At 66.7% G+C, this 40,898-nt stretch carries 32 protein-coding genes, 1 rRNA gene and 1 riboswitch (1 of these 34 only partly in view); of the genes, 19 read left to right on the top strand and 14 right to left on the bottom strand.

Annotated features, from left to right (window positions below; all coding sequences use genetic code 11):
• Positions 1-146 precede the first annotated feature (146 nt).
• A 5S ribosomal RNA gene (gene rrf / locus WS49_RS25465) occupies positions 147-259 on the top strand.
• Positions 260-553: 294 nt separating this feature from the next.
• On the opposite strand, the gene WS49_RS25460 is transcribed toward rrf, so the two are convergent.
• The 3 genes from WS49_RS25460 to WS49_RS25450 all read right to left on the bottom strand — a co-directional run bounded on the left by WS49_RS25460 (position 554) and on the right by WS49_RS25450 (position 2,972).
• Positions 554-925 carry a nuclear transport factor 2 family protein gene (locus WS49_RS25460; RefSeq protein ID WP_059534492.1) on the bottom strand — a complete coding sequence of 124 codons (372 nt, stop codon included), beginning with the start codon at positions 923-925 and terminating at the stop codon, positions 554-556.
• Between the two features lie 102 nt (positions 926-1,027).
• The gene (locus WS49_RS25455; RefSeq protein WP_059534512.1) at positions 1,028-1,627 is read right to left on the bottom strand and encodes a hypothetical protein; all 600 of its coding nucleotides are present in this window, start codon (positions 1,625-1,627) and stop codon (positions 1,028-1,030) included.
• A 340-nt stretch (positions 1,628-1,967) separates the two neighbouring features.
• Positions 1,968-2,972, bottom strand: a complete 1,005-nt coding sequence (locus WS49_RS25450; protein WP_059534491.1) for an AraC family transcriptional regulator — start codon at positions 2,970-2,972, stop codon at positions 1,968-1,970.
• A gap of 135 nt (positions 2,973-3,107) precedes the next feature.
• On the opposite strand from WS49_RS25450, the gene WS49_RS25445 reads away from it, so the two are divergent.
• The 3 genes from WS49_RS25445 to WS49_RS25435 are packed head-to-tail and all read left to right on the top strand — an operon-like array spanning position 3,108 to position 6,778.
• Complete coding sequence (locus tag WS49_RS25445; protein ID WP_059534489.1) at positions 3,108-4,781, top strand: acyl-CoA synthetase; 1,674 nt, start codon at positions 3,108-3,110, stop codon at positions 4,779-4,781.
• 20 nt (positions 4,782-4,801) lie between these two features.
• Positions 4,802-5,569 (top strand): 3-hydroxyacyl-CoA dehydrogenase, encoded by a 768-nt coding sequence (locus WS49_RS25440; protein ID WP_059534487.1) that lies wholly within the window; start codon positions 4,802-4,804, stop codon positions 5,567-5,569.
• A gap of 18 nt (positions 5,570-5,587) precedes the next feature.
• Positions 5,588-6,778: an acetyl-CoA C-acetyltransferase gene (locus tag WS49_RS25435; protein ID WP_059534484.1), complete on the top strand. Its 1,191-nt coding sequence runs from the start codon at positions 5,588-5,590 to the stop codon at positions 6,776-6,778.
• 88 nt (positions 6,779-6,866) lie between these two features.
• Here the strand turns inward: WS49_RS25435 and lipA are convergent, their stop codons facing one another.
• From lipA to WS49_RS25405, 6 genes are all read right to left on the bottom strand, one after another.
• Entirely contained in the window at positions 6,867-7,841 is a 975-nt protein-coding gene (gene lipA, locus WS49_RS25430) for a lipoyl synthase (protein WP_059534483.1), read from the bottom strand.
• A 3-nt stretch (positions 7,842-7,844) separates the two neighbouring features.
• Positions 7,845-8,963, bottom strand: a complete 1,119-nt coding sequence (gene gcvT, locus WS49_RS25425) for a glycine cleavage system aminomethyltransferase GcvT (RefSeq protein ID WP_059534481.1) — start codon at positions 8,961-8,963, stop codon at positions 7,845-7,847.
• Between the two features lie 162 nt (positions 8,964-9,125).
• Positions 9,126-10,382, bottom strand: a complete 1,257-nt coding sequence (glyA, locus tag WS49_RS25420) for a serine hydroxymethyltransferase (protein ID WP_059534479.1) — start codon at positions 10,380-10,382, stop codon at positions 9,126-9,128.
• A 93-nt stretch (positions 10,383-10,475) separates the two neighbouring features.
• Positions 10,476-13,355, bottom strand: coding sequence for an aminomethyl-transferring glycine dehydrogenase (gcvP, locus tag WS49_RS25415; RefSeq protein ID WP_218921268.1), 2,880 nt, complete (start codon positions 13,353-13,355; stop codon positions 10,476-10,478).
• Positions 13,352-13,834 (bottom strand): glycine cleavage system protein GcvH, encoded by a 483-nt coding sequence (gene gcvH / locus WS49_RS25410; RefSeq protein ID WP_306453914.1) that lies wholly within the window; start codon positions 13,832-13,834, stop codon positions 13,352-13,354. The genes gcvP and gcvH overlap by 4 nt, the downstream gene beginning before the upstream one ends.
• Positions 13,835-13,955: 121 nt before the next feature.
• A riboswitch (glycine riboswitch) is annotated at positions 13,956-14,042 on the bottom strand.
• A gap of 192 nt (positions 14,043-14,234) precedes the next feature.
• Positions 14,235-15,158 (bottom strand): LysR family transcriptional regulator, encoded by a 924-nt coding sequence (locus tag WS49_RS25405; RefSeq protein ID WP_059534474.1) that lies wholly within the window; start codon positions 15,156-15,158, stop codon positions 14,235-14,237.
• Positions 15,159-15,318: 160 nt separating this feature from the next.
• Between WS49_RS25405 and speB the strand changes: the two genes are divergently transcribed.
• From speB to betA, 4 genes are all read left to right on the top strand, one after another.
• Positions 15,319-16,296 (top strand): agmatinase, encoded by a 978-nt coding sequence (gene speB / locus WS49_RS25400; protein ID WP_059534472.1) that lies wholly within the window; start codon positions 15,319-15,321, stop codon positions 16,294-16,296.
• 113 nt (positions 16,297-16,409) lie between these two features.
• Complete coding sequence (locus tag WS49_RS25395) at positions 16,410-17,918, top strand: aldehyde dehydrogenase family protein (RefSeq protein ID WP_059534471.1); 1,509 nt, start codon at positions 16,410-16,412, stop codon at positions 17,916-17,918.
• A 158-nt stretch (positions 17,919-18,076) separates the two neighbouring features.
• Positions 18,077-19,582: a purine-cytosine permease family protein gene (locus tag WS49_RS25390; protein WP_059534508.1), complete on the top strand. Its 1,506-nt coding sequence runs from the start codon at positions 18,077-18,079 to the stop codon at positions 19,580-19,582.
• Positions 19,583-19,622: 40 nt separating this feature from the next.
• The gene (gene betA, locus WS49_RS25385; protein ID WP_059534469.1) at positions 19,623-21,308 is read left to right on the top strand and encodes a choline dehydrogenase; all 1,686 of its coding nucleotides are present in this window, start codon (positions 19,623-19,625) and stop codon (positions 21,306-21,308) included.
• A gap of 35 nt (positions 21,309-21,343) precedes the next feature.
• Here betA and WS49_RS25380 read toward each other — a convergent pair whose 3' ends face one another.
• Entirely contained in the window at positions 21,344-22,042 is a 699-nt protein-coding gene (locus tag WS49_RS25380) for a TetR/AcrR family transcriptional regulator (protein ID WP_059534467.1), read from the bottom strand.
• Positions 22,043-22,404: 362 nt separating this feature from the next.
• Between WS49_RS25380 and WS49_RS25375 the strand changes: the two genes are divergently transcribed.
• The 8 genes from WS49_RS25375 (at position 22,405) to WS49_RS25340 (ending at position 33,131) form a co-directional block, all read left to right on the top strand.
• Positions 22,405-23,685 carry a Zn-dependent hydrolase gene (locus tag WS49_RS25375; protein ID WP_059534465.1) on the top strand — a complete coding sequence of 427 codons (1,281 nt, stop codon included), beginning with the start codon at positions 22,405-22,407 and terminating at the stop codon, positions 23,683-23,685.
• 127 nt (positions 23,686-23,812) lie between these two features.
• Positions 23,813-25,150: an NAD(P)-dependent oxidoreductase gene (locus WS49_RS25370; RefSeq protein WP_059534463.1), complete on the top strand. Its 1,338-nt coding sequence runs from the start codon at positions 23,813-23,815 to the stop codon at positions 25,148-25,150.
• Positions 25,151-25,240: 90 nt separating this feature from the next.
• A complete protein-coding gene (gene preA / locus WS49_RS25365; RefSeq protein WP_059534461.1) occupies positions 25,241-26,548 on the top strand; it encodes an NAD-dependent dihydropyrimidine dehydrogenase subunit PreA in 1,308 nt (435 codons plus the stop codon).
• A 99-nt stretch (positions 26,549-26,647) separates the two neighbouring features.
• Positions 26,648-28,156, top strand: a complete 1,509-nt coding sequence (locus WS49_RS25360) for an NCS1 family nucleobase:cation symporter-1 (RefSeq protein WP_059534459.1) — start codon at positions 26,648-26,650, stop codon at positions 28,154-28,156.
• Between the two features lie 46 nt (positions 28,157-28,202).
• Positions 28,203-29,660 (top strand): dihydropyrimidinase, encoded by a 1,458-nt coding sequence (gene hydA / locus WS49_RS25355; protein WP_059534457.1) that lies wholly within the window; start codon positions 28,203-28,205, stop codon positions 29,658-29,660.
• A 342-nt stretch (positions 29,661-30,002) separates the two neighbouring features.
• Positions 30,003-31,277 carry a NupC/NupG family nucleoside CNT transporter gene (locus tag WS49_RS25350; RefSeq protein WP_059534455.1) on the top strand — a complete coding sequence of 425 codons (1,275 nt, stop codon included), beginning with the start codon at positions 30,003-30,005 and terminating at the stop codon, positions 31,275-31,277.
• 20 nt (positions 31,278-31,297) lie between these two features.
• Positions 31,298-32,614, top strand: a complete 1,317-nt coding sequence (deoA, locus tag WS49_RS25345) for a thymidine phosphorylase (RefSeq protein WP_059534453.1) — start codon at positions 31,298-31,300, stop codon at positions 32,612-32,614.
• 127 nt (positions 32,615-32,741) lie between these two features.
• Positions 32,742-33,131 carry a cytidine deaminase gene (locus WS49_RS25340; RefSeq protein ID WP_059534451.1) on the top strand — a complete coding sequence of 130 codons (390 nt, stop codon included), beginning with the start codon at positions 32,742-32,744 and terminating at the stop codon, positions 33,129-33,131.
• A 21-nt stretch (positions 33,132-33,152) separates the two neighbouring features.
• On the opposite strand, the gene WS49_RS25335 is transcribed toward WS49_RS25340, so the two are convergent.
• From WS49_RS25335 to msrB, 4 genes are all read right to left on the bottom strand, one after another.
• The gene (locus WS49_RS25335; protein WP_059534449.1) at positions 33,153-34,268 is read right to left on the bottom strand and encodes an aromatic ring-hydroxylating oxygenase subunit alpha; all 1,116 of its coding nucleotides are present in this window, start codon (positions 34,266-34,268) and stop codon (positions 33,153-33,155) included.
• Positions 34,269-34,513: 245 nt separating this feature from the next.
• On the bottom strand, positions 34,514-35,257 hold the full coding sequence (msrA, locus tag WS49_RS25325) for a peptide-methionine (S)-S-oxide reductase MsrA (protein WP_059534445.1): 744 nt from the start codon (positions 35,255-35,257) through the stop codon (positions 34,514-34,516).
• Positions 35,258-35,317: 60 nt separating this feature from the next.
• Complete coding sequence (locus tag WS49_RS25320; protein WP_059534443.1) at positions 35,318-37,198, bottom strand: cytochrome c biogenesis protein DipZ; 1,881 nt, start codon at positions 37,196-37,198, stop codon at positions 35,318-35,320.
• Positions 37,199-37,233: 35 nt separating this feature from the next.
• Positions 37,234-37,767 (bottom strand): peptide-methionine (R)-S-oxide reductase MsrB, encoded by a 534-nt coding sequence (msrB, locus tag WS49_RS25315; protein WP_059534441.1) that lies wholly within the window; start codon positions 37,765-37,767, stop codon positions 37,234-37,236.
• Positions 37,768-38,777: 1,010 nt separating this feature from the next.
• Between msrB and cblB the strand changes: the two genes are divergently transcribed.
• The 3 genes from cblB to cblC form a co-directional block, all read left to right on the top strand.
• The gene (cblB, locus tag WS49_RS25310) at positions 38,778-39,599 is read left to right on the top strand and encodes a cable pilus chaperone CblB (protein WP_059534439.1); all 822 of its coding nucleotides are present in this window, start codon (positions 38,778-38,780) and stop codon (positions 39,597-39,599) included.
• Between the two features lie 3 nt (positions 39,600-39,602).
• Complete coding sequence (cblA, locus tag WS49_RS25305) at positions 39,603-40,103, top strand: cable pilus major pilin CblA (protein WP_059447391.1); 501 nt, start codon at positions 39,603-39,605, stop codon at positions 40,101-40,103.
• 84 nt (positions 40,104-40,187) lie between these two features.
• Positions 40,188-40,898: the beginning of a cable pilus usher protein CblC gene (gene cblC / locus WS49_RS25300; protein WP_059534438.1), read on the top strand. It continues 1,992 nt past the right edge of the window; the window shows 711 of its 2,703 coding nt (coding positions 1-711); its start codon is at positions 40,188-40,190; its stop codon lies off the right edge, out of view.

Below are 40,898 nucleotides of genomic sequence, written 5' to 3'. Positions count from 1 at the left end.
CGCTTACGAATGTCGAACGTCGAGTGCAAAGCACTCGACGTACTGCGGTTGAAGTACCGCGTACGTGTGAGATACAGCTCACAACCTAATTACTGCTTCTTCCCAGATTGGTTCTGTTGGCCATGCCAGCAGGACAACCCTCTTTGCCTGATGACCATAGCGAGTCGGTCCCACCCCTTCCCATCCCGAACAGGACCGTGAAACGACTCTACGCCGATGATAGTGCGGATTCCCGTGTGAAAGTAGGTAATCGTCAGGCTCCCTTAGCCAGAAACCCCCGCCCGACCAGGCGGGGGTTTTTGCATTGGCGAGACGGAAATGCGCGAGATGACAGAGAACCCGTCCCCATCTTGCAAACTGCATGCCCTCCCGAGGCTCCTTTTCACCGATCTCGAGAGTGCCTTCCTATCGGCCGCACGCGCTGCACGAACGCTAACGCTGTGGCGCATCTCTTCCTCCCCGTCATCGGCAACAGTCGCCGCGTGCGCGACAGCGGCAGCATCGGCTTACCTTTCGATCCAGCAGTTTCCTGATTTGCGGGCATGTCGTAAGTTCAACCGATCTGCGATGCATGTCCGGCGACGACACGCCACTCGCTACCCGATCGGCGCCACAGGCGCGTGTAGGCGAACATGCCATCGAATGCGTTGCCGTCGAAACGACCGGCAAGCTTCGCCTTCGTCGTGGTGAGGATCATCTCGCCGATCGTCTTTGCCTGAGTCTCCTGGATATCGAGTGTGTCGAGGCGCAGCAGTTTCGCGCGATGCGCGGACAGATCGTCATCTTTCGAAATGACCAGCCCGCTCGGGATGGTGAAGACGAGGTCGTCATCCAGCAACGTGTCGAGTGTGTCGACGTCGTTGGCGAGCATCGCCGCTCGCAGTGCGGCTTCATACGGTTCGATGACTGCACGAACGGCATCCATATCGGGGCCTCGCAACGGTTCGAAAGGTCCGCATTTCATACGCGACCGGCAATCGGGCTGCGGCGGCCCTCGCATTCCGGCACCAAGGCTATTCGACAGAGATTACTCAGGTTTCGACAGCGCCTGACGTCGCACCAACATCACCAAGCAGATGCCGATCGACGCGACGATGTTGACCGAAGGATAGAACGCGACCGCGACATTCCACCTGCTTAGCGCCAGCAGCGCCAATGCGTACTTGAGCACGCACAGCGCGAAATACGTGAGGCTCTCGCTCCACGGATCGCGAAGCGTCTTGCGTATGGTCGGTCCCAGGCCGGCAAGCTCGATCAGCGTGACCAGACAGATCGACATCGTAGGGTCCTCGGTCAGCATCCAGAGCGGAATGGCCGATAGTGCCGCGCACAGGAAGAGCCAATCGATGCGGGTCCAGCCGCGCTCACCTCGAAACAGACTCGCGACGAAAGTCAGAAAGCAGGTCAGTGCGATCGCGGCAGTGCACCATGCAGACGGTCCGGCACCCGCAACGAACTGGCCGGCGCCCGCGATCACCGTGACGACCGACCAGATGAGCCACGTGAACAGGTGCGGCCGAACGGTGCGCCGGTAGATCGCGAGCGCGTACGGAATGGCTGCCAACAGGGACACGGCAGATCCCACGACACCCAGCACTGAAGCGGCACCCTGATCGACAGTCACCATCAACGCGGTCTTGTTCGCATGGGCGGTCAGTATGTGGTCAGGCAGCGCAACGCGCAACTTCGCGCCGGCATGCGGCGCCGTCGATTCTTCGCCGTGTTGTTGCCGAAGCGGGAAGCGATTGAACGCCAACAGACTGCAGCGTGATTGCGTGCTCACAGCCGAATCGACTGCGTGGCCGTCGAATGCGGGGGGATTGCCTCTTGAAGCAAAAGAGAGCGGTTCTTCCAGAAGGCCAACAGCTTGAGCAACCGCACGACTGCTGAAATTCACTGCGATCATGCACGTCAGCCTTGCCCTTTAGCGCGCTCGCACCGAGCGTGACGCACACCCGCGCCGCGATTCAATGCTCCGCCTGCGCCGCATTGACATCCCGCCGAAATGCGCCCGGGCTCGTCCCGGTCCATTTCCGGAACGCGCGATGAAACGCGCTGGGCTCGGTAAAACCGAGTTCCGCCGCGATTTCCGCGACGCTGAGCGTGTGCCCGCGCAGCAGCGACTGGGCCAGCGCACCGCGCAGTTCGTCCTTGATCGACGCGAAGCTCTGCCCCTCGCTGCGCAACCGTCGCCGCAGGGTCGCGGGCGTCGTGCCGAGGCGCACGGCCAGCGTGTCGAAGTCCGGCCACTCGGCGGCCGGTTGGGCCTTCAGATGCGCACGTATCTTTGCCACCCAGCCGGTGTCGTGCCGATAGCGCACGAGCAGGTTGCCGGGCGCGCCGCGCAGGAAGGTTTTCAGCGCCTGCGCGGAGCGGATCGTCGGCAGCGCGAGGTACGCGGCGTTGAACGCGAGTCGGCTGTCCGGGCGGTCGAAATGCACGGGCACGCCAAAGAACTGGTGGTAGTCGCTGCGCTGGTCGGGGCTCGGGCACGCGAAATCGATGCGCTGCAGCGGAATGCGTCGGCCGATCAGCCAGCAGGCGACGCCGAGCAGGATCAGCCAGAACGTCCGGTACGCGAACGCCGAATACGGTGCGCCCGCCTGCGTGAGGACGATCTGCGCCTGGCCGTCGGCGACCACGAGCTCGCCGCGCGGTTCGTCGAGCACCACGCGCAGGAACTGCAGCGCACGCCGCAGCGCTTTCTCGAGCGTACCCGCGTGCAGCACGGCGTGACACAGCAGCGTGAAGCTGCCGCGCCGCATCGGTCGGGCCGCGAGCCCGAAGAATTCGTCGTCGATCGCGTTGGCGATCGCCAGCCACAGGCGACCGTACTGCTGTGGCGTGACGGGCTCGCGCACGGTGGCCGGCAAGCCGGCCACGCGCAGTACGGGCTCGGTCGGAATCCGCAGCCGGCGCAGGCTCTCGAGCGCATCCTCGACGAAATCCGACGAGATCATCTGCGGCCCCATTTTTCATGCCCTCCAGACATGGCAAAAGCGATCACGATTCTAGATTCTGTTTGTCATTGATTGCAATGTGACGGCTGTCTACCATCATCGATATACCCCCGGTTCGCCGGCGGGCATAACGAACAGGAGACACGCATGCGTGATGGAGCAACCGCCCGGGTGGTGCCGGCCTACGCCGACGCCGTGGCCGGCTTCCGTATCGAGACCGCCGCCGCACATCTGCACGGCGACCTGGAGCAGGGCCTGAACGCCTGCGTCGAATGCTGCGACCGGCATGCGGCGGCGGACGCGAATGCGATCGCACTCGACTGGATCGACGCCGGCGGCCGGCATCGCAGCTTCACGTTCGCGCAGATGCAGGCGCTGTCGGCGCGGGTCGCGAACCTGCTGGTCGAGCAGGGCGTGAAGCCGGGCGACGTGGTGGCCGGCCTGTTGCCGCGTACGCCCGAACTCGTCGCGACGATCCTCGGCACGTGGCGCGCGGGCGCCGTCTATCAGCCGCTCTTCACCGCGTTCGGGCCGAAGGCGATCGAGCACCGGCTGCGCATGAGCGATGCACGGCTGGTCGTCACCAACATCGCGAATCGCGCGAAGCTCGACGAGATCGTCGATTGCCCGCGGGTCGCGACGGTGCGCGAGTCGGGCGACGCGCTGCCGGCGCGCGACATCGATTTCCGCGCGGCGCTCGACGCGCAGTCCGACGTATTCGAACCGGTGCCGCGAAAGGGCACCGACCTGTTCATGATGATGTCGACGTCGGGCACGACGGGTTTGCCGAAGGGCGTGCCGGTGCCGTTGCGCGCGCTGCTCGCGTTCGGCGCGTACATGCGCGACGCGGTGGACCTTCGCGCCGGCGACCGCTTCTGGAACATCGCCGATCCGGGCTGGGCATACGGCCTCTATTACGCGATCACGGGCCCGCTGCTGCTCGGCCATGCAACGACGCTGTACGAGGGTGGTTTCACGGTCGACAGTACCTACGACGTGATCGAACGGCTCGGCATCACGAGCCTGGCCGGTTCGCCGACGGCGTTCCGGATGCTGATGGCGGCCGGCACCGAAGCGGCCGCGCGCCTGAAAGGGCAACTGCGCGTCGTCAGCAGCGCGGGCGAACCGCTGAATCCGGAAGTCGTGCGCTGGTTCCACGCGGCGCTCGGCGCGCCGATCTACGACCACTACGGCCAGACCGAGCTCGGGATGGTCGTGAACAATCATCACGGGCTCGCGCACGTCGTCCATGCCGGTTCGGCGGGTTTTGCGATGCCCGGCTATCGCGTCGCGGTGCTCGACGAAGCCGGCCGCGAACTTGGCCCCGGCGAGCCCGGCATTCTCGCAATCGACGTCGCGCGCTCGCCGCTGCTGTGGTTCTACGGTTACTGGCAGCAGGACACGCCGGCGATCGCGGGCGGCTATTACCGGACCGGCGACAACGTGGAGCTCGAGCCGGACGGTACCGTGAGCTTCATCGGCCGCGCGGACGACGTGATCACATCGTCCGGTTACCGGATTGGTCCGTTCGACGTGGAAAGCGCGCTGATCGAGCATCCGGCTGTCAGCGAGGCCGCGGTGATCGGCGTGCCGGACCCGGAGCGCACCGAGATCGTCAAGGCGTTCGTCGTGCTGTCGAAAGGCTTCGACGGCACACCGGCGCTGGCCGAAGAACTGAGCCAGCACGTGAAGCGGCGACTGTCGGCACACGCCTATCCTCGCGCGATCGACTTCGTCGACGCACTGCCGAAAACCCCGAGCGGCAAGATCCAGCGCTTCGTGCTGCGCAAGCAGGAAGCCGAGAAGACCGCTCACTCCTGAATACTGAATACGGACTGCGAATGAATATCAAGGATCGCGTTTTTCTGATTACGGGCGCCGGTTCGGGCCTCGGCGCGGCGGTGGCGCGCATGGTGGTCGCCGAAGGCGGCAAAGCCGTGCTGCTGGACGTCAATGAAGACGCCGGCACGAGCCTCGCGCACGAACTCGGCGCGGCCGCACGCTTCGTGAAGACCGACGTGACGAGCGAAGCCGACGGGCAGGCCGCCGTTGCCGCCGCGCGCGACGCCTTCGGCCGCATCGATGCGCTCGTGAACTGCGCGGGCGTCGCGCCGGGCGAGAAGGTCGTCGGCCGCGAAGGCCCGCATTCGCTCGACCGTTTCGCGCGTGCGGTGTCAATCAATCTGGTCGGCACGTTCAACATGATTCGGCTGGCCGCCGACGCAATGTCGAAGCAGGACGCCGACGCGGAAGGCGAGCGCGGCGTGATCGTCAACACCGCGTCGGTCGCGGCGTTCGACGGACAGATCGGGCAGGCCGCGTATGCGGCATCGAAGAGCGGCGTGGTGGGCATGACGTTGCCGATCGCGCGCGAACTCGCGCGGTTCGGCATTCGCGTGGTGACGATCGCGCCGGGCATCTTCGCGACGCCGATGATGGCCGGCATGCCGCAGGACGTGCAGGACGCGCTCGGCAAGAGCGTACCGTTCCCGCCGCGGCTCGGCCGCCCCGATGAATTCGCGGCGCTGGTGCGCCACATCGCCGAGAATACGATGCTGAACGGCGAAGTCATCCGTCTCGATGGCGCGCTGCGCATGGCACCGCGCTGACACTGGAGGAATGCAATCATGACGACACAGGATCCGATCGTAATCGTTGGTGCGGCGCGCACGCCGATGGGTGGTTTTCAGGGCGACCTGGCCGCGGCCAGCGCGAGCGAGCTCGGCGCGGTGGCGATTCGCGCGGCGCTCGAACGCGCGAACGTGCCTGCCGAGCGCATCGATGAAATCGTGTTCGGCTGCGTGCTGCCGGCCGGCCAGGGGCAGGCACCGGCGCGGCAGGCCGCGCTGAAGGCGGGCTTGCCGCTGGCAGTGGGCGCGACCACGGTCAACAAGATGTGCGGCTCAGGGATGAAGGCCGCGATGTTCGTGCACGACCTGCTGCTGGCGGGTTCGGCGGACGTGGCGGTCGCGGGCGGGATGGAGAGCATGACGAATGCGCCGTACCTGCTGCCGAAGGCGCGCGCGGGGATGCGCATGGGGCATGGCCAGGTGCTCGATCACATGTTCCTCGACGGGCTCGAGGACGCGTACGACAAGGGCCGGCTGATGGGCACGTTCGCGGAGGATTGCGCGCAGGCCTACCAGTTCACGCGCGAGGAGCAGGATGCGTTCGCGATCGCATCGCTGACGCGCGCGCAGCGAGCGATTGCGGAAGGACGCTTCGTATCGGAGATCGCGCCGGTGACGGTGAAGGCCGGCAAGACGGAAGCTGTCGTGTCGATCGACGAGCAACCGGGTAACGCGAAGCTCGACAAGATTCCGACGCTCAAGCCGGCATTCCGCGAGGGCGGTACGGTGACGGCCGCCAATTCGTCGTCGATTTCCGATGGCGCGGCCGCGCTCGTGATGATGCGTCGCTCGGAAGCGGACCGACTCGGCCTCGCGCCGAAGGCGGTGATCGTCGGGCATTCGACCTATGCGAACAAGCCGGGCCTGTTCGCGACGGCACCGATCGGCGCGATCCGCAAGCTGTCGGAGAAAACCGGCTGGAACCTGCGCGACGTCGACCTGTTCGAGATCAACGAAGCCTTCGCGGTGGTGGCGATGGCCGCGATGCGCGATCTCGACCTGCCGCACGACAAGGTCAACGTGCACGGCGGCGCGTGTGCGCTCGGCCATCCGATCGGCGCATCGGGCGCACGCGTGATGGTGACGCTGCTGGCCGCGCTCGAAGCGTATGGGCTGAAGCGCGGCGTCGCGTCGCTGTGCATCGGCGGCGGCGAGGCGACGGCGATCGCGATCGAGCGGGTCGCGTAACGCGCGCCGGGAGGACGCGGGCGGTATGGACCGGAGCCATACCGCCTCATCGGCGAGGCGCGTCGCGCGCGCTTCATCGAACCCGCCGTCATTCGACCATTTCGCCTTTCGCCTGCAGATCGGCGTGATAGGACGAGCGCACCATCGGCCCCGATGCGACCTGGCTGAACCCGAGCGCAAGCGCGCGTTGCCGCAACTGCGCGAATTCCGCGGGAGGAACGAAGCGCTTCACGGGCAAGTGGTGACGGGTTGGCTGCAGATATTGGCCGAGGGTCAGCATGTCGACGCCATGCGCGCGCAAGTCGCGCATCACCTGCTCGACCTCGTCGATCTCTTCGCCGAGGCCCAGCATCAGGCCCGATTTGGTCGGCACGTTCGGCGCCGCGGACCTGAATGCCTGCAGCAGGCCCAGCGAGTGCCGGTAATCGGCGCCCGGCCGCGCTTCGCGATACAAGCGCGGCACGGTTTCCAGATTATGGTTGAACACGTCCGGCGGGGATGCCGCGAGCAGGTTCAGCGCGACCTCGTGCCTGCCGCGAAAATCCGGCGTCAGCGCCTCGATCCGGAGTGCCGGATCGATCCCGCGTGCGGCGCGGATGCAGGCCGCGAAGTGAGCGGCGCCGCCGTCGCGCAGGTCGTCGCGATCGACCGACGTGATCACCACGTACTTGAGCCCCATCGCGGCAATCGTTTCGGCGAGCCGTGCCGGTTCGTCAGGATCGAGCGGAAGCGGGCGGCCGTGTCCGACATCGCAGAACGGACAACGCCGTGTACAGATGTCGCCCATGATCATGAAGGTCGCCGTGCCGTGAGCGAAGCACTCGCCGAGGTTCGGGCAACCGGCTTCCTCGCATACCGTATGCAGCTTCTGCTCGCGCAGGATCTTCTTCAGCGCCATCACCTCGCGCGAACCCGGAAAGGCCGCACGAATCCATTCCGGCTTGCGTGGCATGTCGGCCGGTTCGGTCGCGACGATCTTCACGGGGATGCGCGCCATTTTTTCGGCGGCGGAGAGCCGAGTTCCGGCGGCCATCGGCGTGTTGCGGGTGCTCGTGTTCGCCATGGCTTACCCCCGGTAGTAGCGTTGCGGGACGAACGGCGTTTTCGCGACTTCCATCGGGACCGGTTTGCCGCGGACGATCGCATGCAGTGCAGTGCCTGGTGCCGCGAATTCGACGTCGACATAGCCGATGGCGACCGGGCCGCCGCAAGTCGGACCGAAGCCGCCGCTCGTCACCGTGCCGATCGGGCGTCCGTCGGCGTCGACGATGTCGGCGCCCTCGCGCACCGGCACCCTGTCTTTCACGACGAAGCCGACGCGTTTTCTTGTCACGCCCTCGGCGATCTGCCGCGCGACGACATCCGCGCCGGGATAACCGCCGGCGCGTGCACCGCCAGGGCGTCGTACTTTCGAGAGGGCCCACAACAGCCCGCCTTCGATCGGCGTGGTGCCGGTGTCGATGTCGTGGCCGTACAGGCACAGGCCGGCTTCGAGGCGCAGCGAATCGCGCGCGCCGAGACCGATCGGCTCGACGGCAGGGTCGGCCAGCAGCAGGCGTGCGAGCGCTTCCGCCCGATCGGCCGGCACGGAGATCTCGTAGCCGTCCTCGCCGGTGTAGCCGGAGCGGCTGACCATGCACGCCGCGCCGGCCAGCTCGACACGCGTGCTTTGCATGAAGACCAGTTCGGCCAGGCGGGGTGCCAGGCGCGCCAGAACCGACGCGGCGGCCGGCCCTTGCAGGGCGAGCAGCGCGCGGTCGGTCAGCTCGACGACGTCACAGCGGTGGCCGATCCGTTCCCTCAGATGGCGGACGTCGCGGTCCTTGCACGCGGCGTTGACGACCGCGATCAGCTCGGCGTCGCCGAGGCGGGTGATCATCAGGTCGTCGAGAATGCCGCCGTGCTCGTTCGTGAACAACGCGTAGCGCTGCATGCCCAACGGGAGGTCGATCACGTCGACCGGCACCAGCGTTTCGAGCGCGGCGGCGGCATCCGGACCCGACAGCAGCACCTGTCCCATGTGCGAGACATCGAACAGCCCGGCCTGCTCGCGCGTATGAAGATGCTCTTTGAGGATGCCGAGCGGGTACTGGACGGGCATTTCGTACCCGGCGAACGGAACCATCTTCGCGCCGAGCTCGACGTGAAGGTCGTGGAGTGGGGTACGGGAAAGTGGGATCGTCATCGTTATTCCGGATCAACAGGATTTTAGGAGATCGCGCGCGGTACAGCTTCGGAGTACGGAATGAACGACTTGGGCAATCCCGTATCCGGAGGCGTGCTCCGTTCTCCGGAGGGACGTCGAAGTCGCTTCCGAAGAACGGTCGGGCAATGGCCCGAACGGCCGTTACTTGCCGTATACCGGGAATGCGCCGCACAGTTCGGCGACGTGTCGCCGAACGCGGTCGATGACCGACGGGTTCTCGATATCGGCCAGGATGTCGCAGATCCAGCCGGCCACCGCGCGCGCTTCCGCTTCCTTGAAACCGCGGCTCGTCACGGCAGGCGTGCCGATGCGAATGCCGCTGGTGACGAACGGGCTCTGCGGGTCGTCGGGCACCGCGTTCTTGTTCACGGTGATGTGCGCGCGGCCCAGCGCCGCATCGGCCGCCTTGCCGGTCAGTCCCTGGCGGATCAGGCTGACGAGGAACAGGTGATTGTCCGTTCCGCCGGAGACGATGTCGAAGCCGCGTTTGACGAACGTATCGGCCATGGCCCGGGCGTTGGCGACCACCTGCTGCTGATGGATCCGGAACTCGGGCGACAGCGCTTCCTTGAACGCAACGGCCTTGGCGGCGATGACATGCATCAGCGGGCCGCCCTGGATGCCGGGGAACACGACGGAATTGAGCTTCTTCTCGATCTCCGGGTTCGTCCGGGCGAGAATCAGGCCCCCGCGCGGGCCGCGTAGCGTCTTGTGGGTCGTCGTGGTGACCACGTCCGCGTGCGGTAGCGGATTCGGGTACGCGCCGGCCGCCACCAGGCCCGCCACGTGAGCCATGTCGACGAACAGATATGCGCCGATGGCGTCGGCGATCTGCCGGAAGCGTGCCCAGTCCACCACGCGGGAATAGGCGGAGAAGCCGGCCGTGATCAGTTTCGGCCGGTGCGCGGTCGCCAGCGCCTCGACCTGGTCGTAATCGATTTCGCCGGTTTTCGCGTTCAGGCCGTACTGGACGGCACGGTAGAGCTTGCCCGAGAAATTCACGTGCGCGCCATGCGTCAGGTGACCGCCGTGCGCGAGGCTCATGCCGAGTATCGTGTCGTGCGGCTCGAGCAGTGCCATGTAGACGGCGGCGTTGGCCTGGCTGCCGGAATGAGGCTGCACGTTCGCGTAGTCGGCGCCGAACAGCGCCTTTGCGCGATCGATCGCCAGTTGTTCGACAACGTCCACGAATTCGCAGCCGCCGTAGTAGCGCTTGCCCGGATAGCCCTCGGCATACTTGTTGGTCAGCACCGAGCCTTGCGCCTGCAGCACGCGCGGGCTCGTGTAGTTTTCCGAAGCGATGAGCTCGATATGGTCCTCCTGGCGAATGCGCTCGCGTTCCATCGCTGTCCACAGTTCGTCATCGAAGCCTTCGATCCGCATGTCTTTGCTGAACATTTGTCCTTCTCCTGATATCGGTGCGGCGCGCACGTCGGGTGCGCGGCCGCGCAAGCAGGGTTGAGTGTCGTTACGAGTGGAGCGGCCGGCGCGTCACGATCGATACGCTTCCATCGGCGGACACGAACACACGAGGTTGCGGTCGCCGTAGACGTTGTCGACCCGCGAAACCGGCGGCCAGTACTTGCCGCCGGCCGTCGCCGCGACGCCGAGCGGATAGACGGCCTGTTCGCGCGAATACGCGTGACGCCAGTCGCCCACGAGTTCGGCCGCCGTGTGCGGCGCGTGCTTGAGCGGATTGTCTTCGGCATCCAGCGTGCCCGCTTCCACGGCTGCGATTTCGGCGCGGATCGCGATCATCGCGTCGATGAACCTGTCGAGTTCGGCCTTCGATTCCGATTCGGTCGGCTCGATCATCAGCGTGCCGGCGACGGGGAAGCTCATCGTCGGCGCGTGGAAGCCGAAATCGATCAGTCGCTTGGCGACGTCGTCGACGCTGATGCCGCTGCTGTCCTTCAACGGCCGCAGGTCGATGATGCATTCGTGCGCGACGCGGCCGTTCGGCCCCGTATAGAGAATCGGGTAGTGTGGCGAGAGGCGCGCGGCGATGTAGTTGGCGTTGAGGATCGCCACCTCGGTGGCACGCTGCAAGCCGCGCGACCCCATCAACGTGACGTAGGTCCACGTGATCGGCAGGATGCTCGCGCTGCCGAGCGGCGCCGCGGACACTGCACCGATCCCCGGCACGCTGCCCTCACGATGCCCGGGCAGGAACGGCGCGAGATGCGCCTTGACGCCGATCGGTCCGACGCCGGGGCCGCCGCCGCCGTGCGGGATGCAGAAGGTCTTGTGCAGGTTCAGATGGGACACGTCGCCGCCGAACGCGCCCGGCCGGGCGAGGCCGACCAGCGCGTTCATGTTGGCGCCGTCGATGTAGACCTGGCCGCCGTGCGCATGGACGATGTCGCAGGCGTCGCGTACGCGGGCCTCGAACACGCCGTGGGTCGACGGATAGGTGATCATGATCGCGGCCAGGCGGCTGTCGTACCGCGCTGCCTTGTCGGCGAGGTCGTCGATGTCGACGTTGCCGTCGTCGTCGCAGTCGACGACGACGACCTGCATGCCGGCCATCTGTGCGGATGCCGGGTTCGTGCCGTGCGCCGACGACGGAATCAGGCAGATGTCGCGACGTGCCTCGCCGCGGCTCGCGTGATACGCGCGGATCGCGAGCAGGCCCGCGTATTCGCCTTGCGAGCCCGCATTCGGCTGCAGCGACACCGCGTCGTATCCGGTGATCGTGCACAGCATCGCCTCGAGTTCCCGGGCCAGCACGCGATAGCCGTCGGCCTGTTCGGCCGGTGCGAACGGATGCAGCCGGGCGAACGCCGGCCACGTGATCGGCATCATCTCCACGGTGGCGTTCAGCTTCATCGTGCAGCTGCCGAGCGGAATCATCGTGCGGTCGAGCGCGAGATCCTGGTCGGCGAGCCGGCGCAGGTAGCGCAGCATCCGCGTTTCGGAATGATGGTCGTTGAACGCCGGGTGCGTGAGGAAGGCGCTCCGGCGCAGCAGCGGGGCAGGCAACGCATCGGCGGTGGCGGCGTCGACGGCCGCGAAGTCGGGAACGGCGCGCCCTTCGGAGAAGATCGACCAGAGCATGACGATATCGTCGGACGTGGTCGTCTCGTCGAGCGAGATGCCGATCCGGCGCGCGTCGATGGCGCGCAGGTTGACCCGGCGGGCCCGTGCCGCCGCGTGCACGGCATCGGTGCGAATGCCGCTGTCGACGGCGATGGTGTCGAAGCAGTATTCGGTTGGCACGGCATGGCCGAGTCGACGCAGGCCCGCGGCCAGGATCGCGGTGAGGCGGTGGATGCGGCGCGCGATCGCGGTCAGTCCGTGCGGGCCGTGATAGGCCGCGTAGAAGCCGGCGATGTTGGCGAGCAGTACTTGCGCGGTGCAGATGTTGCTGGTGGCCTTCTCGCGCCGGATGTGCTGTTCGCGCGTCTGCATCGCGAGGCGCAGCGCCGGGCGGCCGTGCGCGTCGATCGACACGCCGACCAGTCGTCCCGGCATCGTGCGCTTGAACGTGTCGCGCGTCGCGAAATAACCGGCGTGCGGGCCGCCGTAACCCAGCGGCACGCCGAAGCGCTGCGTGGTGCCGACCGCCACGTCGGCGCCGAATTCGCCCGGCGGCGCGAGCAGGGTCAGCGCGAGCAGGTCGGCGGTGACCACGGCCAGCGCGCCGTTCGCATGCAGGGTGTCGACCACGTCGCGGTAATCGTGGATGTCGCCGAAGGTGCCCGGGTATTGCAGCAGCGCGGCGAAACAGCCGGTGGCGGACAGATCGCGGCGCGGATCTCCGACGACGATCTCGATGCCGAGCGGCTCCGCGCGCGTGCGAACGATCTCGATCGTCTGCGGATGGCAATCGTGCGCGACGAAGAAGATCCGGCTGTCCGACCGGGCGAGGCGCCGGCAGAACGTCATCGCCTCGGCGGCCGCGGTGCCTTCGTCGAGCATCGACGCGTTGGCGATCTCGAGGCCGGTCAGGTCGGCGATCATGGTCTGGAAGTTGAGCAGCGCCTCCAGGCGGCCTTGCGAGATTTCAGGCTGGTACGGCGTGTAGGCCGTGTACCACGCCGGATTTTCCAGCACGTTGCGCTGAATGACCGGCGGCGTGTGGGTATCGTGGTATCCCATGCCGATGAACGAGCGGAATACCTGGTTGCGGCCTGCCAGTGCAGCCAGCCGGTCCAGCGCGTCGGCTTCGGTGCAGCCGGGAGGCAGGGCGAGCGGCGCATCGCTGCGGATCGCCGCGGGGACGACCTGCTCCACCAGCTCGTCGACGGAGTCCACGCCGAGCACGGCCAGCATCGCGGCCTGTTCGTCTGCATCGGGGCCGATGTGGCGGCGGACGAACGACTCGCGCTGCGCGACGGAATCGAATGCGTTCATGGCCGTCTCCGTCATTCGCCGATATAGGCGCGATACGCGGCGGCGTCCATCAACCCGGTCAGCTGCTCCGGGCTGTCGATGCGCATCCTGAAGAACCAGCCGTCGCATTCCGCGGAATCGTTGACGAGGCTCGGCGTGTCGCCCAGGGCGGCGTTCGCTTCCAGCACGGTGCCGGACACCGGCATCTTGACCTCGCCGGCGGCCTTGACCGATTCGACGGTGGCGGCCTCGTCGTACTGGGCAAAGGCGTCGCCTTCGTTTGGCAGTGCGACATAAACCAGATCGCCCAGCTGCGATTGCGCGTGGTCGGTAATGCCGACGGTGGCGCTGCCGTCGCCTTCGACGCGCAGCCATTCATGGGATTCGGTGTATCGGACCTCGCTCATGTGCTCTCTTCCTGACAGGGTTGCGTTGAGTGATGCGGCACACGCAAGCCGGAAGTGCACGGGCGGGAGGATGATCGACGAGTCGGCATCCGGACGAGACCGGGGCATTCCAGGCTGCGTGCCTGATGCCCCCTCTGTCCGTTTGCCTGAGAGATTGCGCGCCCCGGCGGGGCGCTTCTCCTTCGGCGAGGCTTGGTCGACGACCAGAGGCCTACTCTCCAGAGCGCTAATCGATGCGTCAGTCCTTTTGCCTGAGAGTTTCTGGGGCGATTCCCCTTCGGCGCCGCCGGACGGCGGTCTCTCCTGACACATCCCGATAGCTGGCGACAATCTAGTCGCACGCCTGCGGCGGTGTCAACACCTCGTTCGATCGCCCATCCGGCGAAGCAGATGCCGCGGCACGACGCAGGCGTGCCGAAAACGGCGCGCGGCCTGGCGGAGCAAGGCCGCGCCGCGATCGCGGCCGGTCGATACTTCGGTGGGGACCGAAATGAATATCCGATATCGACTATCTGTCCGCTGGCGGGGGGCGATTGCCCGACTGGGCCATCAGGTCGTCGAGGAACGCGCGAAGCACGGTCGGCTGTGCGGCGCCGCGGCGCGTGATCGACGAGAACGGCCACGCGGACGTGAGCTGTTCCGCGGCGAGCTGGCGCATCTGGCCGGCGTCGACCCACTGTCTCGCGTAGTGCCGCGGCAGAAAGCCGATATACGCGCCCGTCAGGATCAGGATCGCCTGGGCCTCGACATTGTCGACGGTCGCGGCCGCGCTGCCGCTCTCGAGCAATTGCAGGTCGCGCTGCTGCAGGAACGCGCGGGCGACCACCTGGCTTTGCCGGACGCGCTCGATCAGCGCGTCGCCGGTGGCGTCGGTCGAGAACAGCGGATGGTAGCGGCTGCAGTAGAGGCCGTCGGGCTCCTCATACAGCTGCGTGTAGGACAGGCCGGCAACGGTGAGCGGGAAGTGGCCGATCGCGAGGTGCAACCGCCCGTCGAGCACGCGCTCCTCGAGCTCGGCCGGCGTGCCGATGTAGATGTCGAGCTGGACGTCGTGACCGCGCGAGACGAACCGGCGCAGCGCGAGCGGCAGGATGCTGTCGGTGTCGGTGACCGTGTTGTCGATGATGCCGAGATGAAGCCGGCCCGAGATGCGCTGCTTGAGCGCATGGGTGTCCATGCAGAACGCTTCCACCGCGAGCGCGAGGCGCTGCGCGGATTCGTAGGTCGCGACGCCGTGTTCCGTCAGACGAAAGCCGCTGCGGCCGCGTTCGCACAATTTGACGCCGAGGCGCGTTTCGAGGCTGGTCATCTGCTCGCTGATGGTCGACTGACTCACGTTCAGCGCGGCCTGCGCGGCGGAGAAACCGCCGCATTTCACGATGGTCATGAAAATCCTGAGCAGTTTCAGGTCGATGTCCTGCAGCTGTTTCACGTTCCGTTCTCCTCCGTCCGTCACATCGGAATATCCGATATGGACATCTGATAGATGCTATTTTTCCGGAAAAAATTTTTGCCCATAGTGACCGCAAAGGCAAGCGCATGGACGGCCGTGCGCCCGAAGACGAATCCGCATACAGATGGAGACGGAGACAATGCAGAACAACAGCTATGAAAAGGGCAGGCTCAACCTGCCGTTCGTCGGTCACTGCACCTTTGCGAAGGCGCCGGTGTGCCTCGACTGGGAGAACATCGACGCGGATGTCGCGATCCTGGGTGCGCCCAACGACATGGGCACCCAGTGGCGCTCGGGCGCGCGCTTCGGCCCGCGCGGCATTCGCGAGGCGTCGACGCTGTTTTCGTTCGGGCACGCGGGCGCCTACGATCACGAAGACGACGTGCTCTACCTGACCGAGGATCAGGTTCGCATGGTGGACGTCGGCGATGCGGACATCGTGCACACCGACATGGCCACGAGCAACGCGAACATCGAACTGGCCGTGCGCAAGATTCTCGCCGGCGGAGCGATGCCGGTGGTGCTCGGCGGCGATCATTCGGTGCATGCGCCGGTGATCAAGGCGTTCGAAGGCCGCGGGCCGATTCACATCGTGCATTTCGATGCGCACCTCGACTTCGTCGACGAACGCCACGGCGTGCGATACGGCCACGGCAACCCGTTGCGCCGGGCCTCCGAGATGGACCACATCGCCGGCATGACGCAGCTCGGCATCCGCAACGTCTCGTCATCCAACCGCAGCGACTATGACGCGGCCCGCGCCGCGGGTTCCAACATCCTGTCCGTGCGCGATGTCCGGCGCCTCGGCACCGACGGCGTGCTCGAGCAGATTCCGCAGCGCAGCGCCTACTACATCACGATCGACATCGACGGCTTCGATCCGTCGATCGCGCCGGGAACCGGCACGCCGAGCCACGGCGGTTTCCAGTACTACGAAGTGCTCGAGATCATCCAGGCGCTCGCGAAGCGCAGTCACGGAAGCATCGTCGGCATGGACCTGGTGGAAGTGGCGCCGGCTTACGATCCGACCGGCACGACGTCGATCCTGGCCGCGCAACTGCTGATGAACAGCATCGGTTTCATTTTCCACGCGCGCAGCCTGGCCCGCGCCCGCTGAGACATTCATTTCAGGAATCGGGCGCGACGTCTCGCGGGACGCTCGAAGCCATTACCGTACGGCCCGGCGACCTTCGCCGAGAGGTGCCGGGCACGCTATCAAGGAAGATCAACATGGATGCCGTAGTCGCGCAATATCTCGATCGCCACGATGTTTCCCAGGCGACCCGCAACTTTCTCGCCAGGCCGATGAAGATGTTCATCGGCGGCGCGTGGGTGGACGGCAGCGACGGCCAGTTCAGCGCCGTCACCGAGCCGTCGACCGAGGGCGTCATCACGCAGATTCCGTTCGCGACGACGGCCGATCTCGACCGTGCCGTCGCCGCCGCCCGTCACCAGTTCGATCACGGCGAATGGCGCCGCCTCAAGCCGCTGGAGCGCGAGCGGCTGCTGCACCGGCTGGCCGACCTGATCGAGGCGCACGCGGACGAACTGGCGGAGATCGAGTCGATCGACATGGGCAAGTCCGTCGCGCAGGCCCGCGCGATCGACATCCAGGGCACCGTCGACACGTTCCGCTATTTCGCCGGCTGGGCGTCCAAGCTGCACGGCCGCACGGTCGAGCCGTCGCTGCCGGGCAACTATCTGGCCTATACGCGCAAGGAGCCGATCGGTGTCGTGGGTGCGATCGTGCCGTGGAACTATCCGCTGCAGACCATGGCCTGGAAGCTGGCGGCCGCGCTGGCGGTCGGTTGCACGATGGTTGTGAAGCCGGCCGAACTCACGTCGCTGTCGACGCTGCGCTTTGCCGAACTGGTGCAGGAAGCCGGTATTCCGGACGGGGTGGTCAACATCGTGACCGGTCGCGGCAGCGTGATCGGCGCCGCGATGGCGAGCCACCCGGGCATCGACAAGCTGACCTTCACGGGCTCGACGCCGGTCGGTCGCGACGTCGGGCAGAACGCGGTGCGGCACATCAAGCGCGTGACGCTCGAACTCGGCGGGAAATCCCCGGTCATCGTGCTGGACGACGCCGATATCGATGCCGCCGCGCAGGCCGTGGCCAACGGCGTGTTCTTCAACTCCGGCCAGGTGTGTGACGCGGGCACGCGGGCCTATATCCACCGCGACATCCATGACCGCTTCCTCGCGGCGCTGGCCGACTACACGGCGACGTTGAAGATCGCCCCCGGGCTGGATCGCGATTGCTTCATTAGCCCGCTCGTATCGGCCAGGCAAAAGGACACGGTCCTGTCGTACATCGAATCCGGCATCCGGGAAGGCGCCGAATGCTACTACGGCGGCCGTGCCCATGCGGGCCCTGGGTATTTCGTCGAACCGACGATCTTCGCGCATTGCCGTCCCGACATGCGGATCGTCCGCGAGGAAATCTTCGGCCCGGTGCTCGTGACCGCGCCGTTCGACACGCTCGACGAGGCCGTGGCGCTCGCGAACGATTCGTCGTTCGGCCTGGCCGCCGCGATCTACTCGAACGACCTGGGGCGCGTGCATGGCCTGATTCCGCGGTTGCAGGCGGGCACGGTCTATGTGAATGCGCACAGCACCATCGATCCGGCGCTGCCGTTCGGCGGGTTCAAGACGTCCGGGTTCGGCAAGGACCTCGGGCCGGAGCAACTCGACTATCTGATGGAGACCAAGGCAGTCTGCATCACGCTTCCCTGACCGGTTGCACGTGATGTGCCGCCTGCCGCCGGCATGCACGGCAAAAGCCTGCAGCCGGCCGAAGGCGGCCTGATCCCGATGCGAAATCCTCGACCTGTTCATCCGGACCGATTCGGGGAATTCGCTCTGCTTAGCCCTTTGCGATCATGGGGTACAACATGCAGGCAGAAACAAACGTATTGAAGGCGCCGCGCGGCGACCACGGTGCCATCGAGGCGCACTCGATCGACTTCGTCCCGGAAAGCGAGCGTACCGATCGGCTGGCCAGCCAGGGGCCGTTCTGGTTCGTCGGGAACTTCACGTTCTTCACGATGACGATCGGCTTCGTCGGGCCGAGCGTCGGTCTCGATTCGTTCTGGACCACCGTCTCCGGCACGCTCGGCATCATGTTCGGCACGCTGTTCATGGCGTTCCACGGCTCGCAAGGGCCGCATCTCGGCTTGCCGCAGATGATCCAGTCGCGCGCGCAGTTCGGTTATCGCGGCGTCGTGCTCGTGCTGCTGGCGACATTGTTCGTCTTCGCGGGCTTCAACATCGTCAACCTGGTATTGATGATGCAGGGCCTCAGGACGCTGTTCCATTGGGATCCGATGCAGGTCGCGCTGGTCGTGACGGTGCCGGCCACGATCCTCGCGATACTCGGTCACGACTGGATGCACCGGACGTTCAAATGGTCGTTGTATCTTTCGCTGCCGCTATACGGCCTCGTGACGCTGGCGGTGCTGGCCGGCTGGATCCATGACGCGCCGGCGGTGGCCGGTGCGCCGGTCGCGAAGCTGGGTTTCAACTGGACCGGCTTCATCGCGCAGTTCGCGGCGGCGGCCAGCTACAACATCGCGTATGCGCCCTACGTGTCGGACTATTCGCGCTACCTGCCGAAGAACACGCCGAGCGGCAGGCTGATTGCCGCGGTGTTCGTCGGGGCATCGCTGTCCGGCGCGTGGATGATCGCGGTGGGCGGATGGCTCGGCGCGCACCTGCATGCGACCGATGTGCTCGTCGCGCTCCACGGTGTGGGTGCCGGAATCGCGCCGCAGCTCGGCACGGCGGTCGTGGCCATCACCATCGTCGCGTTCCTGCCGGTGATCGCGATGAACATCTACAGCGCGAAGCTGACGGCCATCACCAGCGTGGACTCGTTCCGGAAGGTGGAGCCGACCGCGAAGGCGCGGATCGCGGCGATCGTCTTCGTCGTGCTGCTGCAGTTCGGCGTGGCGATGCGCATCTACGCGTCGGGTTCCGGCCTGTCGGTGCTCAACATCTATCTGGTGGTGATGCTGTACTTCCTGGTGCCGTGGACGGCCGTCAACCTGACCGACTACTTCTTCGTGCGCAAGGGGCGCTACGCGGTGCCGCATTTCTTTCGCCCGCGCGACAGCCTGTACGGGAACTGGGGCGGACGCGGTCTGCTTTCGTACCTGATCGGGTTCGTGGCGATGGTGCCGTTCTTCTGCATCTTCGACGGCGACCGCGAGGTCTACGTCGGCCCGCTCGCGAAGGCGATGGGCAGCGTCGACCTGGCCTGGCTGGTGGGGCTGATCGTCTCGGCGCTCGCGTACTACGTGCTGTGCCGGTCGCTCGACCTGCGGCGCGAGGAGGCGGAAATCGCGCACATCGAAGCGCACATGCCGGAGTTCACCACCGGCGAGAAAAAGCGCGGCTGACCCGGCACGCTAGGATCATTCATCGAGCAGGATAATCAAGATGACTAAATACTACGACTACATCATTGTGGGCGCCGGGTCGGCGGGATGCGTGCTGGCGAACCGCCTGACCGAGGATTCGAACGTCAGCGTGCTGGTTCTGGAGTACGGCGGAAGCGATCGCAGCGTGATCATCCAGATGCCGAGCGCGTTCTCGATGCCGATGAACACGAAGCGGTTCAACTGGCACTACGAGACTGCGCCGGAACGGAACCTGGACGGACGCCGCCTGCATTGCCCGCGCGGCAAGGTGCTCGGGGGCTCGTCGTCGATCAACGGGCTGGTCTATATTCGCGGTCACGCGTGCGATTTCGATGAATGGGAATCGCTCGGCGCGCGCGACTGGGGATACCGCAACTGCCTGCCGTATTTCCGCAAGGCCGAGAGCTACAAGTTCGGCGGCGACGAATATCGCGGCGCGGACGGCCCGCTGAGCACCAACAACGGCAACAACATGCAGAACCCGCTGTACGGCGCCTGGGTGGAAGCGGGGGCCGAGGCCGGCTACATCAAGACCGACGACTGCAACGGCTACATGCAGGAAGGGTTCGGCGCGATGCACATGACGGTCAAGAACGGCGTTCGGTGGTCGACCGCGAACGCATACCTGCGTCCGGCAATGCGGCGACCCAACCTGACCGTCGTCACGCATGCGATGACGCGCCGGATCGTGATGGAAGGCAAGCGCGCGGTCGGCGTGGTCTACGAGCAGGGCGGCGTCGAGCACACGGTTCGCTGCACGCGGGAAGTGCTGGTGTCGTCGGGGCCGATCGGCTCGCCGCACCTGCTGCAGCGCTCGGGCATCGGGCCGGCCGACGTGTTGCGCAAGGCAGGGATCGAGGTCGTGCACGATCTGCCGGGCGTCGGCGAGAATCTTCAGGACCACTCGGAAATCTACATTCAGTACGAGTGCAAGGAGCCGGTGTCGCTCAACGGCAAGATGGGGCTGCTCGGCAAGGCGATGATCGGCCTGCGCTGGCTGCTGTTCAAGGATGGGCTGGGCGCCAGCAACCATTTCGAGGCAGGCGGGTTCATCCGTTCCGAAGCAGGGCTGCGCTGGCCTGACATCCAGTTCCACTTCCTGCCGGCGGCGATGCGCTATGACGGCGACAAGCCGTACAAGGGCCATGGCTTCATGGTGCTGACGGGGCCGAACAAACCCAAGAGCCGCGGGTACGTTCGGGTTCGCTCCGCCGATCCGTACGAGCATCCGGAAATCCGGTTCAACTATCTCGACCGCGAGGAAGACCGCGAGGGGTTCCGTCGCTGCGTGCGCCTCACGCGCGAGATCGTCGGGCAGCCGGCCATGGATCGCTTCCGCGGCGTGGAGCTGGCACCCGGCCCGGACGTGACGACGGACGACGAGATCGATGCGTTCGTGCGTGCCAACATGGAAAGCACGATGCATCCGTGCGGCTCGTGCCGGATGGGCGAGGACGAGATGGCCGTGGTGGATTCCGAATTGCGCGTGCGCGGCGTTCAGGGCCTGCGCGTCATCGATTCGTCGGTGTTTCCGACCGAACCGAACGGGAACCTGAACGCGCCAACGATCATGCTGGCCGAGCGGGCCGCCGACCTGGTGCGCGGCCGGAAAGTGCTCGCGCCGTCCGATGCGGCGGTCGGCTTCGTCGAGAATTGGGAAGCGCAGCAGCGCACGGGTGTGCCCAAGCGCAAGGTGGCCGCTTAAGCGCGGCGCACGGCGGCGCGCGTTCGGCAGTCACGTCACCGATCGCGCGCCGCCTCCGGCGACACCGCACCGCACGCGCGGATCACGAGCTGCACGACCTGCTCGGTCTTCTCGGCGAACGCCTTCTGCGTGAACGCACGCTTGCCGCTCAGCGCGCGGATCTGCGCATCGAAATCCGCATAGTGCTGCGTGGTCGCCCAGATCAGGTACATCAACGCATGTGCATCGATCGGCGCGAGCAGCCCGCGCGCGATCCAGCCTTCGATCACCTTCACGCGCGTGTCGAACCAGGGCTTCACGCGTTCCGACAGGATGTCCTGCATGTGCGCGGCACCGTGGATGATCTCGTTGGCCCAGACCTTCGAGCCGAGCGGGCGCCGTCGCGACAGATCCATCTTCGCGCGCACGTAGCCGCCGATCGCCTCGACCGGATCGTCGCCGGCCTCGAACGACCCGGCCGCGCGGTGCCAGTCTTCGAACAGGTCGTCGAGCACGCGACGGTATAGCGCAAGCTTCGTCGGGAAGTAGTAATGCAGGTTCGCCTTCGGCAGGCCCGCACGTTCGGCGATCATCGCCGTGCTCGCGCCGTCGAGCCCGCGCTCCGCGAATACGGCTTCCGCACAGGCCAGCAGATGCGCTTCGTTGGACTCGCGGATGTGCGCCTTGCGTCGCCGCAATGGCATGTTCGCTTCGTCGTCGCCGGTGACTTCGGCGGCCGCTTCGTCATGTCTCATCGTTACCCTCGCGCGGCTTGCATGCCGCGTTGCGCTTCATTCTAGCCGCTGGTTCGCATCGAACGCACGTGCTCGTCCGCATCGGCGTGCGCGATGCTGCGATGCGGTGGCACGTTTCTCGCTCGTTCGATCCACGCAAGAAAGACATTGCGCTGGGCATTTTGATCGTCTAAAACCTGTCCAATCGGACAGGATTTGATGATCGACGGAATGCAGTGCCGGCAATCCGCCGATCGATCGGACGAATCACGCGAACGATGCACATCTGCACCTCGCCGGTGCGGGTTTGCCCCGACGGCAGCAATGCACGCACCGGCGGCGACCGGAATGACGGCATGACCGACCCCACAGGAGCGATACGAATGAACGCGGTATCGGAAACAGTGAAGCGGGCAGCATTCGACACGTCGATCAAGGTCGACGGCAGGCGGTTGTGGGACAGCCTGATGGAGGTGGCGAAGATCGGCGCGACGCCGAAGGGCGGTGTCTGCCGCCTCGCGCTGACCGATCTCGACAAGGCCGGACGCGACCTGATCGTCGGCTGGGCGAAAGCCGCCGGCTGCACGGTGACGGTCGATACGATGGGCAATGTGTTCATGCGCCGCGCGGGCCGCGTGGCCGACGCGGCGCCGGTCGTCACCGGCTCGCACGCGGATTCGCAGCCGACGGGCGGCCGCTTCGACGGCATCTACGGCGTGCTCGGCGGCCTGGAGGTGATTCGCAGTCTGAACGATCACGGCATCGAGACCGAGCATCCGGTTGAGGTCGTGATCTGGACCAACGAGGAAGGCTCGCGCTTCGCGCCGGCGATGGTCGCGTCGGGCGTGTTCGCGGGCGTGTTCCCGCTCGAGTACGGGCTGTCGCGCAAGGACGTCGACGGCAAGACGATCGGCGAGGAACTCGCGCGCATCGGCTACGCGGGCGACGTACCCTGCGGCGGTCGCAAGCTGCATGCGGCGTTCGAGCTGCATATCGAGCAGGGGCCGATTCTCGAGGCGGAGTGCAAGACGATCGGCGTCGTGACGGACGCGCAGGGGCAGCGCTGGTACGAGATCACGTTCACCGGCCAGGAAGCGCACGCGGGGCCGACGCCGATGCCGCGCCGTCGCGACGCGCTGCTCGGCGCATCGCGCGTGGTCGATCTCGTGAACCGGATCGGCCTCGATCACGCGCCGTTCGGCTGCGCGACGGTCGGGATGATGCAGGTTCACCCGAACTCGCGCAACGTGATTCCGGGCCGCGTGTTCTTCACCGTCGATTTCCGTCATCCGGACGACGCCGTGCTCGCGGAGATGGACGCCGCGCTGCGCGACGGCGTCGCGCGCATCGCGGGCGAGATCGGGCTCGACACCGCGCTCGAGCAGATTTTCTACTACAAGCCCGTCGCGTTCGATCCGGCCTGCGTGGCGGCCGTGCGCGACGCGGCCGATCGCTTCGGCTACTCGCATCGCGACATCGTGTCGGGGGCGGGGCACGACGCTTGCTATCTGGCGCAGGTCGCGCCGACGTCGATGGTGTTCGTACCCTGCGTCGACGGCATCAGTCACAACGAGATCGAGGACGCGACGCCTGCGTGGATCGAGGCCGGCGCGAACGTGCTGCTGCACGCGATGTTGTCGCGCGCATGCGAGCCGGCTTCATGACGGATCGGATCTAGCGCAGCCGGCAGGCTGATCGTCGCCTGACCGTGGCATGCCCAAGCAGGACCGCCCCGACTGTGCATGGCAGCCGGCGGGGACGGCTTTGTCTCCACCAGTCGAAGGAACGCGTATGACCACCAAGCCAACCGGCGATATCGCCGCGCATCGCCTGTCGTCCACGCAACTCTCGTGCGAATTCGCCGATATCGCGCCGCTGCTCGATCCGACTGCCGCCGCGGCCGCCGCCAGCCGCTGCCACTACTGCTACGACGCGCCGTGCGTGCAGGCCTGCCCGACGCAGATCGACATCCCGAGCTTCATCCGCAAGATCGGCAACGGCAACCTGAAGGGCGCCGCGACCGACATCCTGTCCGCGAATCCGCTCGGCGGGATGTGCGCACGCGTGTGCCCGACCGAGATCCTGTGCGAAGGCGCGTGCGTGCGCAATCACCAGGATGCGCAGCCGGTCGCGATCGGCGCGCTGCAGCGGCACGCGACCGACTGGGCGATGGCGAGCGGCGCGGTGCGCTTCACGCGTGCGCCCGATACGGGGCGGCATGTCGCGGTGGTCGGCGCGGGGCCGGCCGGGCTCGCCTGTGCGCACCGGCTCGCGCTCGCCGGGCATCGCGTCACGCTGTTCGACGCGCGGCCGAAGGCGGGCGGCTTGAACGAATACGGGATCGCCGCGTACAAGACCGTCGACGATTTCGCGCAACGCGAAGTCGAGTGGCTGCTGTCGGTCGGCGGTATCGCGGTGGAAACCGGTGTCGCGCTCGGCCGCGACGTGACGCTCGACGCGTTGCGCGAGCGGCATGACGCGGTGTTTCTCGCGATGGGCCTGGGCGGCGTGCGCACGCTCGCGATCGACGGCGAGCAATTGACCGGCGTGATGAACGCGGTCGACTTCATCGAGCAGGTGCGGCAGGCCGACGCGCTGGAGAATGTGCCGGTCGGGCGGCGCGTGGTCGTGATCGGCGGTGGCAACACGGCGATCGACGCGTCCGTGCAGAGCCGCAAGCTCGGCGCGGAGCGCGTGACGATGGTGTACCGGCGCGGCGTGGACGCGATGAGCGCGACCTGGGCCGAACGCGAGTTCGCGCAAAAGAGCGGCGTCACGCTCGTCACGCACGCGAAGCCGGTGCGCATCGCGGGCGTGGACGGGCACGTGACGGGTGTCGAATTCGAGGCCGCGTCGGGCGAGCGTTTCACCGTCGACGCGGACATGGTGCTGAAGGCGATCGGTCAGACGCTGGCGCCGGACGGTGTCGCGGCCGCGCTGCTGACGACGGACGGCACGCGCATCGCGGTCGACGCGGACGGACGCACGGCGTTGCCCGACGTGTGGGCCGGCGGCGATTGCGCGGCGACGGACGGCATCGACCTCACGGTGCAGGCCGTGCAGGACGGCAAGCGCGCGGCGGCGGCGATCGACGCGGCGCTCGCGCAGCGCGCCGCCAAGGCCGCGTGAGCACGGCATACGCAACGGCATCGCGCGCATTGCGTGCATGGCGCGCGCCACGCGAACCACGATAAACGCCCCATTTTCACGGAGCCGAACATGGCCGACCTTCGCTGCACCATCGCAGGCATCACTTCGCCGAATCCGTTCTGGCTGGCCTCCGCGCCGCCGACCGACAAGGCGTACAACGTCAATCGCGCGTTCGAGGCGGGCTGGGGCGGCGTCGTCTGGAAGACGCTCGGGCTCGATCCGCACGTCGTCAACGTCAGCTCGCGCTACGGCGCCGTGCAGTGGAACGGTCAGCGCATCGCCGGCCTGAACAACATCGAGCTGATCACCGACCGCCCGCTCGACGTGAACCTGAAAGAGATCACGCAGGTGAAGCGCGACTGGCCCGACCGTGCGCTGATCGTGTCGCTGATGGTGCCGTGCAACGAGCGCGACTGGAAATGGATCCTGCCGCTCGTCGAGGATACGGGCGCCGATGCGGTCGAGCTGAACTTCGGCTGCCCGCACGGGATGAGCGAGCGCGGGATGGGCGCGGCCGTCGGGCAGGTGCCGGAATACGTCGAGATGGTCACGCGCTGGGTCAAGGAAGGCACGAAGCTGCCGTGCCTCGTGAAGCTCACGCCGAACATCAGCGACATCCGGATGGGCTCGCGCGCCGCCTACAAGGGCGGCGCGGACGGCGTGTCGCTGATCAACACGATCAACTCGATCGTCGCGGTGGATCTCGACCAGATGGCGCCGATGCCGACCGTCGACGGCAAGGGCACGCACGGCGGCTACTGCGGCCCGGCGGTCAAGCCGATCGCGCTGAACATGGTCGCGGAGATCGCGCGCGACCCGGAAACGCCGAACCTGCCGATCTCCGGCATCGGCGGGATTTCGTCGTGGCGCGACGCGGCCGAGTTCATGGTGCTCGGCGCCGGCAGCGTGCAGGTATGCACCGCCGCGATGCATTACGGATTCCGTATCGTGTCCGATCTTGCCGACGGGCTGTCGAACTGGATGGACGAAAAGGGTTACGCGACGCTCGACGACGTGCGCGGCCGCGCGGTGCCGAACGTGACCGACTGGAAATACCTGAACCTGAAGTACGACATCAAGGCGCGCATCGACCAGGACCGCTGCATCCAGTGCGGGCTGTGCCATATCGCGTGCGAGGACACGTCGCACCAGGCGATCACGGCCGAGAAGGACGGCGTGCGGCATTTCGAAGTGGTGGACGCGGAGTGCGTCGGGTGCAATCTTTGCATGCATGTGTGTCCGGTCGAGCAATGCATCACGATGGAGCGGGTCGACGCGGGCGATTATGCGAACTGGACCACGCATCCGAACAACCCGGCGCGCGCCGACGCGGGTGCGAGCCCGGCGGAGCCCGCGAAGCACGCGAAGGCGGCCTGACCGGCGGCCGGCGGTGCGGTATCGCCCGCGCTGCTGCTTGTGTCCTGTTCTGCCGGCATCGCACGATGCCGGCGCTGACGTTTACGTGGAGCGCGTCCGATGAAACCAGCAGCGATTCCCGCCGATCCCGACAGCGCCGCGGCGCCGGCCGGCAGCCTGTACAACGACGATCTCGCGCCGACGACGGCGTCGCAGCGCACGTGGCGCTGGTATCACTTCGCGGCGCTGTGGGTCGGGATGGTGATGAACATCGCGTCGTACATGCTCGCGGCCGGGCTGATCCAGGAAGGCATGTCGCCGTGGCAGGCCGTGCTGACCGTTCTGTTCGGCAACCTGATCGTGCTCGTGCCGATGCTGCTGATCGGCCATGCGGGCGCGAAGCACGGGATTCCGTATGCGGTGCTCGTGCGCGCATCGTTCGGCACGCAGGGCGCGAAACTGCCCGCGCTGCTGCGCGCGATCGTCGCGTGCGGCTGGTACGGCATCCAGACCTGGCTCGGCGGCAGCGCGATCTACACGCTGCTGAACATCCTGACCGGCAACGCATTGCACGGCGCCGCGCTGCCGCTCGTCGGCATTTCGTTCGGGCAGCTCGCGTGTTTTCTCGTGTTCTGGGCGCTGCAGCTGTACTTCATCTGGCACGGCACCGATTCGATCCGCTGGCTCGAGAGCTGGTCCGCGCCAATCAAGGTCGTGATGTGCGTCGCGCTCGTTTGGTGGGCGACGTCGCGGGCGGGCGGCTTCGGCACGATGCTGTCGGCGCCGTCGCAGTTCGTCGCGGGCGGCAAGAAGGCCGGACTCTTCTGGGCGACGTTCTGGCCGGGCCTGACCGCGATGGTCGGCTTCTGGGCGACGCTCGCGCTGAACATTCCCGACTTCACGCGCTTCGCGCATTCGCAGCGCGACCAGGTGATCGGGCAATCGATCGGGCTGCCGTTGCCGATGGCGCTGCTGTCGGTGGTGTCGGTCGTGGTGACGTCGGCCACCGTCGTGATCTACGGCAACGCGATCTGGGATCCGATCGACCTGACGAGCCGGATGACCGGCATCGGCGTCGGCATCGCGCTCGTGATCCTCACGCTCGACACGATGTGCTGCAACCTCGCGGCGAACCTGGTCGGTCCTGCTTACGATTTCTCGAGCCTGTGGCCGAAGGCGATCTCGTACCGCACGGGCGGGATGATCACCGCGACGCTCGCGATCGTGATGATGCCGTGGAAGATCCTCGCGACGACGGACGGCTACATCTTCACCTGGCTCGTCGGCTACTCGGCGTTGCTCGGGCCGGTCGCGGGCATCCTGATGGTCGACTACTTCCTGATTCGCGGCACGCGGCTCGATACGCGCGCGCTGTTCGACGAGCGCGGCGACTTCAGCTACGCACGCGGCTGGAACCCGGCCGCGCTGGCGGCGCTCGCGATCGGCGTGCTGCCGAACCTCCCCGGCTTCCTGCATACCGCGTTTCCGGCGTCGTTTCCGAACGTGCCGGCGTTCTTCAACACGCTTTACACGTATGCGTGGTTCGTCGGCCTCGTGCTGGCGTCCGGCGTGTACGGCACCTGGATGAAGTGGCGCGCCGGACAGCGCGCGCAGATCGCGAGCGCGTGATGCGCGAACGCAAGCGGCACCCGACAGTCAACGAGGAGGCAACCAAATGGCAATCCTGATTCGCGGCGGCACCGTGGTCGATGCGGACCGCACCTATCGTGCGGACGTACTGTGTGCCGACCCGCAGGACGGCGGCACGATCCTGCAGATCGCGGAGACGATCGACGCGCCGGCCGGCGCGACGGTGGTCGACGCGCACGACCAGTACGTGATGCCGGGCGGCATCGATCCGCATACGCACATGGAACTGCCGTTCATGGGCACGACGGCGAGCGACGATTTCTACTCGGGCACGGCCGCCGGGCTGTCGGGCGGCACGACCAGCATCATCGACTTCGTGATTCCGAGCCCGAAGCAGCCGCTGATGGACGCGTTCCACGAGTGGCGCGGCTGGGCCGAGAAGGCCGCAGCCGACTATGGCTTTCACGTGGCCGTCACGTGGTGGGACGAATCGGTGCACCGCGATATGGGCACGCTCGTGCGCGAGCATGGCGTGTCGAGCTTCAAGCACTTCATGGCGTACAAGAACGCGATCATGGCCGACGACGAGGTCCTCGTGAACAGCTTCTCGCGTTCGCTCGAACTCGGCGCGCTGCCGACCGTGCACGCGGAGAATGGCGAGCTCGTGTTCCAGTTGCAGAAGGCGCTGCTCGCGCGCGGGATGACCGGGCCGGAGGCGCATCCGCTGTCGCGTCCGCCCGAGGTCGAGGGCGAGGCCGCGAACCGCGCGATTCGCATCGCGCAGGTGCTCGGCGTGCCCGTGTATATCGTGCACGTGTCGGCGAAGGATGCGGTCGATGCGATCACGCGCGCGCGCAGCGAAGGGCTGCGCGTGTTCGGCGAGGTGTTGCCGGGCCACCTGGTGATCGACGAGTCGGTGTATCGCGATCCGGACTGGACGCGTGCGGCCGCGCACGTGATGAGCCCGCCGTTCCGGTCGGCCGAGCATCGCGAGGCGCTGTGGCGCGGGCTGCAGGCGGGGCAGCTGCATACGACCGCGACCGATCATTGCGTGTTCTGCGCGTCGCAGAAGGCGATGGGCCGCGAGGACTTCACGAAGATCCCGAACGGCTGCGGCGGCGTCGAGGATCGCATGTCGGTGCTGTGGCATCACGGCGTCAATCATGGCCGCATCACGCCGAACGAATTCGTGCGGATCACATCGACGAACGCCGCGCAGATCTTCAACCTGTATCCGCGCAAGGGGGCCGTGCAGGTCGGCGCCGACGCCGATCTGGTCGTATGGGATCCCGCCGCAACGAAGACGATCTCGGTGAAGACCCATCACCAGCAGGTCGACTTCAACGTGTTCGAAGGGATGACCGTGCAGGGCGTCGCGACGCATACGCTCACGCGCGGCGCGCTCGCATGGGCCGACGGCGAGCTGCGTGCGGTGCGCGGTGCGGGCCGCTATCTGAAACGGCCGCCCGCGGCCGGCTACTACGAGGCTGCGCGCATCGCGAACCGGCTGCGCGAGCCGCATCCGGTCGAACGCGCGGGCTGAGCGACACACGTTGTCGATTGCGCGGGGCGTGTCCGTTCGAACGGCACGCCCCGCGCGCGTTCATGCGGCTCGTCATGTGCATTGCCGCCCCGTCTCTTTTCGGCTTCCACTCGATTCTTTCAATATATGGGACCCATCGAACGTCGTCGTGTCCATTCAACTTGCAGGTAAATAGAAGAACTGAGCAAATCGACGACGCAAGCGACACCGCACGGAGCATGCCATTTTGTTTGCGTTGTCGTCATGCATGACGGCGAGTAATATCCACCGACGGCGTTACACGCGCGTGCCGGGCCGCGCCTGCCGAGCAGTCCAATAAACATAGAGAGAAAGGAGCACAAGGTGGATATTCTGCGCAGCCTCCTGGGCATGCTGTTCCTGCTGCTGGTCGCTTATCTGCTGTCGAACAACCGGCGCGCGGTGAGCGGCCGGACCTTGATCGCCGCGCTGCTCACGCAGTTCGCGATCGGCGCGCTGGTGTTGTTCGTGCCGTCTGGCCGCGCGGCGCTGGCGGCGGCCGCGAACGGCGTCAATCGCGTGCTCGACATGGGCAATCACGGCATCGCGTTCGTATTTGGCGGGCTGGTCGACGCCCGGATGTTTCAGCTTTTCGGCGACGGCGGGTTCGTGTTCGGCCTACGCGTGCTGCCGATGATCATCTTCGTCACCGCGCTGATCGCGGTGCTCTACTATGTCGGCGTGATGAAGTGGATCGTCGCGATCCTCGGCGCGGGGCTCGCGAAAGTGCTCGGCATGAGCCGCATCGAGGCGTGCTCGGCCGTCGCGACGATCTTTCTCGGGCAGAGCGAGATGCCCGCGCTCGTGAAGCCGTTCGTGCGGCACATGACGGGCGCCGAGATCTTCACGGTGATGGCGAGCGGCATGGCGTCGGTCGCGGGCTCGGTGCTGGTCGGCTATGCCGGTCTCGGCGTGAAGATGGAGTACCTGCTCGCCGCATCGTTCATGGCGGTGCCAGGCGGGCTGCTGTTCGGCAAGCTGCTGTTTCCGACCGTCGAGCCGAGTCGCGTCGTGGTCGACGGGCTCGATTTCGACGACAAGCGGGCCGCCAACGTGATCGAGGCGGCGGCATCCGGCGCGTCGGTCGGCCTGCGGATCGCGATCAACGTCGGCGCGATGCTGATCGCGTTCGTGGGGCTCATCGCGCTGATGAACCTCATCGTCGGCGGCGTGGCCGCGTTCGCGGGCTTTCCGCAGGTGACGCTGCTGGGCATCATCGGCCACCTGTTCGCGCCGCTGGCGTGGATCATCGGCGTGCCGTGGCACGATGCGGCGCTGGCGGGCAACTTCATCGGCGAGAAACTGATCTTCAACGAGTTCGTCGCGTACGGCGACCTGTCGCCGTATCTGAAGGGCGGCGAGCACGTCGCGGCGGCCGGCCTGCAGGTGCTCGACCCGAAGACGCTCGCGATCGTGTCGTTCGCGCTGTGCGGCTTCGCGAACTTCTCGTCGATCGCCATTCTCGCGGGCGGCTTCAGCGCGGTCGCGCCCGAGCGCCGCTCGGAAGTCGCGCGGCATGGCTTGCGTGCGCTGACGGCCGCGACGCTGTCGAACCTGATGAGCGCGGCGATCGCCGGCCTGTTCTTTTCGCTGCACTGAGCAATCGAGGAGACGCAACGATGTTTCTGCCGCAGGAGTTCATTCGCCGCAAGCGCGACCGGCAGCCGCTCGATCGCGACGAGATCGCCGCGTTCGTGCGCGGCGTGACCGACGGCAGCGTGACCGAGGGCCAGGTGGCGGCGTTTGCGATGGCCGTGTACTTCAACGACCTGAGCATCGATGAGCGCGTCGCGCTGACGATCGCGCAGCGCGACTCGGGCGACGTGCTCGACTGGCGCGCGCTCGATCTCGGCGGGCCGGTGATCGACAAGCATTCGACGGGCGGCGTCGGCGATGTCGTGTCGCTGATGCTCGGGCCGATGGTGGCCGCATGCGGCGGCTACGTGCCGATGATCTCGGGGCGCGGGCTCGGCCACACGGGCGGCACGCTCGACAAGCTCAGTGCGATCCCCGGCTACGACGTGACACCCGACACGGACACGTTTCGCCGCGCGGTGCGCGACGTCGGCGTCGCGATCATCGGGCAGACCGCGCGGCTCGCGCCGGCGGACAAGCGCATTTATGCGATTCGCGACGTGACGGCGACCGTCGAGTCGGTCGCGATGATCACCGCGTCGATCCTGTCGAAGAAGCTCGCGGCGGGGCTCGACGGGCTCGTGATGGACGTCAAGGTCGGCTCCGGCGCGTTCATGCCGACCGCCGAGAAATCGGCCGAGCTGGCACGCAGTATCGTCGACGTCGGCAACGGCGCCGGCATGAAGACCACCGCGATCCTGACCGACATGAACCAGTCGCTCGCGCCGTGCGCGGGCAATGCGCTCGAAGTCGCGTGTGCGATCGATTACCTGACTGGCCAGTCGCGACCGGCGCGCCTGCATGACGTCACGATGGCGCTGTCGGCGCAGTTGCTCGTCACCGGCGGATTGGCACGCGATGTCGCGCAGGCGCGCACGATGTTGCAGCAGGCGCTCGACTCGGGGGCGGCGGCGGAACGCTTCGCGAGAATGGTGGCGGCGCTCGGCGGCCCCGTGGACCTGATCGAAGCACCCGCGCGTCATCTTGCGCGGGCGGATGTGGTCGTGCCGGTTCCGTCGCCCGCGAGCGGTGTGGTGCAGCGGGTCGATTGCCGCGCGCTCGGGCTCGCGGTCGTCGCGCTCGGTGGCGGCCGCACGCGCGCGGAGGATGCGATCGACTACCGTGTCGGCCTGACGGCGCTCGCGGAGATCGGGCAGCGTGTCGAAGCCGGCCAGCCGCTCGGCTACGTGCATGCCCGCGACGACGCGGCCGCCGCACGCGCGGTGGACGAGGTACGGCAAAGCTACTTGCTGGGCGAAACGGGCGAGACGCCGCCGACCATTTACGGGCAGATCGGCTGACCGGGCGCCGATGCCGGCGCGGCGGAACGTGCGGGTATCGGCGTCCGCTTCACATGACGGGTGTATCGTGCCGGCCGGGATGTATCGCGTCGAGGCATCCCCGCACACGACTGGAGGCACCATCGAGATGGAACGAGACGAACTGATCGAACAGGCCAGGGCGGCGCGCGAACGCGCGTATGCGCCGTATTCGCGCTTCAAGGTCGGCGCTGCGCTGCAGGCGCGCGACGGAACGGTTTTTCACGGCTGCAACGTCGAGAACGCGTCGTACGGACTGTGCAATTGCGCGGAACGCACGGCGATGTTCGCGGCGATCGCCGCCGGCTATCGTCCGGGCGACTTCACGCGGCTCGCGGTGATCGGCGACACCGACGGCCCGATCGCGCCGTGCGGCGCGTGCCGTCAGGTGATCATCGAGATCGGCCGGCCCGATATCGAAGTGATCCTGGCCAACCTGAAAGGGGCCGTCGAGATTACGACGGCCCGCGCGTTGCTGCCCGGCGCGTTCAGCCTTTAGCGGAGCACGCCGCGGCACGCATCACGCGCCGTCGCGCGCGTCGCGGATCGGGATCACGGTGCGCGCGCCGCACTGGCGCAGCAGATCGCGCAGTTCGTTGATGACCGGAAACACCTCGTGGTTCCAGTCGGCGCCCTGCCGGTCGTGCGCTTCCTGCTCGCGCTCGACGATCCAGCGATCCTCGCGGAAGATCCGCTCGGTGAACCAGACGAGCAGCGGCCACGCGAGATCGAGCGCGAACGGGATGCCGGGCTTGTGGATCGACAGCAGTCCGAACGTGCGATTGGTGCGCTGCTCCGCATCGAGCGGCACGTAGACGATCCACAGGTCCATCACGAGCGTGCCTTCGCTCGAGCGGATCTGCAGTGTTTGATACGGGTAGCCGGTGCGCACCGTCATCACGCTCTTGTCGGCCTGGTCGCCGGGCTTCTTGCTCGAGCCGAACACGAGCGCCTCGCCGACCGGCTGCTTGCCTTCCATGCGCGCGAACGTGTAATCGACCTCGACCCAGTCGTCGCCGCGACGCCGGCCGAGCGCGCGCGCCCGCATCTGACCCATCTGCTTGCGATGCAGGAACTGATGGTTCATGTCCATCAGGTTCTCGTGCATGAACGAGTAGTGGCACTTGACCTCGCGGCCGAAGCGGCGCGTCTTGAATGCAGGGTCGTCCGCCGATTCGAGCGCGGGGAACGGGCGTTCGTCGGCGAGCGTCGCGTCGCCGGGGAACACGAAGATCACTCCGTGCGCCTCGCGGCACGGATAGGCGCGCACGCCGTTGGGCAAGCGCTCGCGGCCGAGGTAGGGCACGTCGACGCAGCGGCCGCTGTCGCACGCGTAGGTCCAGCCGTGGTAGCAGCAGCGCAGCGTTTCGCCGCTCACGACGCCCGCATGCAGCGGCACCTGGCGGTGCGCGCAACGATCTTCGAGCGCGTATACGGCGCCGGATTCGGTGCGCACGAGCACGATCGGATCGCCGGCGAAGCGCACGCCGAGCGTCTTGCCGCGCTTCAGTTCGCGCGACCACGCGAGCGGATACCAGTGATCGGGATGGATGGGCACGCGGCGCAGGTCGCGCACGACCGCGCCGGTGGACGGTTCTTCAAGGGTGCCGCTGTCAGACAAAGGCACTGCGCGCATGCGTGACGCCTCCTGGCTGGACGGAAGGTCCGGACGCCGCAACACGCGGCGTGGCTTGGGAGAAGTCTACGCGAAGTTGCACCGCATGGCGGACGCGATGCGGGTTTGCACCGGCACGGCGGGTGCGGATTGTTTGATGCGGCGCAATCCGAGGCATGGGCGGCGCGTGCGGTATGCGAGGCATGCGAGGCCGCCCGGCCTCGGCCGCGCGACGGGCCGCAGCCCGTCACGCGGCCGGTTGCCGGTCACGAGCGGGCGTCGCGCCACAGCACCGGGTCGGCGCGGTACAGCGCCGGGAAGTAGTGTTTCAGCCCGGCAACCTTCGGCAGGTCGTTGAACGCGATGTACGGCGCGTCGGGATGCAGTTCGAGGTAGTTCTGGTGATAGGCCTCGGCCGGGTAGAACCCCTTGTAGGCCTCGATACGCGTGACGACCGGCGCCGGAAACGCGTGCGCGGTGCCGAGCTGCGCGATGTACGCGGTCGCGACCGCGCGTTGCTGCGCGGTGGTCGGGAAGATCGCCGACCGGTACTGCGACCCTTCGTCGGGGCCTTGCCGGTTGAGCTGGGTCGGATCGTGCGCGACCGAGAAGAACACCTGCAGCAGCCGGCCGTAGGTGATCTGCGTCGGGTCGTAGACGATGCGTACCGATTCCGCGTGCCCCGTCAGCCCGGACCCGACGAGCGCATAGTGCGCGGTTTCGGACGCGCCGCCCGCATAACCGGCCGTGACCTGCTTCACGCCCTTCACGTGCTCGAACACGCCCTGCACGCCCCAGAAACAGCCGCCGGCAAGCACGGCCGTCTCGTCGTGCGATGCGCCGGGCGTTTCGTCGAGGGTCGGCGCGGGCACGGTGCGCATCGGCTCGGCGGAGTTGACGATGCGCTGGTAGCCGAACACGGCGGCGGCTGCGACGGCGAGGGCGCCGATGCGGCGCAGCATCGCTGTGCGCCGTCGTGGCGTGGCGGCGCGGGTGGGTGTCGGGTTCATCGTTGGCTCCTTCGGAATGCGTTGGGGAAGACGGCGGTCGGGTGTCGGCCTGGCATGCGTTCAACCGAACGTGAATGCGTACGCATCGACACCCGGATCGAGAAACTCGATCGCGAACGTGCGATCGGCGATCGCGCCGGGCTGGCGGACGAGCTGGTACAGGCGCTGCCCGGTGACCGAGCCGTAGCCCTGCGCGTCGACGTCGGCGCCGTGCGCGGCCCCGGGCGCCGCGCCGTCGAGCGTCACGCGAAAGCGCACCGGCTTGCCGTTCGCACCCGGGCCGAGCACGAGATGCAGGTCGCGCGCATGGAAGCGGTAGACGATCCGGCCGGACGGCGCGGCGAGCGACGCGCGCTCGGCGCCGACCTGCCAGGTGCCCGCGAGGCCCCAGTCGTTCAGGTCGGGGTGCGCGGGCGCGTCGTAGCGGTGTGCCGTGTCGCGCACCACGCCGCCGGGCGACGTGAAGTCGTCCGCGCGCGCATAGCCGACATAGGTTTCGGGCGAGCGGACGTCGGCGCTGTCGGCCGCCGCGAGCGCGCCTTTCGCGGGCGCGCCGGCGAGCCCGAGCGGCACCTTCAGCGCTTCCGGGTGGCCGGCTTCGGCGAGCAGCGACTGGATCGCGCGTTCCGACTGCGCGTATTCGCCTTCGCCGAAGTGGTGGCGGCGCACGCGCCCCTGCGCGTCGACGAAGTAGTGCGCGGGCCAGTATTCGTTGCTGAACGCGCGCCAGATCGTGTAGTGGTTGTCGATCGCGACAGGGAAGTCGATGCCGAGGTCGTGCACGGCCTTCTTCACGTTGCCGATGTCGCGCTCGAACGCGAACTCCGGTGCGTGCACGCCGATCACGACGAGCCCATACGGCGCGTACTTGCGTGCCCAGGCCGTGGTGTACGGCAGCGTGCGCAGGCAGTTGATGCACGAATAGGTCCAGAAGTCGACGAGCACGACCTTGCCCCGCAGGCCGGCCGCGGTCAGCGGCGGCGAATTCAGCCACTGCACGGCGCCGTCGAGCGACGGCAGCGTGCCTTCGACGGGCAGCGCGGTCGGCGCCTGCGGCGCGGGCGTGACCTCGGCCGCGCGCATCATCGCGCCGCCGGGCTGCGCGGCATCGGCCGTGGCGGCCATCATCGCGCCGTTCGAACCGTTCGCGGTGCGGTCTGCCGGGCCGTCCGCCGGCGAGCCCGTCGCGACCGTCGCCGCCGGCGCGCCGTTCGAGCGCCCGCCGAGCCGGTCGACGAGCTTCGCCTCGAGGCCGCCCGTCGTGACGGTCGACAGCTGCGCGAGCGCCCCCGTATCGAGGCCGAGCGCGATCGCGGCGACGCCCGCCAGCAGCGCGGCGCCGATCCCGCGCTTGATCCATTCGCCCGCGCCGAGCGAGCGCTTCATCGCGGCGAACACCTTGCCGCCGATCACGAGCGCCACGCCGAGCGACGTCGCCGCGCCGGCCGCGTACGCCACGAGCAGCAGCGTGGTGCCGACGCTCGCGCCGCGCAGCGCGGCGCCGGTCAGCACGAGCCCGAGGATCGGGCCGGCGCACGGCGCCCACAGCAGGCCGGTGGCGACGCCGAGCAGCAGCGACGACAGCGGGCCGGCCGGGCGGCCGTCGCGCTGCGCGAGGCCGGTGAGGCGGTTGCCTGCGGCGACGAGCGGGCGCGTCAGGTGTTCGGCGAAGCGCGGCATCAGCAGCGTCAGGCCGAATACCGCGAGCAGCACGATGGCGGCCCAGCGGCCGGCCTGGTTGGCCTGCGCGACCCAGCCGCCGCCGACGGCGGCGAGCGTCGCGACGACGGCGAACGTGAGCGCCATGCCGGCCAGCAGCGGCAGGCCGGTGCGCACGAACGGCTGGTCGGCGCGCGCGAACACGAACGGCAGCACGGGCAGGATGCACGGGCTCAGGATCGTGAGCACGCCGCCGAGATAGGCGAGGACGATGAGCAGCATGATGCGTTCTCCAGTCGGTCGGGAGTGGGGCCGGATCAGGCGGCGGCCGGGTGGAAGGCGAGTGCGAGGCCGTTCATGCAGTAGCGCAGGCCGGTGGGCGGCGGGCCGTCGTCGAACACGTGCCCGAGATGGCCGCCGCAGCGGCGGCAGTGCACTTCGGTGCGGACCATCCCGAACGACGTGTCGGCGTCGGTCGCGACCGCGTGGTCGAGCGGCTTCCAGAAGCTCGGCCAGCCCGTGTGGCTGTCGAACTTGGTGGCCGACGAGAACAGCGCGAGGCCGCAGCCCGCGCACGCGAACGTGCCGGGGCGGTGCTCGTCGTTCAGCGGACTGCTGTACGGCCGCTCGGTGCCGGCGTCGCGCAGGATCGCGTACTGGGCGGGCGTGAGCCGGCGATGCCATTCGGCGTCGCTGAGGGTGACCTCGTATGGCGCGGCCATCTTCGGCGCAGCCGTCGACGCGGCGAATGCGCGGCCGACCAATGCGCGGCGGCCGGCCGACGATAGCGCCGCGAGCGTGGCGAGGCCGGTGGCGCCGGCGAACAGCAGCAGATGTCTGCGGGTGGGCATGATGGGCTCCTGGAAGCAGGTCCTGAAAAACATGCGCCTATCGTAGACAGCGGCCGGTGTCGAAGTCCTCACGGAAAGTTAAAGGAATTGTGATGTTTGTGGTGCTCCGTCGGGGCGCGTTCGCGTCCGTCTACGCTCCAACTGGCAAGGGCCTTCGAGCAGGTGGGCCGCCGATGTTTGCCGAGCACTTGCTCGCGCCGTGATCCGAATGAGGCACCCGGGCAAACGAAACTCGTCACGCTCAGGCAAGTGCGTCCGGTGCAAAACAGAGGCGGTGTATCGGCTGGGCGTCCAGTCGGTAGCGCGCGCCTGACCGCGACGGGAACCGTCTGATATCGCGTGAAGGGCGCGAGAACCCGCGTGGCGCGCACCGAGTCGACTTTGCAGGAGGTGGTGGGTCGCCAAACTGTCAAAATTCGTCATATCTAGGACTTGTCTAATTTGGCGAACCCTAGATTGGGCACTGGTCCTATATCTTGCTTTGTAAGGGATTTATAAAATATCTATCAAAGAATTTCGCAAGATGACCTCGGGCGGGAACGGCGGCTCGAGAAATTCAAATGAGAAAATTTCGCGCGGGACCTATTTTTGCAAGCCGCGGCTATCGCCGCTTGCGGGCATGAAGTATATCGAAGGCGATTCCAACGCGATCGATGTCGTAATTATATGTAGGACTACAGATACTCTAATCGATTCGATGTCGCGCAGTCGCCGATGATCAAGAGGTCTCTCGAGTCGATCTGCTTTAACGGCGAAAGCGTGCATCCAGGCCGTCGCCGCGCGGGATGGAGGTGATCCGGCTTTGCTCGTCTGGAATGAGGGGAAGTCAGATTGCGGAGCGCATGAAGAAAGGCAGGTAGGCCATCAGCGTGGAAGGTCAACGCGATGAAAATTAGGTGTGGAAAACGACGTCGATCTGATCAAATCCAAGGCGGTTCTAGATCTGATCGATGAGGGATGCGCGAGCCGATTTGATATCGGAATTAATCTGGATTCTATACAGATAAGTTATGCGAATTATTAACATATTGAAATGCGGTCCGTATGGGATGCCGCTCGTCGCAATCGCGATGTCGCTTGCATCGTCGATTGCCAGCGCGAACATGCTGGTCTATCCGATGTCTGCGTCGATCGGCGGCGGCAAGGAGTCGGCTGCGGAACTGCGCATCTATTCGAAATCCGATACGACGCAATACGTGAAGGCGATCGCGAAGCGCGTGATCGATCCGGCGACGGATCACGAGCGCGAGGAGGCCAGCATGAATTCCGGCGACGACGCAATCGTGATCTCGCCGGCCAAGTTCGCGTTGCCGGCTGGCGGCACACGGCTCGTGCGGGTGATACCGCTGGGCGTGCCGAAAACGGAGGTGCTGTATCGCGTCTATCTGCAACCGGTGGCGGCACCGTCGGATGACGACTCCGCGGCGAAGGACGATGTGTCCGGCAAGGTCGACTTCAGCCTCGTCTGGGCGCCGCTCGTCCGTGTGCTGCCGAAGACGCCCGTGCCGGATTTCCACGTGTCGAAAGGCGCGCTGGCCAATACCGGCAACGTCCGGATCGGTTTGATCGAAGCCGGCGCGTGCCAGTCCGAGCAGGACGCCGCGTCGTGCCAATGGACGAAATTCGACCGCAGTGTCTACCCAGGCCAGCACTTCACGCTGGAGGGGCTGCATTCCGCACCGTATGTGCGAATCCGATATCGAGTGGGGGGAATGGCAGAAGTACAACAGAAGATTGTGCGCACGCATTCCGCCGACGCGATAAACGCGCCGAGCGCGAATAACGAGACCCTGGCGGGTCATTCCATTGTTTCAACCAACCAGAAGGACTAACCCATGCTGAAATATGTTCCGATCGCTGCCGCAGCCCTGATGTCGATGTCGGCTTACGCCGTTCAGAAGGACATCACCGTCACGGCCAACGTCGACACGACGCTCGAAATGCTGTCGGCGGACGGCTCGGCACTGCCGACCACCATGCAGATGCAATATCTGCCGGGTACGGGTCTTCAGGCAGCTGTAGTGAACACGAAGATCTTCACGAACGACAAGGCGAAGGATCTGCAGATCCGCCTCGCGACTGTTCCGTCGCTGAAGAACCAGACGAGCCCGGGCGCGGCCGAAATTCCGCTGTCGGTCAAGCTGGGTGAAACCGAGCTGACCACCACGGCGGCGACGCTGAAGACGGCAGAACTCTTCCCCGGCGAACTGGCACAAGGTTCGAACGTGCTGCCGCTGTCGATCGGTCAGAAGACCGTCGCAGCCGTCACGGCGTCCGGCAGCTACCAGGGCCTCGTCAGCGTGATCGTTACGCAGAGCGCGGCGTCGGGTAGCTAAGCTCCCCGGCTGTATCGATGGGCGCGCCTGAACGGCGCGCCCTGTTTTTTGTAGTACTCCTCCAAAAAACATTCAATCTCCCGCATGATTCCATTCGACCTCAAGAAAACCGTTGTCGCATGTCTGAGCGCTCTGTGTGTGACGGACATCGTGTCCGTCGCGCAGGCTGCTTCATCCGTGCCGCCGGGCTTCGAGGACATCATGACGGGGCACGACGAGCGCATCAACGTCAACTTTCTGGGCAAGCCGCTCGGCTTGTTCCGCGTGTATGTGACACCGGACACGGTCCGTTTCGAGGATCCCGCAGGCCTGTTGCAGGCGCTCGGCTCGCACGTGAACCCGGCGACCGACGTGTCGACGATCGGCGACGCGCTGTCCAAGTCGATGGCGCGCAACGGCAATCTCGCCTGCGCAGGGTCGGCGGGCGTAAACGGCTGTGGATATGTCGACACCGACAGCGCGGCCGTGATCTACGACGAAAGCGAAGGCAACATCGAGCTGTTCCTGTCGCGCGACTGGCTGAGCACCGAAGAGCGTGACCAGCGGTTTCGCGAGCCGTCGCCGATGACCGAAAACGCGCTGATCCATCAGCAGACGATCAACCTGTCGGGAGGGCGCGGCTACAAGAGCCTGTCCGTGTCGGGCACGGGCGCGCTCGGCATCACGCCGAAGAGTTTCATCGGCGGGAACTGGAATTTCACCCATACGGGCTATTCGCGAGGATCGGACAGCCACGTCCAGCTTCAGGATCTCTACTACCGCCACGATCTCGGCGCCGAGCATTACGCGCAGGCC

The sequence above is a fragment of the Burkholderia sp. RF7-non_BP4 genome (genome assembly GCF_001521935.1).
GTDB classification, from domain to species: domain Bacteria; phylum Pseudomonadota; class Gammaproteobacteria; order Burkholderiales; family Burkholderiaceae; genus Burkholderia; species Burkholderia diffusa.
Note: the sequence above shows the minus strand (reverse complement) of the source record. Positions and strands in the feature narration are given on the sequence as shown.

What these genes read in the sequence shown, in the direction of transcription:
- cblA (WP_059447391.1), top strand. Translation starts at nt 39,603, where the DNA reads ATGCTGAAATATGTTCCGATCGCTGCCGCAGCCCTGATGTCGATGTCG.
- WS49_RS25335 (WP_059534449.1), bottom strand. Translation starts at nt 34,268, where the DNA reads ATGCGCGCAGTGCCTTTGTCTGACAGCGGCACCCTTGAAGAACCGTCC.
- WS49_RS25455 (WP_059534512.1), bottom strand. Translation starts at nt 1,627, where the DNA reads ATGGTGACTGTCGATCAGGGTGCCGCTTCAGTGCTGGGTGTCGTGGGA.
- glyA (WP_059534479.1), bottom strand. Translation starts at nt 10,382, where the DNA reads ATGTTCAGCAAAGACATGCGGATCGAAGGCTTCGATGACGAACTGTGG.
- WS49_RS25450 (WP_059534491.1), bottom strand. Translation starts at nt 2,972, where the DNA reads ATGGGGCCGCAGATGATCTCGTCGGATTTCGTCGAGGATGCGCTCGAG.
- preA (WP_059534461.1), top strand. Translation starts at nt 25,241, where the DNA reads ATGGCCGACCTTCGCTGCACCATCGCAGGCATCACTTCGCCGAATCCG.
- WS49_RS25460 (WP_059534492.1), bottom strand. Translation starts at nt 925, where the DNA reads ATGGATGCCGTTCGTGCAGTCATCGAACCGTATGAAGCCGCACTGCGA.
- WS49_RS25395 (WP_059534471.1), top strand. Translation starts at nt 16,410, where the DNA reads ATGGATGCCGTAGTCGCGCAATATCTCGATCGCCACGATGTTTCCCAG.
- WS49_RS25360 (WP_059534459.1), top strand. Translation starts at nt 26,648, where the DNA reads ATGAAACCAGCAGCGATTCCCGCCGATCCCGACAGCGCCGCGGCGCCG.
- WS49_RS25445 (WP_059534489.1), top strand. Translation starts at nt 3,108, where the DNA reads ATGCGTGATGGAGCAACCGCCCGGGTGGTGCCGGCCTACGCCGACGCC.
- gcvP (WP_218921268.1), bottom strand. Translation starts at nt 13,355, where the DNA reads ATGACGGAGACGGCCATGAACGCATTCGATTCCGTCGCGCAGCGCGAG.
- WS49_RS25380 (WP_059534467.1), bottom strand. Translation starts at nt 22,042, where the DNA reads ATGAGACATGACGAAGCGGCCGCCGAAGTCACCGGCGACGACGAAGCG.
- WS49_RS25320 (WP_059534443.1), bottom strand. Translation starts at nt 37,198, where the DNA reads ATGCTGCTCATCGTCCTCGCCTATCTCGGCGGCGTGCTCACGATCCTG.
- WS49_RS25370 (WP_059534463.1), top strand. Translation starts at nt 23,813, where the DNA reads ATGACCACCAAGCCAACCGGCGATATCGCCGCGCATCGCCTGTCGTCC.
- hydA (WP_059534457.1), top strand. Translation starts at nt 28,203, where the DNA reads ATGGCAATCCTGATTCGCGGCGGCACCGTGGTCGATGCGGACCGCACC.
- lipA (WP_059534483.1), bottom strand. Translation starts at nt 7,841, where the DNA reads ATGGCGAACACGAGCACCCGCAACACGCCGATGGCCGCCGGAACTCGG.
- WS49_RS25340 (WP_059534451.1), top strand. Translation starts at nt 32,742, where the DNA reads ATGGAACGAGACGAACTGATCGAACAGGCCAGGGCGGCGCGCGAACGC.
- cblB (WP_059534439.1), top strand. Translation starts at nt 38,778, where the DNA reads ATGCGAATTATTAACATATTGAAATGCGGTCCGTATGGGATGCCGCTC.
- WS49_RS25375 (WP_059534465.1), top strand. Translation starts at nt 22,405, where the DNA reads ATGAACGCGGTATCGGAAACAGTGAAGCGGGCAGCATTCGACACGTCG.
- gcvT (WP_059534481.1), bottom strand. Translation starts at nt 8,963, where the DNA reads ATGACGATCCCACTTTCCCGTACCCCACTCCACGACCTTCACGTCGAG.
- WS49_RS25390 (WP_059534508.1), top strand. Translation starts at nt 18,077, where the DNA reads ATGCAGGCAGAAACAAACGTATTGAAGGCGCCGCGCGGCGACCACGGT.
- WS49_RS25435 (WP_059534484.1), top strand. Translation starts at nt 5,588, where the DNA reads ATGACGACACAGGATCCGATCGTAATCGTTGGTGCGGCGCGCACGCCG.
- speB (WP_059534472.1), top strand. Translation starts at nt 15,319, where the DNA reads ATGCAGAACAACAGCTATGAAAAGGGCAGGCTCAACCTGCCGTTCGTC.
- msrB (WP_059534441.1), bottom strand. Translation starts at nt 37,767, where the DNA reads ATGCCCACCCGCAGACATCTGCTGCTGTTCGCCGGCGCCACCGGCCTC.
- gcvH (WP_306453914.1), bottom strand. Translation starts at nt 13,834, where the DNA reads ATGCCCCGGTCTCGTCCGGATGCCGACTCGTCGATCATCCTCCCGCCC.
- WS49_RS25440 (WP_059534487.1), top strand. Translation starts at nt 4,802, where the DNA reads ATGAATATCAAGGATCGCGTTTTTCTGATTACGGGCGCCGGTTCGGGC.
- betA (WP_059534469.1), top strand. Translation starts at nt 19,623, where the DNA reads ATGACTAAATACTACGACTACATCATTGTGGGCGCCGGGTCGGCGGGA.
- msrA (WP_059534445.1), bottom strand. Translation starts at nt 35,257, where the DNA reads ATGAACCCGACACCCACCCGCGCCGCCACGCCACGACGGCGCACAGCG.
- deoA (WP_059534453.1), top strand. Translation starts at nt 31,298, where the DNA reads ATGTTTCTGCCGCAGGAGTTCATTCGCCGCAAGCGCGACCGGCAGCCG.